This is a genomic window from Roseomonas nitratireducens, from assembly GCF_017813355.1.
GTDB lineage: Bacteria > Pseudomonadota > Alphaproteobacteria > Acetobacterales > Acetobacteraceae > Neoroseomonas > Neoroseomonas nitratireducens.
In genome coordinates this window covers 1-41,115 of sequence record NZ_JAGIYZ010000031.1, presented here as the reverse complement: position 1 = coordinate 41,115, position 41,115 = coordinate 1, and the positions used below count along the sequence as shown (strand labels likewise).

Annotated in this window: 57 protein-coding genes; 34 read left to right on the top strand and 23 right to left on the bottom strand. The window is 71.5% G+C overall.

The window, feature by feature from the left end; all coding sequences use genetic code 11:
• From J5Y09_RS21940 to rplQ, 28 genes are all read left to right on the top strand, one after another.
• Positions 1-427 (top strand): EF-Tu C-terminal domain-related protein (locus J5Y09_RS21940; protein ID WP_342451528.1); only part of this gene is annotated, 427 nt, incomplete at its 5' end.
• Between the two features lie 24 nt (positions 428-451).
• Positions 452-760: a 30S ribosomal protein S10 gene (gene rpsJ / locus J5Y09_RS21935; protein WP_137127378.1), complete on the top strand. Its 309-nt coding sequence runs from the start codon at positions 452-454 to the stop codon at positions 758-760.
• 10 nt (positions 761-770) lie between these two features.
• Positions 771-1,457 (top strand): 50S ribosomal protein L3, encoded by a 687-nt coding sequence (gene rplC, locus J5Y09_RS21930; RefSeq protein ID WP_209353996.1) that lies wholly within the window; start codon positions 771-773, stop codon positions 1,455-1,457.
• Positions 1,458-1,468: 11 nt separating this feature from the next.
• Positions 1,469-2,089 (top strand): 50S ribosomal protein L4, encoded by a 621-nt coding sequence (rplD, locus tag J5Y09_RS21925; protein WP_209353995.1) that lies wholly within the window; start codon positions 1,469-1,471, stop codon positions 2,087-2,089.
• A 29-nt stretch (positions 2,090-2,118) separates the two neighbouring features.
• On the top strand, positions 2,119-2,415 hold the full coding sequence (locus J5Y09_RS21920; RefSeq protein ID WP_432761246.1) for a 50S ribosomal protein L23: 297 nt from the start codon (positions 2,119-2,121) through the stop codon (positions 2,413-2,415).
• A 3-nt stretch (positions 2,416-2,418) separates the two neighbouring features.
• A complete protein-coding gene (gene rplB / locus J5Y09_RS21915) occupies positions 2,419-3,255 on the top strand; it encodes a 50S ribosomal protein L2 (RefSeq protein ID WP_209353993.1) in 837 nt (278 codons plus the stop codon).
• 5 nt (positions 3,256-3,260) lie between these two features.
• On the top strand, positions 3,261-3,539 hold the full coding sequence (gene rpsS, locus J5Y09_RS21910) for a 30S ribosomal protein S19 (RefSeq protein WP_198375857.1): 279 nt from the start codon (positions 3,261-3,263) through the stop codon (positions 3,537-3,539).
• A gap of 4 nt (positions 3,540-3,543) precedes the next feature.
• A complete protein-coding gene (rplV, locus tag J5Y09_RS21905) occupies positions 3,544-3,948 on the top strand; it encodes a 50S ribosomal protein L22 (RefSeq protein WP_209353992.1) in 405 nt (134 codons plus the stop codon).
• Position 3,949: 1 nt separating this feature from the next.
• Entirely contained in the window at positions 3,950-4,627 is a 678-nt protein-coding gene (gene rpsC / locus J5Y09_RS21900; RefSeq protein ID WP_209353991.1) for a 30S ribosomal protein S3, read from the top strand.
• A gap of 12 nt (positions 4,628-4,639) precedes the next feature.
• Positions 4,640-5,059, top strand: a complete 420-nt coding sequence (gene rplP, locus J5Y09_RS21895) for a 50S ribosomal protein L16 (protein WP_209353990.1) — start codon at positions 4,640-4,642, stop codon at positions 5,057-5,059.
• Position 5,060: 1 nt separating this feature from the next.
• The gene (gene rpmC / locus J5Y09_RS21890) at positions 5,061-5,279 is read left to right on the top strand and encodes a 50S ribosomal protein L29 (protein WP_209353989.1); all 219 of its coding nucleotides are present in this window, start codon (positions 5,061-5,063) and stop codon (positions 5,277-5,279) included.
• 16 nt (positions 5,280-5,295) lie between these two features.
• On the top strand, positions 5,296-5,574 hold the full coding sequence (gene rpsQ, locus J5Y09_RS21885; RefSeq protein ID WP_209353988.1) for a 30S ribosomal protein S17: 279 nt from the start codon (positions 5,296-5,298) through the stop codon (positions 5,572-5,574).
• 3 nt (positions 5,575-5,577) lie between these two features.
• Positions 5,578-5,946, top strand: a complete 369-nt coding sequence (gene rplN, locus J5Y09_RS21880) for a 50S ribosomal protein L14 (protein ID WP_198375863.1) — start codon at positions 5,578-5,580, stop codon at positions 5,944-5,946.
• A 4-nt stretch (positions 5,947-5,950) separates the two neighbouring features.
• The gene (rplX, locus tag J5Y09_RS21875) at positions 5,951-6,271 is read left to right on the top strand and encodes a 50S ribosomal protein L24 (RefSeq protein ID WP_209353987.1); all 321 of its coding nucleotides are present in this window, start codon (positions 5,951-5,953) and stop codon (positions 6,269-6,271) included.
• Positions 6,268-6,828: a 50S ribosomal protein L5 gene (gene rplE / locus J5Y09_RS21870; protein ID WP_209353986.1), complete on the top strand. Its 561-nt coding sequence runs from the start codon at positions 6,268-6,270 to the stop codon at positions 6,826-6,828. The genes rplX and rplE overlap by 4 nt, the downstream gene beginning before the upstream one ends.
• 53 nt (positions 6,829-6,881) lie before the next feature.
• Entirely contained in the window at positions 6,882-7,187 is a 306-nt protein-coding gene (gene rpsN / locus J5Y09_RS21865; protein WP_198375866.1) for a 30S ribosomal protein S14, read from the top strand.
• Between the two features lie 13 nt (positions 7,188-7,200).
• On the top strand, positions 7,201-7,599 hold the full coding sequence (rpsH, locus tag J5Y09_RS21860; RefSeq protein ID WP_209353985.1) for a 30S ribosomal protein S8: 399 nt from the start codon (positions 7,201-7,203) through the stop codon (positions 7,597-7,599).
• A 14-nt stretch (positions 7,600-7,613) separates the two neighbouring features.
• Positions 7,614-8,147: a 50S ribosomal protein L6 gene (gene rplF, locus J5Y09_RS21855; protein ID WP_209353984.1), complete on the top strand. Its 534-nt coding sequence runs from the start codon at positions 7,614-7,616 to the stop codon at positions 8,145-8,147.
• Complete coding sequence (rplR, locus tag J5Y09_RS21850) at positions 8,147-8,509, top strand: 50S ribosomal protein L18 (protein WP_209353983.1); 363 nt, start codon at positions 8,147-8,149, stop codon at positions 8,507-8,509. Before rplF ends, rplR begins: the two co-directional genes overlap by 1 nt.
• A gap of 13 nt (positions 8,510-8,522) precedes the next feature.
• Complete coding sequence (gene rpsE / locus J5Y09_RS21845; RefSeq protein ID WP_209353982.1) at positions 8,523-9,155, top strand: 30S ribosomal protein S5; 633 nt, start codon at positions 8,523-8,525, stop codon at positions 9,153-9,155.
• Positions 9,148-9,336: a 50S ribosomal protein L30 gene (rpmD, locus tag J5Y09_RS21840; RefSeq protein ID WP_209353981.1), complete on the top strand. Its 189-nt coding sequence runs from the start codon at positions 9,148-9,150 to the stop codon at positions 9,334-9,336. The genes rpsE and rpmD overlap by 8 nt, the downstream gene beginning before the upstream one ends.
• Before the next feature lie 4 nt (positions 9,337-9,340).
• Positions 9,341-9,829: a 50S ribosomal protein L15 gene (gene rplO / locus J5Y09_RS21835; RefSeq protein WP_209353980.1), complete on the top strand. Its 489-nt coding sequence runs from the start codon at positions 9,341-9,343 to the stop codon at positions 9,827-9,829.
• A 97-nt stretch (positions 9,830-9,926) separates the two neighbouring features.
• Positions 9,927-11,285: a preprotein translocase subunit SecY gene (gene secY, locus J5Y09_RS21830; RefSeq protein ID WP_209353979.1), complete on the top strand. Its 1,359-nt coding sequence runs from the start codon at positions 9,927-9,929 to the stop codon at positions 11,283-11,285.
• A 19-nt stretch (positions 11,286-11,304) separates the two neighbouring features.
• Entirely contained in the window at positions 11,305-11,958 is a 654-nt protein-coding gene (locus J5Y09_RS21825; protein WP_209353978.1) for an adenylate kinase, read from the top strand.
• Between the two features lie 148 nt (positions 11,959-12,106).
• The gene (rpsM, locus tag J5Y09_RS21820) at positions 12,107-12,484 is read left to right on the top strand and encodes a 30S ribosomal protein S13 (protein WP_198375875.1); all 378 of its coding nucleotides are present in this window, start codon (positions 12,107-12,109) and stop codon (positions 12,482-12,484) included.
• 1 nt (position 12,485) lies between these two features.
• Positions 12,486-12,893: a 30S ribosomal protein S11 gene (gene rpsK, locus J5Y09_RS21815; RefSeq protein ID WP_209353977.1), complete on the top strand. Its 408-nt coding sequence runs from the start codon at positions 12,486-12,488 to the stop codon at positions 12,891-12,893.
• A 46-nt stretch (positions 12,894-12,939) separates the two neighbouring features.
• Positions 12,940-13,956, top strand: coding sequence for a DNA-directed RNA polymerase subunit alpha (locus J5Y09_RS21810; protein WP_209353997.1), 1,017 nt, complete (start codon positions 12,940-12,942; stop codon positions 13,954-13,956).
• A gap of 24 nt (positions 13,957-13,980) precedes the next feature.
• Entirely contained in the window at positions 13,981-14,406 is a 426-nt protein-coding gene (gene rplQ, locus J5Y09_RS21805) for a 50S ribosomal protein L17 (RefSeq protein WP_209353976.1), read from the top strand.
• 72 nt (positions 14,407-14,478) lie between these two features.
• Here rplQ and J5Y09_RS21800 read toward each other — a convergent pair whose 3' ends face one another.
• The 4 genes from J5Y09_RS21800 to J5Y09_RS21785 form a co-directional block, all read right to left on the bottom strand.
• On the bottom strand, positions 14,479-15,732 hold the full coding sequence (locus J5Y09_RS21800) for a sensor domain-containing phosphodiesterase (RefSeq protein WP_209353975.1): 1,254 nt from the start codon (positions 15,730-15,732) through the stop codon (positions 14,479-14,481).
• Positions 15,733-15,792: 60 nt separating this feature from the next.
• Entirely contained in the window at positions 15,793-16,194 is a 402-nt protein-coding gene (locus J5Y09_RS21795) for an Ivy family c-type lysozyme inhibitor (RefSeq protein ID WP_209353974.1), read from the bottom strand.
• 98 nt (positions 16,195-16,292) lie between these two features.
• Entirely contained in the window at positions 16,293-16,913 is a 621-nt protein-coding gene (locus J5Y09_RS21790) for a hypothetical protein (protein ID WP_209353973.1), read from the bottom strand.
• Entirely contained in the window at positions 16,913-17,878 is a 966-nt protein-coding gene (locus J5Y09_RS21785; protein WP_209353972.1) for a Bug family tripartite tricarboxylate transporter substrate binding protein, read from the bottom strand. The genes J5Y09_RS21790 and J5Y09_RS21785 overlap by 1 nt, the downstream gene beginning before the upstream one ends.
• Positions 17,879-18,077: 199 nt before the next feature.
• Between J5Y09_RS21785 and J5Y09_RS21780 the strand changes: the two genes are divergently transcribed.
• Entirely contained in the window at positions 18,078-19,064 is a 987-nt protein-coding gene (locus tag J5Y09_RS21780; protein WP_209353971.1) for a cyclase family protein, read from the top strand.
• Here J5Y09_RS21780 and J5Y09_RS21775 read toward each other — a convergent pair.
• The 16 genes from J5Y09_RS21775 to J5Y09_RS21700 all read right to left on the bottom strand — a co-directional run bounded on the left by J5Y09_RS21775 (position 19,057) and on the right by J5Y09_RS21700 (position 33,742).
• Positions 19,057-19,800: a sulfite exporter TauE/SafE family protein gene (locus J5Y09_RS21775; protein ID WP_209353970.1), complete on the bottom strand. Its 744-nt coding sequence runs from the start codon at positions 19,798-19,800 to the stop codon at positions 19,057-19,059. The two genes, J5Y09_RS21780 and J5Y09_RS21775, sit on opposite strands and share 8 nt — an antisense overlap.
• Positions 19,749-21,158 (bottom strand): hypothetical protein, encoded by a 1,410-nt coding sequence (locus J5Y09_RS21770; RefSeq protein WP_209353969.1) that lies wholly within the window; start codon positions 21,156-21,158, stop codon positions 19,749-19,751. The genes J5Y09_RS21775 and J5Y09_RS21770 overlap by 52 nt, the downstream gene beginning before the upstream one ends.
• A 70-nt stretch (positions 21,159-21,228) precedes the next feature.
• Entirely contained in the window at positions 21,229-22,530 is a 1,302-nt protein-coding gene (locus J5Y09_RS21765) for a hypothetical protein (protein WP_209353968.1), read from the bottom strand.
• Positions 22,531-22,672: 142 nt separating this feature from the next.
• The gene (locus J5Y09_RS21760; protein ID WP_209353967.1) at positions 22,673-23,041 is read right to left on the bottom strand and encodes a VOC family protein; all 369 of its coding nucleotides are present in this window, start codon (positions 23,039-23,041) and stop codon (positions 22,673-22,675) included.
• The gene (locus J5Y09_RS21755; RefSeq protein ID WP_209353966.1) at positions 23,038-23,490 is read right to left on the bottom strand and encodes a molybdenum cofactor biosynthesis protein MoaE; all 453 of its coding nucleotides are present in this window, start codon (positions 23,488-23,490) and stop codon (positions 23,038-23,040) included. The genes J5Y09_RS21760 and J5Y09_RS21755 overlap by 4 nt, the downstream gene beginning before the upstream one ends.
• Before the next feature lies 1 nt (position 23,491).
• Positions 23,492-23,743, bottom strand: a complete 252-nt coding sequence (gene moaD, locus J5Y09_RS21750; RefSeq protein ID WP_209353965.1) for a molybdopterin converting factor subunit 1 — start codon at positions 23,741-23,743, stop codon at positions 23,492-23,494.
• 8 nt (positions 23,744-23,751) lie between these two features.
• Positions 23,752-24,378 carry a hypothetical protein gene (locus J5Y09_RS21745; protein ID WP_209353964.1) on the bottom strand — a complete coding sequence of 209 codons (627 nt, stop codon included), beginning with the start codon at positions 24,376-24,378 and terminating at the stop codon, positions 23,752-23,754.
• A gap of 53 nt (positions 24,379-24,431) precedes the next feature.
• The gene (gene pgsA, locus J5Y09_RS21740; protein ID WP_209353963.1) at positions 24,432-25,058 is read right to left on the bottom strand and encodes a CDP-diacylglycerol--glycerol-3-phosphate 3-phosphatidyltransferase; all 627 of its coding nucleotides are present in this window, start codon (positions 25,056-25,058) and stop codon (positions 24,432-24,434) included.
• 13 nt (positions 25,059-25,071) lie between these two features.
• Positions 25,072-26,967: an excinuclease ABC subunit UvrC gene (uvrC, locus tag J5Y09_RS21735; protein ID WP_209353962.1), complete on the bottom strand. Its 1,896-nt coding sequence runs from the start codon at positions 26,965-26,967 to the stop codon at positions 25,072-25,074.
• A 295-nt stretch (positions 26,968-27,262) separates the two neighbouring features.
• Positions 27,263-27,655, bottom strand: a complete 393-nt coding sequence (locus J5Y09_RS21730; RefSeq protein WP_245217321.1) for a dihydroneopterin aldolase — start codon at positions 27,653-27,655, stop codon at positions 27,263-27,265.
• Positions 27,652-28,431, bottom strand: coding sequence for an SDR family oxidoreductase (locus tag J5Y09_RS21725; RefSeq protein WP_209353960.1), 780 nt, complete (start codon positions 28,429-28,431; stop codon positions 27,652-27,654). Before J5Y09_RS21725 ends, J5Y09_RS21730 begins: the two co-directional genes overlap by 4 nt.
• A gap of 386 nt (positions 28,432-28,817) precedes the next feature.
• Complete coding sequence (locus tag J5Y09_RS21720; RefSeq protein WP_209353959.1) at positions 28,818-30,428, bottom strand: AMP-binding protein; 1,611 nt, start codon at positions 30,426-30,428, stop codon at positions 28,818-28,820.
• A gap of 5 nt (positions 30,429-30,433) precedes the next feature.
• Positions 30,434-30,781 (bottom strand): DUF6285 domain-containing protein, encoded by a 348-nt coding sequence (locus J5Y09_RS21715; RefSeq protein WP_209353958.1) that lies wholly within the window; start codon positions 30,779-30,781, stop codon positions 30,434-30,436.
• On the bottom strand, positions 30,771-31,757 hold the full coding sequence (locus J5Y09_RS21710) for a phosphotransferase family protein (RefSeq protein WP_209353957.1): 987 nt from the start codon (positions 31,755-31,757) through the stop codon (positions 30,771-30,773). The genes J5Y09_RS21715 and J5Y09_RS21710 overlap by 11 nt, the downstream gene beginning before the upstream one ends.
• Positions 31,750-32,961: an acyl-CoA dehydrogenase family protein gene (locus tag J5Y09_RS21705; protein ID WP_209353956.1), complete on the bottom strand. Its 1,212-nt coding sequence runs from the start codon at positions 32,959-32,961 to the stop codon at positions 31,750-31,752. The genes J5Y09_RS21710 and J5Y09_RS21705 overlap by 8 nt, the downstream gene beginning before the upstream one ends.
• A 13-nt stretch (positions 32,962-32,974) precedes the next feature.
• Positions 32,975-33,742, bottom strand: coding sequence for an SDR family NAD(P)-dependent oxidoreductase (locus J5Y09_RS21700; protein WP_209353955.1), 768 nt, complete (start codon positions 33,740-33,742; stop codon positions 32,975-32,977).
• A gap of 86 nt (positions 33,743-33,828) precedes the next feature.
• Between J5Y09_RS21700 and J5Y09_RS21695 the strand changes: the two genes are divergently transcribed.
• The 4 genes from J5Y09_RS21695 to J5Y09_RS21680 all read left to right on the top strand — a co-directional run bounded on the left by J5Y09_RS21695 (position 33,829) and on the right by J5Y09_RS21680 (position 37,332).
• Positions 33,829-34,578: an SDR family NAD(P)-dependent oxidoreductase gene (locus J5Y09_RS21695; RefSeq protein ID WP_209353954.1), complete on the top strand. Its 750-nt coding sequence runs from the start codon at positions 33,829-33,831 to the stop codon at positions 34,576-34,578.
• Positions 34,579-34,657: 79 nt separating this feature from the next.
• Entirely contained in the window at positions 34,658-34,987 is a 330-nt protein-coding gene (locus tag J5Y09_RS21690) for a c-type cytochrome (protein ID WP_209353953.1), read from the top strand.
• Positions 34,988-35,055: 68 nt separating this feature from the next.
• On the top strand, positions 35,056-36,123 hold the full coding sequence (locus tag J5Y09_RS21685) for an NAD(P)-dependent oxidoreductase (RefSeq protein WP_209353952.1): 1,068 nt from the start codon (positions 35,056-35,058) through the stop codon (positions 36,121-36,123).
• 48 nt (positions 36,124-36,171) lie between these two features.
• On the top strand, positions 36,172-37,332 hold the full coding sequence (locus tag J5Y09_RS21680) for an MFS transporter (protein ID WP_209353951.1): 1,161 nt from the start codon (positions 36,172-36,174) through the stop codon (positions 37,330-37,332).
• A gap of 3 nt (positions 37,333-37,335) precedes the next feature.
• Here the strand turns inward: J5Y09_RS21680 and J5Y09_RS21675 are convergent, their stop codons facing one another.
• From J5Y09_RS21675 to J5Y09_RS21665, 3 genes are read right to left on the bottom strand one after another with little or no spacing between them, the layout of a single operon-like run.
• Positions 37,336-37,992 (bottom strand): M35 family metallo-endopeptidase, encoded by a 657-nt coding sequence (locus tag J5Y09_RS21675; protein WP_209353950.1) that lies wholly within the window; start codon positions 37,990-37,992, stop codon positions 37,336-37,338.
• 44 nt (positions 37,993-38,036) lie between these two features.
• On the bottom strand, positions 38,037-38,756 hold the full coding sequence (locus J5Y09_RS21670) for a Crp/Fnr family transcriptional regulator (protein WP_209353949.1): 720 nt from the start codon (positions 38,754-38,756) through the stop codon (positions 38,037-38,039).
• Positions 38,753-40,474 carry a tetratricopeptide repeat-containing protein gene (locus tag J5Y09_RS21665; RefSeq protein WP_209353948.1) on the bottom strand — a complete coding sequence of 574 codons (1,722 nt, stop codon included), beginning with the start codon at positions 40,472-40,474 and terminating at the stop codon, positions 38,753-38,755. The genes J5Y09_RS21670 and J5Y09_RS21665 overlap by 4 nt, the downstream gene beginning before the upstream one ends.
• 138 nt (positions 40,475-40,612) lie before the next feature.
• On the opposite strand from J5Y09_RS21665, the gene J5Y09_RS21660 reads away from it, so the two are divergent.
• Positions 40,613-41,115: toll/interleukin-1 receptor domain-containing protein (locus tag J5Y09_RS21660; RefSeq protein ID WP_209353947.1), on the top strand; the 503-nt coding region annotated here is incomplete at its 3' end.

The following is a 41,115-nucleotide window of genomic DNA, read 5'->3' as shown; positions in this document are numbered from 1 at the left end:
GACGACGGTCACCGGCGTCGAGATGTTCCGCAAGCTGCTGGACCAGGGCCAGGCGGGCGACAACATCGGCGCGCTGCTGCGCGGCACGAAGCGCGAGGACGTGGAGCGCGGTCAGGTGCTTGCGGCGCCCGGCTCGATCACGCCGCACACGAAGTTCAAGGCCGAGGCGTACGTGCTGACGAAGGAGGAAGGCGGCCGCCACACGCCGTTCTTCACGAACTATCGTCCGCAGTTCTACTTCCGCACGACGGACGTGACGGGCGTCGTCTCCCTGCCGGAAGGCGTGGAGATGGTGATGCCGGGCGACAACGTGTCGATGGACGTGGAGCTGATCGCGCCGATCGCGATGGACGAAGGGCTGCGCTTCGCGATCCGCGAAGGCGGCCGCACCGTCGGCGCCGGCGTCGTCGCGAAGATCACGGCGTAACGGCAGGAACGCGGGTCCCAGACCATGGACAACCAGAACATCCGCATCCGCCTCAAGGCGTTCGATCACCGCGTGCTGGACGGCAGCACGCGGGAGATCGTGAACACCGCGAAGCGGACCGGCGCGCGCGTGCGGGGACCCATTCCCCTGCCGACGCATATCGAGCGGTTCACGGTGAACCGCTCGCCCCACGTGGACAAGAAGTCGCGCGAGCAGTTCGAGATCCGGACTCATCGTCGTCTTCTCGACATCGTCGACCCCACCCCGCAGACCGTGGACGCGCTGATGAAGCTCGACCTGGCCGCAGGCGTGGACGTCGAGATCAAGATCTGAGGGCGAAGCCATGGCCGCGAAGACGGGTCGCACGGGCCTGATCGCGAAGAAGCTGGGCATGTCCCGGCTGTTCAACGAGGACGGCTCGACCGTTCCCGTGACGCTGCTGCACGTGGACAATGTCCGCGTCGTGGCGAAGCGCACGGCTGACAAGGATGGCTACGAGGCGATCCAGCTCGGCATCGGCAGCGCGAAGCCCAAGAACGTCAGCAAGGCGAACAAGGGTCACTTCGCGAAGGCCGGCGTCGAGGCGCCGATGAAGGTGGTCGAGTTCCGCGTCGGCTCCGACGCGACGCTCGACACCGGGGCGAAGCTGTCCTCCGCGCATTTCGTGAAGGGCCAGAAGGTCGACGTCACGGGCGTGACGGTCGGCAAGGGCTTCGCGGGTGCGATGAAGCGCTGGAACTTCTCGGGTCTCGAGGCGTCGCACGGCGTGTCGATCAGCCACCGTTCGCACGGGTCCACCGGCAACCGCCAGGATCCGGGCAAGACCTTCAAGAACAAGAAGATGGCCGGCCATCTCGGTGTCGAGCGCGTGACCACCCAGAACCTGGAAGTGGCCGGCGTCGATGCGGAGAAGGGCCTGCTGCTGATCAAGGGCGCCGTCCCGGGTTCCAAGGGCGGGTATGTGCTGGTGCGCGACGCGGTGAAGCGCGCGCGCCATGCCGACGCGCCCTTCCCGGCGGCCGTGGCCTGAGGATCCGGACGATGCAGGTCAACGTCATCACCCTCGACAACGCCCCGGCGGGCGAGATCGAACTGCCCGCCGAGGTGTTCGGCGCCGCGCCGCGCGCCGACATCATGGCGCGCGTCGTGCACTGGCAGCTGGCCAAGCGCCGCGCCGGGACGCACAAGGCGAAGGGCATGGGCGAGGTCTCCGGGACCACGAAGAAGCCCTATCGCCAGAAGGGCACCGGCAATGCGCGCCAGGGCTCGCTGCGCGCCCCGCAGTACCGCAAGGGCGGCGTGGTGCATGGCCCGGTCGTGCGCGACCATGGCTACAGCCTGAACAAGAAGGTCCGTCGCCTCGGGCTGATCTCGGCGCTGTCGATGAAGGCCGCCGCGGGCAAGCTCGTCGTGATCGACACGGCGAACCTGCCGGCCGACGCCAAGACTGGCCAGATCGCGGCGAAGCTCAAGGCCCTGGGCTGGAAGAGCGCGCTGGTGGTGGACGCCGCGGCGGACGAGAACTTCGCCCGCGTCGTGCGCAACCTGCCGAAGGTGCAGGTGCTGCCGACCATCGGCGCCAACGTGTACGACATCCTGAACCACGACGTGCTCGCGGTGACGCGCGCCGGCGTGGAGGCGCTGAAGGAGCGGCTGGCATGAGCGACGCGCCCAAGCCGAAGCGTCCCGTGATCGGGCGGGAGCGGATGTACCAGACCATCCTCTCCCCGCTGGTCACCGAGAAGGCGACGCTGAACACCGAGCGCGGCCAGGTCACCTTCAAGGTGGCCCCGGACGCGACGAAGCCGCAGATCAAGGCGGCGGTCGAAGGGCTGTTCGGCGTGAAGGTGCTTGCCGTGAACACCATCGTGGTGAAGGGCAAGTCGAGGCAGTTCCGCGGCCGTCCGGGCCAGCGGTCCGACTGGAAGAAGGCGATGGTGCGCCTGGCCGAGGGCCAGAGCATCGACCTCACGACGGGGCTCGCGTAAGCCATGGCGTTGAAGAACTTCAACCCGGTCACCCCCTCCCTCCGCGGGACGATCCTCATCGATCGGTCCGAGCTGTGGAAGGGCGCGCCGGTCAAGGGCCTGACCGAAGGCAAGCATTCCTCGGGCGGGCGCAACAACCACGGCCGCATCACCGTCCGCTTCCGTGGCGGCGGACACAAGCGCGCCTACCGCATCGTGGACTTCAAGCGCCGCGCCAAGTTCGGCATGCCGGGCGTGGTGGAGCGGCTGGAGTACGACCCCAACCGCACCGCCTTCATCGCGCTGGTGAAGTACCAGGATGCGGAACTCGCCTACATCATCGCGCCGCAGCGCCTGAAGGTGGGCGACACGGTGATCGCGGGCGAGAAGGTCGACGTGAAGCCGGGCAACGCCATGCCGATGGCGGCGATCCCGGTCGGCACGATCATCCACAACATCGAGCTGAAGCCCGGTGCCGGCGGCAAGCTGGCGCGTTCGGCGGGCACCTTCGCGCAGCTGGTCGGCAAGGACGGCGGCTACGCGCAGGTGAAGCTGATGTCGGGCGAACTGCGGCTGATCCGGTCGGAGTGCATGGCGTCGATCGGCGCCGTGTCCAACCCGGACAACAGCAACCAGCAGCTCGGCAAGGCGGGCCGCAACCGCTGGCTCGGCCGCAAGCCGCACAACCGCGGCGTGACCATGAACCCGATCGACCACCCGCATGGTGGCGGCGAAGGCCGCACCTCGGGCGGCCGTCATCCGGTCACGCCCTGGGGCAAGCCGACCAAGGGTGCCAAGACCCGCAACAACAAGCGGACCGACGGGCTTATCGTCCGGCGCCGCAATGTGACGAAGGGCTGACGCATATGGCGCGCAGCGTCTGGAAGGGGCCGTTCGTCGACGGCTACCTGCTGAACAAGGCGGAGGCCGCGCGGGCCTCGACGCGCAACGAGATCATCAAGATCTGGTCGCGTCGCAGCACGATCCTGCCGCAGTTCGTCGGCCTGACCTTCGGCGTCTACAACGGCAAGAAGTTCCTGCCGGTGCAGGTGACGGAGAACATGGTGGGCCACAAGTTCGGCGAGTTCTCGCCGACGCGCACCTTCACCGGCCACGCGGCCGACAAGAAGGCGAAGCGGGGCTGATCCGATGAGCAAGCCGAAGCATCCCCGCGGTATCGCGGACACGGAAGCGCAGGCGGTGACGTGGAACATCCGCGTCTCCCCCCGCAAGCTGAACCTGGTTGCCGCGATGATCCGCGGCAAGAAGGCGCAGGACGCGGTCGCGCAGCTGACCTTCAGCAAGCGCCGCATCGCGGGCACCGTGAAGAAGACGCTCGAGAGCGCGATCGCGAACGCCGAGAACAACCACAGTCTCGATGTCGACCGCCTGGTCGTCTCCAAGGCCGAGGTCGGGCGCGCGCAGGTGATGAAGCGCTTCCACGCGCGTGGCCGCGGCCGCGCCTCCCGCATCGAGAAGTGGTTCAGCCACCTCAAGATCGTGGTGGCCGAGCAGACGGTGCAGGCGCCGGCGGCAGAGCAGGAGGCCGCGTAATATGGGCCAGAAAGTCAATCCGATCGGGCTCCGGCTCGGCATCAACCGCACCTGGGACAGCCGCTGGTTCGCGAGCGCGGACTACGCCAAGCTGCTGCACGAGGACTTCAAGCTGCGCGAGACGCTGCGCGAGCGCCTGAAGGGCGCGGGCGTGTCCCGCGTGGTGATCGAGCGTCCGGCCAAGAAGCCCCGCGTGACGATCCACGCCGCCCGCCCGGGCGTCGTGATCGGCAAGAAGGGCGCGGACATCGAGGTGCTGCGCAAGGACCTCATGAAGATGGCCGGCGCGGAAGTGGCGCTGAACATCGTCGAGATCCGCAAGCCCGAGATCGACGCGACGCTGGTGGCCGAGAACATCGCCCAGCAGCTGGAGCGCCGCGTGGCCTTCCGCCGCGCGATGAAGCGCGCCGTCCAATCCGCCATGCGCCTGGGCGCCGGCGGCATCCGCATCAACTGCTCCGGCCGTCTTGGCGGGGCCGAAATCGCGCGCATGGAGTGGTATCGCGAGGGCCGCGTGCCCCTGCATACGCTTCGCGCCGATATCGACTTCGGCACGGCGACCGCGAAGACCACCTATGGCACCTGCGGTGTGAAGGTGTGGATCTTCAAGGGCGAGATCATGGGGCACGATCCGATGGCGCAGGACAAGCGCGCCGCGGAACAGGCGCCCCAGCGCTGAAGGTGAAGGACCATGCTGCAGCCTAAGCGCACCAAGTTCCGCAAGGCCCACAAGGGCCGCATCCACGGCGTCGCCAAGGGAGGGTTCACGCTCTCCTTCGGCGGCTTCGGCCTGAAGGCGCTCGAGCCCGAGCGGGTGACCGCGCGGCAGATCGAGGCGGCCCGCCGCGCGATCACGCGCGCCATGAAGCGCCAGGGCCGCGTGTGGATCCGCATCTTCCCGGATGTGCCGGTTTCGACGAAGCCGGCGGAAGTCCGCATGGGGTCCGGCAAGGGCGCGCCCGAATACTGGGTGTGCCGCGTGAAGCCGGGCCGGATCATGTTCGAGATCGACGGCGTCCCTGCCGAGACGGCGCGTGAAGCGCTCGGCCTCGGCGCGGCGAAGCTGCCGATCAAGACCAAGTTCGTCACCCGCCTGGGTGCGGAGGCCTGACATGGCTGCGACCAAGATCGGCGACATCCGCACCAAGTCGGCGGACGAGCTCAACGGCATGCTGCTCGACCTGCGCAAGGAGCAGTTCAACCTGCGTTTCCAGCGCGCGACCGGCCAGCTTGAGGCGCTGTCGCGCATCAAGCAGGTCCGGCGCGACATCGCGCGGGTGAAGACAATCATCGGGGAGCGGGCGCGCGCAGCCGCCGGCTCCCAGGCCTGAGAGGAGACCGACGGCGATGCCGAAGCGCGTCCTCACCGGGCGGGTCGTCAGCGACAAGACGGACAAGACCATCACGGTCCTGGTCGAACGTCGCGTGATGCATCCGCTCTACAAGAAGTTCATCCGGCGCTCGAAGAAGTATGCCGCGCATGACGACGCCAACCTGTGCAAGGAAGGCGACGTGGTGCAGATCGAGGAATGCCGGCCGATCAGCAAGACGAAGTCCTGGGTGGTGATCGAGCGCAACGGCGCCGCGGTCGACCGTCCGGCCTTCATCGGCGCTGCGGAGGCCTGATCCATGATCCAGGTCGAGAGCAACCTCGAAGTCGCGGACAATTCCGGCGCGCGGCGCGTCCAGTGCATCAAGGTGCTGGGCGGGTCCAAGCGGAAGACCGCGGGCGTGGGCGACGTGATCGTCGTCTCCGTCAAGGAAGCGATTCCGCGCGGCAAGGTGAAGAAGGGGACGGTGGAGCGCGCGGTGATCGTGCGCACCGCCTACCCGGTGCGCCGTGCCGACGGTACGGTGATCCGCTTCGACCGCAACGCGGCCGTACTGATCAACAAGCAGAACGAGCCGATCGGCACGCGCATCTTCGGACCCGTGGTGCGTGAGCTGCGGGCGAAGAAGTTCATGAAGATCATCTCGCTGGCGCCGGAGGTGCTGTAAGGCCATGGCCGCCAAGATCAGGAAGGGCGACCGCGTCCAGGTCCTCACGGGCAAGGACAAGGGCCGCCAGGGCGAAGTGATCCGTGTGAACCCGACCGAGGGCCGCGCCCTCGTGCAGGGGATCAACATGGTGAAGCGGCATGAGAAGCCGCAGGGCATGGGCCGCCCCGGCGGCATCAACGAGAAGGAGGCCGCGATCCACCTCTCGAACCTGGCCCTGCTCGACCCGAAGTCTGGCAAGCCGACCCGCGTCGGCTTCAAGACTCTCGAGGACGGCAAGAAGGTCCGGGTGGCGAAGGCCTCCGGCGAGGTGCTCGACGCATGAGCGAAGCGATGGAGAAGCCGCGCCTGCGGCAGCACTACGACGAGGTCGTGCGCAAGCGCCTCGTCGAGGAATTCGGGTACAAGAACCCGATGGAAGTGCCGAAGCTCGAGAAGATCGTGATCAACATGGGCGTCGGCGAAGCCGCCGGCGACCAGAAGAAGCTCGACGCCGCGGTGGCCGAGCTGACGTTGATCGCGGGCCAGAAGCCGGTGAAGACCAAGGCGAAGAAGGCGATCGCGGGCTTCAAGATCCGCGAGGGCCAGGCGATCGGCACGAAGGTGACGCTGCGCCAGGCGCGGATGTACGAGTTCCTCGACCGGCTCGTCACCATCGCGCTGCCGCGCGTGCGCGACTTCCGCGGCCTGCCCGGAAGCAAGGGCTTCGACGGTCGGGGGAATTTCTCCCTCGGCCTGAAGGAGCAGATCGTGTTCCCCGAGATCAACTACGACAAGGTGGACGCGATCCGCGGCATGGACATCGTCTTCGTCACGACGGCGAAGACGGACAAGGAAGCGAAAGCCTTGCTCAAGGCGTTCGAGCTTCCCTTCCAGAACTGATTTTTGGAAAACCGCCGGGCGACGCCCGGCAGGTTCCGGAGGACCTAGACGGTATGGCCAAGACCTCGTCTGTGATGAAGAACAAGCACCGCGAGAGGCTCTCGAAGCTTCACGCGTCGAAGCGCGCCGCCCTGAAGGCCGTGGTCATGGACCGCGAGCTGCCGGTGGAGGATCGCTTCGAGGCGACGCTCAAGCTCGCGCAGTTGCCGCGCAACGGCGCGGCGAACCGCGTCCGCCTGCGCTGCGAAGTGACGGGCCGCCCACGCGGGAACTATCGCAAGTTCAAGCTTTGCCGGAACCAGCTGCGCGAACTGGCCTCGAAGGGCCAGATCCCCGGCGTGGTCAAGGCGAGCTGGTAAGGAAGGACCGGCCATGTCCATGTCCGATCCGCTGGGTGACATGCTCACCCGCATCCGCAACGCGCAGGCCTCCCGGCAGACGCGCTGCAAGGCCCCTGCCTCGAAGCTGCGTGAGAACGTGCTCGAGGTGCTGAAGCGCGAGGGCTACATCCGCGCGTGGCGCACCGAGGAGGTGCGTCCCGGCGTGCGGATGATCGACATCGAGCTGAAGTATTCGGAAGGCGAGCCCGCCATCAAGGAGATCACCCGCGTCTCCAAGCCCGGCCGGCGCGTCTATTCGAAGATCGCCGAGCTGCCGCGGTTCTACAACGGACTCGGCACCTCCATCCTCTCCACGCCGCGCGGCGTGATGAGCGAGAACGAGGCCCGCGCCGCCAATGTCGGCGGCGAAGTCCTCTGCCGCGTGTTCTGACGGGGGTCTGAAACATGTCTCGCGTTGGGAAGTATCCTGTGCCGGTGCCGTCGGGCGTGACGCTCGCGCTCGCCGGCCGCACGCTGACCGCCAAGGGCAAGCTCGGTGAGCTGAAGCTCGACCTGACGGATGACGTCGATGTCGAGATCCGCGCCAACGAGGTCGCCGTCTCTCCCCGCCGCACGGACCGCCGCGCGCGGACCATGTGGGGGACGACGCGCAGCCTGATCAACTCGATGGTGACGGGCGTCTCCGCCGGCTTCACGAAGTCGATGGAGATCAACGGCACCGGCTACCGCGCCGCGGTGCAGGGCTCCGAGCTGGTGCTCAACCTCGGCTACAGCCACGAGATCCGCTACGCGATCCCGAAGGGGATCAAGATCACCTGCGAGAAGCCGACCGCCATCAAGGTGGAAGGCTCGGACAAGCGCCAGGTTGGTCAGGTGGCGGCCGAGATCCGGGCGTACCGCGGCCCCGAGCCCTACAAGGGCAAGGGCGTGAAGTACGAGAACGAGCAGATCCTCCGGAAGGAGGGTAAGAAGAAGTAATGGCCAGCAAGCTCGACCTCGAGGCGCGGCGCCGCCGCCGTCTCCGCTTCCAGCTCAAGCAGAAGTCCGGCGGGCGCGTGCGCCTCTCGGTCTTCCGCTCGGGCAAGCACATCTACGCGCAGGTGATCGACGACAAGGCCGGCCGCACCGTGGCCGCCGCCTCGTCGCTCGAGAAGACGATGCGCGAGAGCCTGAAGACCGGCGCCGACAAGGACGCGGCGACGGCCGTCGGCAAGCTGGTGGCCGAACGTGCGATCGCGGCGGGGGTGACGGAAGTCGTCTTCGACCGTGGTCCCTATCTCTACCATGGGCGCGTCAAGGCGCTCGCGGACGGCGCCCGCGAGGGCGGGCTGTCGTTCTGAGGGGCTGACACAGATGGCATATGCACCGAGGTCCGGCGGCGAAGGTGGCGGCGAGGGCGGCCGCGAGCGCCGTGGCCGTCGTCGCGACGGCGGCGGGGACAACCGCCAGGAGCGGCAGGATGGCGACGAGCTGAAGGACAAGCTCGTCACGATCAACCGCGTCGCCAAGGTGGTGAAGGGCGGCCGGCGCTTCTCCTTCGCGGCCCTGGTGGTCGTGGGTGACGAGAAGGGCCGCGTCGGCTGGGGCGCGGGCAAGGCGCGCGAGGTGCCGGAGGCGATCCGCAAGGCGACGGAGCGTGCGAAGCGCACGATGATCCGCGTGCCGATGCGCGAGGGCCGGACGCTGCACCACGACGTGATCGGCGAGTTCGGCGCCGGGCGCGTGCTGCTGCGCGCGGCGCCCGCGGGCACCGGCATCATCGCCGGCGGTCCGATGCGCGCGGTGTTCGAGACGCTCGGCATGGGCGACGTCGTCGCCAAGTGCATGGGCAGCGCGAACCCGCACAACATGGTGAAGGCCACCTTCGCGGCACTGACGAAGTGCACGAGCCCGCGCGCGGTCGCTTCGCGCCGCGGCAAGAAGGTCGCCGACATCCTCGGCCAGAAGAAGGACGCCGGCGAGGCGACGGAGGCCGCGAATGCCTGATCCGAAGAAGACCGTGAAGGTGACCCAGACCGGGTCGCCGATCGGCCGCAAGCCGGGGCAAAAGGAGACGCTGATCGGGCTCGGCCTGAACAAGCTCCATCGGTCCCGCGAACTCGAGGATACGCCCGCCGTGCGCGGGATGATCCGCAAGGTCGCGCACCTGGTGCGCGTCGAGGATTGATCCGATGAAGCTCAACGAGATCCGCGACAACGACGGCGCGCGGCCGAAGTTCAAGCGCATCGGCCGCGGCATCGGCTCCGGCAAGGGCAAGACCGGCGGTCGCGGCGTGAAGGGCCAGAAGGCGCGCACCGGCGTGTCGCTGAACGGCTTCGAAGGCGGCCAGCTGCCGATCTACCGGCGCCTGCCCAAGCGCGGCTTCGTCAACCCCTTCCGGGTGCAGTACGCCGTGCTGAACCTCGGCGCGCTCGACGCGGCGATCGAGGCCGGCCGCCTGCCGGCTGGCCAGCCGCTCGACGAGGCGGCGCTGAAGGCCGCCGGCGTGGTGCGTTCCTCGGCGAAGTTCGCCGGCGTGCGGCTGCTGGCCAAGGGCGAGATCAAGCGCCCGGTGTCCATCAGCGTCTCCGGTGCCTCCGCGGCCGCCATCGCGGCGATCGAGGCCGCCGGCGGCAGCGTGACGGTCACCGCGCCCGCCGCGGAAGCGGCGTCCGAGTAGCCCTTGCCCGGACCGGGCCGCGTGGCTAGGTCAGGGGCGGGACTTCGCTGCGGCGCGCGGGGGAACCTGTGCGCCGCAGTGTCTTAGGAGGGATGGCATGGCGTCGGCGGCCGAACAGGCGATGGCGAGCCTCAATTTCGGGGTGCTCGCCAAGGCGACGGAACTCAAGAAGCGCATCTGGTTCACGCTGGGCGCACTGATCGTCTATCGTCTCGGCACCTATATTCCCGTCCCCGGCGTCGACGCCGCGGTGATGGGGGAGATCCTCGCCCAGCATGGCGGCGGGATCCTCGGCATGTTCGACATGTTCTCGGGCGGCGCGCTCGGGCGCATGACCGTCTTCGCCCTGAACATCATGCCCTACATCAGCGCGAGCATCATCGTGCAGCTGATGACGGCGGCGATCCCGGCCTGGGAAACGCTGAAGAAGGAAGGCGAGGCGGGGCGGAAGAAGCTCAACCAGTACACCCGCTACCTGACGGTGGTGATTGCCATCGTCCAGGCCTGGGGCATCGCGATCGGGCTTGAGGGCATGCGCGGGCAGTTCGGCGCCGCGGTCTACGATCCGGGCTGGTTCTTCCGCATCTCCTGCGTCGTCACGCTGGTCGGCGGGACGATGTTCCTGATGTGGCTGGGCGAGCAGATCACCGCGCGCGGCGTGGGCAACGGCATCAGCCTGATCATCTTCGCGGGGATCGTGGCGAACCTCCCCTCGGCGCTGATCAGCACGCTGGAACTCGGCCGTACGGGCGCGCTCTCGACCTTCTTCATCATCTTCTTTCTGGCCGCGGCGCTCGGCATCATCTTCATGGTGGTGTTCGTCGAGCGCGCCCAGCGCCGCATCCCGGTGCAGTATCCCAAGCGCCAGGTCGGCAACCGCATGTTCAGCGGGGAAGCGACGCACCTGCCGCTGAAGCTGAACACGGCCGGCGTGATCCCGCCGATCTTCGCCTCCTCCCTGCTGCTGCTGCCGGCGACGGTGGCGGGCTTCTCGACCGACCCGACCCAGGAAGGTTGGCTGCAGAGCATCAGCGCGATGCTGGCGCATGGCCGCCCGCTGTACATGGCGATGTACCTGGCGCTGATCCTGTTCTTCGCCTTCTTCTACACCGCCGTCGTCTTCAACCCGGTCGAGACCGCGGACAACCTGAAGAAGTACGGCGGCTTCGTGCCGGGCATCCGGCCGGGGCAGAACACGGCGGAATACCTCGACCGCGTGCTGACGCGACTGACCGCGGTCGGCGCCATCTACCTGTGCATCGTCTGCATCATCCCCGAGATCCTGATCAGCAACTACGGCGTGCCCTTCTACTTCGGCGGCACATCGCTCCTGATCATCGTCTCGGTCACCATGGACACGGTGGCGCAGGTGCAATCGCATCTCTTCGCCCACCAGTACGAAGGCCTGATCAAGAAGGCGCGACTCGGCGGGCGCGGCATGCCCAGGCCGCGCTGACCAAGGGGGAAACGAAGGGATGAACCTGATCCTGTTGGGCCCCCCTGGGGCCGGCAAGGGAACGCAGGCCAAGCGGCTCGAGGAGCAGCACGGCATCGCGCAGATCTCGACCGGCGACATGCTGCGGGCCGAGGTGAAGTCGGGCAGCGAGATCGGCCTCAAGGCGAAGGCGATCATGGAGCGTGGCGCGCTGGTGCCGGACGAGGTCATCACCGCGATGCTCGCCGCCCGCGTCTCCCGCCCCGACTGCGCCAAGGGCTTCATCCTGGACGGCTTCCCCCGCACCGCCCCGCAGGCCGAGGCGCTGGACCGGATGCTGACCGACAAGGGCCTGCGGCTGGACCACGTGATCGAGCTGAAGGTGGACGACGCCGTGCTTGTCGAGCGCATCGCCGGCCGCTTCACCTGCGCGAATTGCGGCACGGGCTACCACGACAGCTTCAAGCGCCCGGCCAAGGACGGCGTGTGCGACAGCTGCGGGGGCACCGAGTTCACCCGGCGCGCCGACGACAAGGCGGAGACGGTGGCGGCCAGGCTGGAGGCCTATCACCGCCAGACGGCGCCGCTGCTGCCCTACTACGCGGCGCAGGGGAAGCTCAGCGCCGTGGATGGCATGGCATCGATGGACGAGGTGGGTCGCCAGATCGGCGCCATCCTGTCCGGGAAGGCTTGACGGGAAAGGCGACCGGGGCTAGATCGCCCGCTCCCGCGGGCGGGGGTATCTCCGGCCGCCATTCATCGTTGCACGACTGTTTCACTGCGCCGGAGGGGTCGTACCCCGGACGGCGGTTTTCGGGGCTTGAGGCCCCAGGAGAGGCACTGTGGCGCGCATTGCCGGCGTGAACATCCCGACGAACAAGCGGGTGCTCATTTCGCTTCGCTATATCTTCGGCATCGGGCCGAACAACGCGAAGGACATCTGCGAAAAGCTCGGCATCCCGCAGGAACGCCGGGTGAACCAGCTGACCGACGACGAGGTCCTGCGGATCCGCGAGCTGATCGACCGCGAGTACCGCGTCGAGGGCGACCTGCGGCGCGAGCAGGCGATGAACATCAAGCGGCTGATGGACCTCGGCTGCTACCGCGGCCTGCGTCACCGCAAGGGCCTGCCGGTCCGCGGCCAGCGCACGCACACGAACGCCCGCACCCGCAAGGGCAAGGCCGTGCCGATCGCCGGCAAGAAGAAGGTGACGAAGTAAGATGGCCCGCGAACCCCGCGCCGGCGCCGCCCGCGGCCCCGTCAAGCGCAAGGAACGGAAGAACATCACCTCGGGCGTTGCCCATGTGCTGGCTTCCTTCAACAACACGATCGTGACGATCACGGATGCCCAGGGCAACGCGATCGCCTGGTCGTCCTCCGGCTCCCAGGGCTTCAAGGGCAGCCGCAAGTCCACCCCCTACGCGGCGCAGGTCGCGGCCGAGGATGCCGGCCGCAAGGCGCGCGAGCACGGGATGGAGACGCTCGAGATCATGGTGAGCGGCCCCGGGTCGGGCCGTGAATCGGCGCTGCGCGCCCTTCAGGCGGTCGGCTTCTACGTCACTGCCATCAAGGACGTGACGCCCATCCCGCACAACGGCTGCCGGCCGCGGAAGCGTCGTCGCGTCTGATCGCGACTCGACGCCTGCCCGCCTGAACAGCCGAAAGGAGAGAGTGATCGTGCTCGAAAGGAACTGGCGTTCGCTGATCGAGACGCAGAAGTCCGTCGAGATGGGGGCGGACCCGCTGCGCACGGCGACCGTGGTGCTGGAGCCGCTGGAGCGCGGGTTCGGCATGACGCTCGGCAACGCGCTGCGTCGCGTGCTGCTCTCGTCTCTGCAGGGCGCTTCCGTCACCGCCATCCGCATCGACGGCGTGCTGCATGAATTCAGCAGCATCCAGGGCGTGCGCGAGGACGTGACGGACATCGTCCTGAACGTGAAGCAGCTCGCCATCCGCATGATGGGCGACGGGCCGAAGCGCCTGCAGCTCACGGCGACGGGCCCTGGCGAGGTGACGGCCGGCCAGATCCAGACGACCGGCGACATGGAGATCACGAACCCCGAGCTCGTGCTCTGCACGCTCGACGACGGCGCCAAGCTGTCGATGGAGCTCACGGTCGACATCGGCAAGGGCTACGTGCCCGCGGCCGAGAACCGGCCCGAGGACGCGCCGATCGGCCTGATCCCCGTGGACGCGATCTATTCCCCGGTGCGCCGCGTGGCCTACCGCGTGGAGCCGACCCGCGTCGGGCAGAAGACCGATTACGACAAGCTGATCCTGACGGTCGAGACGGACGGCACGCTGGCACCGGAGGATGCGGTCGGCGTGGCCGCGCGCATCCTGCAGGAGCAGCTGCAGATCCTGATCAACTTCGACGAGCCGCGCGCGCGGGTCGAGGAGGAGATCCGCGACGATCTCCCCTTCAACCGCAACCTGCTGCGCAAGGTCGACGAGCTGGAACTGTCGGTCCGCAGCGCGAACTGCCTGAAGAACGACAACATCGTCTACATCGGCGACCTCGTTCAGAAGACCGAGCAGGAAATGCTCCGCACCCCGAATTTCGGGCGCAAGTCGCTGAACGAGATCAAGGAAGTCCTCGCCTCGATGGGCCTCGGCCTCGGCATGACCGTCACCGGCTGGCCGCCCGAGAACATCGAGGAACTCGCGAAGAAGGTCGAGGAGCCCTTCTGAGGGCTCTGAACAGGGAATACCACCATGCGTCACGGAATGGCCGGGCGTAAGCTCAGCGTTACCTCCTCCCACCGCGTCGCCATGTTCCGCAACATGGCCACGTCGCTGCTGAAGCACGAGCAGATCACGACCACGTTGCCCAAGGCGAAGGAGCTGCGCCCGTATGTCGAGCGCATCATCAGCCTCGGCAAGCGCGGCGGGCTGCATGCGCGCCGCCAGGCGCTCGCGCAGATCCGCGACGAGAAGGTGGTGGCGAAGCTCTTCACCGAGATCGCCGACCGCTACAAGACGCGCCAGGGCGGCTATTGCCGCGTGCTGCGCGCCGGCGTGCGCTACGGCGACGCCGCGACCATGGCGGTGATCGAGCTGGTGGACCGCAACCCGGCGGCCAAGGGCCTGGACAGCGGCCCGAAGCCCGAGGCGGCTGACGCCGAGGCCTCGGCCGAGTAAATCCCGCGCCCCGTGCGCGGAGAATGAGGGGAAGGCGGCAGCGCCTTCCCCTTTTTCGTGCGCGGGGCCGGTTCACGCCGCGCTGGCGCGGCCCTCCCGGCCCAGCAGGTCGAGCGCCGCGGCCACCGGCATGGGGCGGCCGAGCAGGTAGCCCTGCGCCCGCTCAACCCCGAGCGCCTGGAGCGCGGCCAGCTCGGCCTCGGTCTCCACGCCCTCGGCCACGATGCTGCTGCCGGTGTCGCGGGCGAAGGCGACGAGCGCGGCCGCCAGCGCCTGGCGCGCCGGGTCGGAATCGACGTCCCGCGTCAGCGACATGTCGAGCTTGATGAGGTCCGGCCGCAGCTGGAGGATGTGATGCAGCCCGGCATAGCCGGCGCCCGCATCGTCGACCGCGATGCGCAGCCCCGCCGCGCGCATCTGCTCCAGCCGGGCGGTCAGCCCGTCATAGCAGGCGATCGCGGCGTGCTCGGTGACCTCGAGCATGATCCGCGACAGCGAATGCCCCTCGAACACCGCGCCGAATTCCGGCGCCAGCACCGTCTCGGGCGATGCATTCACCGCGAGGTAGATGTCCTCGGGCAGCCGCGGCAAGGCCTCCAGCGCGAGCCGGATGGCCGCCATCTCCAGCGCTGCGCCGCGGCCGATCTCGGCGGCCTCGGCGAACCAGACATTGGGCGGGCGCGCCGGGGTGGTGGCGAAGCGCGCGAGGCATTCGAAGCCGACCGGCCGGCGCGGGGACAGCCCCCAGATCGGCTGGTAGGCGATGGTGAGAAGCCCCTGCTCGATCGCGGCGAGGATGCGCTGCTCGCGTTCCCGCGCGCGCCGTTCCTCCTGCACCGCCTCCTCGATCTCATGCGCCGCGAGGTCGGCGAAGGCCTTCACCATCTGCAGGTCGCGCTGGTTGAGCGTGGGGTTCGCCGCGAAGCCCAGGCAGCAGAACATGCCGTAGACCGACCCGTCCTGCAGGCGGATGGGCACGCTGACATGCGTGCCGATCGGCAGCGCCGCGGTGATCGGCAGGCTCATCGCCAGCGGTTCGGCCGCGGTGTCGGGGATCAGTTCCGGCAGCCTGCCGGCCAGGATGTGCCGGCAATAGACGTCGTCGAGGGAAAAGGACGCGCCCGGATGGGCCATCTGCTCGAGCCCCGGCGCGTCCACGTCCCGCAGCACCATCCGGTCGCCCTCGAAGCGCGAGGCGTAGGCGACCTCGAGGCCGAGATGCGTCCGGATCGCCTGCAGCGCGCGCTTCAGCGTGCTGCCCGCCGCGCCTGTCCGGCGCGTGCCGTGGCGGATGATCTCGACGAGTTCACGTGGCTCAACGGACATGCCGGTCTCCTTCGAGGCTCGAAGGAAGCACGGCAGTTGCGACCAATGAATGAACGAGCCCTATCGCGGGCCCATCGCGTCCGCGAGCGTGGGGATGAAGTCCCGCAGGCCCGGGCGCAGCGCCTCGGGCCAGGCGCGCGGGTCCGGCGGCACGGACAGCCGCACCCCGCCATGCTCCGTCAGCAGCAGGAACATGCGGTCGTCATGCGTGTCGAAGGCCAGGAACGCGCCGCCTTCGCGGCAGCCTTCGGCGCGACACCCCCAGCCGAACAGGTAGCGATCCGCCGCCAGGGCCACGGGCGGCCCCGGATCCCGCAGCCGGGCGGCGAGCGAGGCGCGGTGCCCGCCGCTGTTGAAACGCAGCCCCGTGGTGAGTTCCGCCCGCTGCGCGAGCACCAGCACCGGTTGCCCGATGGTCGTCCGGATATCCTCCTGCGCCGCCGCGCCACCCGCGACGAGCATCGCCGCCAGCGCGCCGAGCCAGCGGCGAGGCGCCCGGGAGAAGAAGGGAGGGGGCGCGGGGGAGGTTCTCCTCCCCCGGACTGCTTTGCTGCGTGCGATCACAGCCGGAGCATGTGCCCGATCCCTGCCGCCGCCGCCAGCGTGGCGAGCACGCGCCCCGGCGCCGCGACCCGCGCGGGGATCCGCGCCAGCACGAAGACCCCCCAGCCCGCGACGAGCAGCACGAGCACGCCCGCCGCGTATCCCGCGAGGATGTTCAGCGCGACCGGCAGCGCCTCCCCCAGCGTCGGCTCGAAGAACGCCGGCACCAGCGCCTGCCCGTAGCCCCCGATGCGCGTCGTGGCGACGCAGGCGGCGATCAGCGGCCCCATCCGGTTCGCCGCCATGCCGCGCCAGGCGAGCAGGGCGACGACGAAGCACCAGGCCGCTTCCAGCGCGCGGTCAGGCCGCGGCGTCTCCTCGCCCGGGATCCAGCCGCTGTCGCCCAGCAGCCCGAAGGCGGCACGCAGCGCGACGGCGCCAGCCGCGCCCGCGAGTGTCCAGCCAGCGGCCGCCGCCAGCCCGCGCTGCCCGTCCCGCAGCAGCAGCAGCGCGACCAGGCCGAGCACGGCCGGCGCGCGCCCCACCTCCTGCGCCGCGAGCAGCGCGCCGAACAGGCCGCCCTGCACGCCCGCGGCAAGGAGCCCGGCCAGCGCCAGGGCCGCGGCGGCCGCGCGCATCACTCGATCCGGATATTCGCCTCGCGCACCAGGGTCGTCATCGCCGCGCGCCCTTCCGTGACGAAGCGGCCGAAGCCGGCGGGGTCGCTGCCGACCGGCACGGCGCCCAGCCGGTCGAGCCGCGCGCGCACCTCCTCCTCCGCCAGCGCGGCCGCCAGGGCCTCGTGCAGCCGTGCGGCGATCTCCGCCGGCGTGCCGGCGGGGGCGAAAAGGCCGACCCATTCGCTGACGTCGAAGCCGGGCAGGCCCGATTCCGCGAGCGTCGGCACGTCAGGCAGGTTCGCGATGCGCCGCGCGGTCGCGACGGCAAGGAAGCGCGCCCGCCCGCTGTCCACCACGGGGCGGGCGGAGAGCGCGGTGATGAAGACCCCGTCCAGGTTGCCCGCCGCGAGGTCCCGCGCCGCGTCGGCGCCGCCGCGATAGGGGATGTGCTGCACCTCGATCCCCGCCTCCCGCGCGAAGCGCGCGAGGCCAAGATGCCCGGCCGTCGCGTTGCCCTGGGTGCCCATGTTGATCGTGTTCGGGCGCGCCTTGGCCGCGGCGATGAAGGCGCCGATGTCGCGCGCGGCGAAGTCCGCCTTCACCGCGACCACCTGCGGGAAGGTGCAGACTTGGCTGACCGGCAGGAAGGCCGTCGTGTAGTCGAAGGTCAGGCCGCGCAGCAGGGCGTGGTTGACGATGTGGGAGGACGCGTCCCACAGCAGCGTGTATCCGTCCGCCGCGCTGCGCGCGACCTCGGCGCCGCCGATCGACCCGCCGGCGCCTGTGCGGTTCTCGACCACGAAGGTGGCCGACAGGCGCTCGCCCATGCGCGGCAGGATGGTGCGCGCGGCGGAATCCGCAGCGCCGCCGGCGGCGAAGGGCACCAGCACGCGGATCGGCCGGGCGGGCCAGGCCTGGGCGAGGGCGGGGCGGGCCAGCGGCAGGGCGGCGGCGGCGAGCAGCGAACGGCGGGCGAGGTTCATGTCGGCGTCTCCCGGAAGCGCGCTTCGTGTGGTGGCGCGCCGCGCGCGCGTCAAGCCGCATGGCGTGGCCCCGAAGGGCGGGGCAGGATGGGCGCGTGACGCTCGAACCCCTGATCGGCGCGCTGCCGATCGCCGGCGGCTTCACGCCGATGCCCGGGCGCATCATGCACCGTGTCGTCCTCGGAGGCTGAGTCACCGCATGCCAACCCTGCCCCGCTACGACGACCTGCCCCGCCCCGCCGACGACCCGACCGGCCTGCCGCTCGCCTGGGGCGTCTGGGGACCGGCGGACGAGGTCGGCACGCTCAACCGCATCACCGACGCGACGGTCGCCGCAGCGCGGGAGGAGATCCGCGACGGGCGCCGCTTCAACCTGAACCTGCCGCTGGACGAACCCTTCGGCGCCGCGCTGGACGGCGCCCATCGCCGCCGTGCCGCGCCCACGCCCGTGATGGTGGCCGAGGAACATCCTGGCCGCGTGACGCGCGACGACCGGCTGGACGGGTTCTGGCTCCAGGCCAGCACGCAATGGGACGGGCTGAGCCACTTCGCCGACCCGACGCACGGCTTCTACAACCACGCGCCGCTCGCCTCGATCATGCACGGGGCGGCCAGCCGCAACGGCATCGACAAGGCGCTGGCGCATGGCATGGCGGGGCGCTGCGTGCTGGCGGACCTGCCCCGGCACTTCGCCCGCACGGGGCGGGACTGGGGCCCGATGGGCGGGCGGCGCGCGACGGCCGAGGACCTCGTCGCCTGCCTCGCCGCGCAGGGCGTGGCGCTGCGGCCGGGCGACATCCTGCTGGTGCGGACGGGCTGGCTCGCGGCCTTCCGCGCCGCGCCCGGCGCGGCCGCGCGGCACCTGCTGATCCAGGGGGAGGCGGGCGCGCGGGACTATTCAGGGCTCGACGGGCAGGAACCGATGTGGCGCTTCCTCTGGGATGCCGGCATCGCGGCGGTCGCGGCCGACAACCCGACGGTCGAGGCCTGGCCGATCTTCCCCTGGAAGCCGGCGCTGCACCTGGCGATCGCGCGGCTCGGCCTCTGCCTCGGCGAGTTCTTCGACCTGGAGGCGCTCGCCGCGGACAGCGCCGCGACCGGCCGCTTCACCGCCTTCTTCACCGCCGCGCCGCTCCACCTGCGCGGGGGCATCGGCAGCCCCGGCAACGCGCTGGCGATCAGGTAGCCCCGAAGCCGCGCAGCGCGAGCCAGAGCCCGAGCAGCCCGAGCGCCACCTGGACGGTGCGGCGGAAGGCGGCCTCGTCCAGCCGCAGCCGTACCCGCCGCCCCAGCGCCATGCCCGCGAAGGCGGGCGCGAGGCCGGCGAGGGAGGCGAGGCCGAGCCCGGCCGGCAGCATCCCCCCGCCAGCGAGCCCCGCCGCCAGCGCGCCGTTCACCAGCACGACGCCGAGGCCGAAGCCCTGCACGAACTGTTCGCGCGGCAGGCGGATCGCCTGCAGCCAGGGGGCGGCGGGCACCAGGAAGCTGCCCGTCAGCCCCGCGATCGCGCCCGAGACCGCGCCCATCGGCGGCCCGAGCCAGCGTTCGGCGCGCGGCGCGGGGGCGGGGAGAGACGGCGCGGCCAGCGCGAAGGCGGCCGAGGCGACGAGCGTGATGCCGAGCAGGCCCGACAGCAGCGCGACATCCGCGCGCGCGAGCAGCCCCGCGGCGAGGAAGCAGGCGGCCGCCGCGCAGGCGAGGAAAGGCCCGATGCGCGGCGCGACCTGCCGCAGCGTGCCGCCGGCGAAGGCCTGCCAGAGATTGGTCGCGAGCGACGGCACCAGCATCAGCGCCATCGCCTCCGGCAGCGGGCGCATCAGCGCGAGCAGCGCGATGGAGACGGTCGGCAGGCCGAAGCCCGCCACGCCCTTCACGAGGCCGGCAAGGAAGAAGACCGGGAGGATGAGGAGGAGGTCCGCCATGCGCTCATCCTCGCGCGGATCCGCGCATCGTCGATAAGGCCCGCGCCGAAGCGCGGCACGAGGCCGAGCAGCGCCGCGAGCGGCAGCAGCCACACGATGCGCGCCTGGTAGCGGTCGACGGGCGCGGAGAGCGCGCCGGTCGCGACCGCGTTGGCGGCGACCGCCACCAGCACGCCGCCGATGAGCCCGGCGCGCACCCAGTCCCGCCGCCAGACCGACAGGGCGAGGGCGAACAGGGCGAGCGGCAGCGCGGCGAGCACCAGCATCCGGTGCGGCTGGAGGAAGGGCGCCGCGGCCTCCCGCAGTTCCCCGCGCATCTGCATGCCCGCATCGAAGGTGGCGCGCTCCCCGGCCGGCAGCCGGTCGATCGCCCGCCGCGCGGAGGCGGCGAGATGCGTGTTGTCGAGCGTGTCGCCCACCTCGAACAGCAGCGCCTGGCGCAGGGCGTTGCGCGCCATCGCGTCGGCGACCTCCGCCGGGCGTTCGGACAAGGTGCGCGCGACGATCTCCGCGGCCTCGCCCGACCGGCGCATCCCGCCCATCGCCAGCGGCCGCCCGTCCGTCGTGCGGTTCAGCGGCGAGCGCGGATCCCAGAGGAAGGCGTCGCTGTCCATCGGCAGGTTCCGCGCGAAGGCGCAGAGTTCCCAGCCGGCGCGCGGGCAATGGGCGCGCAGCGTCGCCGCCGCCGGCCCGTCCGCCTGCAGCCGCGCGAGCAGGAACACCGCGCCATGCGGCGACAGCGCCGGCCGGCCGGTGGCCCAGGAATTCGCCACGAGCAGGCCGAACACCGCGAGCCCCACGGGCAGGGCCGCCCGCGCGATCGGCAGGAGGCGGCGCGTCGCCAGCGCCACGAAGACGACCAGCGCGAGCGCCGTCGGCAGGTGCGACAGGTGCGAGGCGATCGCGACGGCGCCGAGCAGCGTCAGCCACACCACCTCCGCGAGGGAGAACCTGTCCCGCGCGAAGGCCAGCAGCAGCAGGCAGAGCGGCGCGACCCCGGCCATGACGTCGGGCATCAGCGTCGAGGCGAACCAGGGCGCCGCCGTGCCGGCCGCGAGCACGGCGCAGACCAGCAGGTGCATCCCCGGCGTCGCGTCGCCGCGCGCGCCGCGCTGCGCCATCCACAGCAGGTGGGAGACCATCAGCGCCTGCGCGCCGAGCGCCGGCCACAGCGACACGCCCCAATGGAACAGGTGCAGCACGGCGCCATAGGCCGGCGTCTTGTCCCAGGGCCATTCGGGAAACAGCGTCTGGCCGAGGTAGGAGACGCTGTCGATGAAGACCAGCGGATAGCCGTTCAGCACCGCCGGCCAGGCGAGCATCGCGGCGCCGAGCATCACGACGAGGAAGGTGCTCATGCGCCGCGCGCCCGGGTCTCGCCGGGTCGCTCCCTGGGTGGTCGGCTCGCGGCCTGGATGGTCCCGGCGGTCATGCAGCGCGTCTCCGCGGCAGGAGGAGGAGAAGCGCGCCGACCGGCAGCAGCCAGGCGATCCGCGCCTGGTAGCGCGGGAAGACGCCCGAGAGCCCGCCGGTGGCGGCCGCGTTGGCCAGCAGGCCGATCGCGATCACGGCGGCGAAGGCGATCGCGCGCCGGCTGCCCGACCGGGCGGCGCCGAACAGCAAAAGCGGCAGGCCGACGACCAGCAGCGCCGCGTGCAGCGTCCCCAGCGGCGGCAGGGCCGCGCGCAGCGCGTCCCGCGGCTGCAGCGCGGCGTCGTAGGCGGCGAGCTCCCGCGCGGGGAAGCCCTCGGCGATGCGCGGCCGCAGCGCGGCGGCCAGGTGATCGGCGCCGAGCGTGTCGCCGATGCCCGCCGTGACCGATTGCCGCAGCGTGTTGCGCAGGATCGCCTCGGCCACCGCGAGCGGATGGGCGCGCAGCGTCTCGGCCACGATCGCGCCGGCCTCGGCCGAGAGCAGCGCGCCGCCGAGGAAGCGCGCGCGGCCTTCGGCATCGCGGTTCACGGGGCTGTCCGCCGCCCAGAGGAAGTCGTTGGCGTCCATCGGCAGCCGGTCGGCGAAGGCGCAGAGATACCAGCCGGAAGCGGGGCAGCGCGCGCGGATCACCGCCGTCGCCGGCCCATCCGCCTGCAGCCGCGCCAGCATGAAGGTCGCGCCGTGCGGGGACAGCGCGGCGCGGCCATGCCCGACCCAGTTCGTGCCGAGCAGCAGCAGCACGGCGCCCGCCAGCGGCAGCGCCACGCGCAGCGCGCCGCGCAGGCCGCCGAAGACCAGCGCGGGCAGCAGCAGCGCGAGCGCGATCGGCAGGTGGGCGAGATGCGCGGCGATGGCGAGCGCCGACAGCACGGCGAGATAGGCTGCCTCGGCCCGCGACAGCGCATCCCGCGCGCAGCCGAGCAGCGCGAGCGCGATCACCAGCGCCGGCGCGAAGGCATCGGGCATCAGCAGCGCGACGGTGAAGGGCGCGGTCGTCAGCGCCGCGAGCGCGCAGACCAGCAGATGCGCGCCCGGCGTCGCGCCGTCGCGCAGCGCGCGCTGCGCCAGCCACAGCAGGTGGCTGAGCATCAGCGCCTGCGCGGCCATCGGCAGCCACAGGGAGACCCGCCAGTGGAAGGCGTGCAGCAGCGGCCCATAGACCCAGGGCTTGTCCCACAGCATCAGCGGGCCGAGCGTCTGGTGCAGGAAGCCGCCGGTGTCGCTGAACACCAGCGGATAGCCGTTGAGCAGGGCGGGCCAGGCGAGCAGCGCGGCGCCGAGGAGGATGCTCAGCATGGCAGCGCGGGGGAGGGTGAATCTCCCCCGGCCCCCCTCCCTTTCCCGTCCTTTGGGAACTGACTTCCAAGGTCAGTCCCCGACCGACAAAGAAGGTTGAGGGGGGGGCCGGGGGGGAGAAGTTCCCTTCTCCCCCCCATCCTCACCCCGCCATCAGGCACAGCACGTTCCCCTCCGGATCCGCGGCATGCAGCGCCGCGCCGCCGCCATCCTGCGCCGTCGGCGGTTCCAGCACCGCGACCTGCGCCATCAGCAGCCGCCGGTGCCAGCGTTCCAGCTCGTCCTGCGATTCCAGCCGGAAGCCGAGCATCACGCCCGGGTCGCCCTCACGCGGGAACAGCGCGTCGCCGCGCGCGCGCAGCACCAGGCTCAGATGCCCGAGCTCGAAGCGCACGAGACCGGCCCGCGCTTCCGTGGGCTGGCGCTGCAGGATGCGTTCGTAGAAGCCGCGCTGGCGGACCAGGTCGCGGCAGGGAATGACGATCGAGACCAGGTGCGGCGCAGGTGTCACGCGCCGGCCCAGCGCGCGGCCGCCGCCTCGTCCTCGGCCCGCGCTTCCACCCAGCGATGCGCGCCGCCGGAGAATTCCTCGCGCTTCCAGAAGGGCGCCTTGGTCTTGAGCCAGTCGATCAGGAAGGCGCAGGATTCCAGGGCGGCGGCGCGGTGGGCGGAGGCGGTCAGCACGAGCACGATCGGCTCACCCGGCAGGATGCGCCCGACGCGGTGGATCACGGTGCAGCCGGTCAGCGGCCAGCGTGCTTCCGCTTCCGCGGCGATGCGCGCGATCGCGCGCTCCGTCATGCCGGGATAATGCTCGAGCACCATCGCCGCGAGGCCGTCATCGCCGCGGCAGACGCCGAGGAAGGTCGCGACGCCGCCGACATCGGTGCGCCCCGCGGTCAGCGCCGCGGTCTCGGCGCCCGTGTCGAAGGCCGCGTCCTGCACCAGCACGCGCGCCATCTCATCCCCCCGTGACGGGCGGGAAGAAGGCCACCTCGTCATTCGCCGCGACGGGGTGGTCCGGGGTCGCGAAATCCTGGTTCACCGCGGCGCGCACCTGGCGCGGGTCGGCGAAGGCGGCGGCATGGGCGGGGGAGCGCGCAGCGAGCCAGCGGATCAGGCCGCCGACGTCGCGCACATCCTCGGGCGGCGCCACCTCCTCCTCGGCGGTGCCGACCTTCTGGCGCAGCCAGGCGAAATAGAGGACGCGCATGGCTTGCCTCAGCGCGGCGTCGGGATGGTCGTCACGCGACCGCCCGGCTGGATGACGGTGGTGGTGCCGCCATCCTGGACGGCGACGCCCCCGGCCGGGTTGCCCGGCTGGGTGAAGGTGGACACGCGCCCGGTGCTGTTGGTGACGACGCCGGAAGGCTGGCCGGGGATGGTCACGACGGTGCCGTCCCGCAGCGGCGCGTCGCGGTCCCGCGGCACGGCGGTGGTGGCGGGCGGACGCGGCGCGGGGGCGGGCGGGGGCGGGGAGATGACCGGCGGCGGGGTGGAACTGCCCACCCGCGGCGCCGGCGCCTGGGAGGCGGGGCGCGGCGGGGCGGTCTGGCGCTCGATGTCGGGGCGCGGCACCGGGCGGTAGTCGGGGGCGCCGGTCATGGCGGCCTCGGGCCCGGTGGGGATGGAGGAGCGCAGTTCCCCCGCCGACAGGCGGAGATCCTGCACCGACTCGCTCCGCAGCGGGGAGAATTCAGCCTCCTGCCCCGTCACGCGCCGGATGGTGAGGCTGTCGCCGGGCACCGGCGGCTGGCTGCTCATGTTCCATGAGGGCTGCCAGTCCGGCCCGCAGCCGGCCAGCAGCGTGGTGGCGAGCAGCAGGCCGGCCGCCGTTCCGCTACGCATGGGGTGTCGCTCCGCGCTCATGGTTGTGAAGATGCGCCCGCGGCCGCGTCGTCTCAAGGCCGCGCCGTGGTCTCGCCGGCGGGCCGCTCGGCGACCGCGGGCCGGGCATCCTGTTCGCCCGCGTGACGCAGGCCCGCCTGGATGTAGTCCCAGCCGGTCGCGAGGGTGAGCGCGGCGGCCGCCCAGAGCCCGGCCTCCCCGATCATCGAGACGGGCAGGAAACCGAGGCCGATCACGCCCGCGCCGGTATCGCCGGCGAGCAGCGTGCCGAGCGCGCCCATCTGAACCCCGGTCTTCCACTTGGCGAGCGGCGTGACGGGCAGCCCGACGCGCAGCTCGGCCAGGTATTCGCGCAGGCCGGAGACCATGATCTCCCGCAGCATGATCACGATGGCGGGATACAGCGCGGCATGGGACAGCCGGTCGAGCCCGACCAGCAGCATCAGCGCGGCGCCGACCAGCAGCTTGTCCGCGATCGGGTCCAGCATCCGCCCGAAGGAGGAGGTGACGCCGCGGTCGCGCGCGATCTTGCCGTCGAAATAGTCGGTGATGGCCGCGACCGAGAAGACCACGCAGGCCGCCATGTCCGCCCAGGGCGCCCCGACCGCCGCGAAGGCGACGAGCACCGGGATCGCGGCGATCCGGGACAGCGTCAGCAGGTTGGGCAGGTCGGTGGGCATGTCAGCCCGTTCCTTAGCCGGTCCCGCCGCGCGGGGCCACCGCGGCGCCGGGGTGGAAATGCTCATGGATGCGACGCGCGACGGCCGGGCCGATGCCCGGGCAGGCCTCGAGGTCGGCGAGCCCGGCCTGCCGCACCCCGCGCGCCGAGCCGAAATGGTTGAGCAGCTTGCGCTTCAGCGCCGTGCCGATGCCGGGGATCTCGTCCAGCTCGGACTTCGTCAGCGCCTTCGATCGCCCGGCGCGGTGGGCGGAGATGGCGAAGCGGTGCGCTTCGTCCCGCAGGCGCTGCAGGTAGTACAGGACCGGGTCGCGCGGGGGCAGCTGCACCGGCTCCCGCCCGGCCATGTGGAACCATTCGCGCCCCGCGTCGCGGTCCGGGCCCTTGGCGACGGCGACGAGCGGGACGTCCTCCACGCCCAGTTCCGCCATTACCGACTGCGCGGCGGAGAGCTGGCCGGCGCCGCCGTCGATCAGCACCAGATCGGGCCAGGCGTCGCTCTCCCGCCCCGGATCCTCGCGCAGCGCGCGGCCGAAGCGGCGTTCGAACACTTCCCGCATCATGGCGAAGTCGTCATTGCCCTGCGCCGACTTGATCGAGAATTTCCGGTAGGCCTGCTTCGTGAAGCCGCCGGGACCGGCGACGATCATCACGCCATAGGGGTTCGTGCCCTGGATGTGGCTGTTGTCGTAGACCTCGATGCGCTCGGGCGGGGCGGGCAGGCCGAACATGGCCGCGACGCCGTCGAGCAGCTGCGCCTGCGCCGTGCCCTCGGCGAGCCGGCGTTCCAGCGCTTCGCGCGCGTTGGTCGCGGCGTGCTCGACCGCTTCGCGCTTTTCCCCGCGCTGCGGGCGATGCAGTTCCACCTTGCGATGGGCCTTGAGCGAGAGCGCCTCGGCGATCAGCCCGGCTTCGGGCGGTTCGTGGGAGAGCAGGACGAGCGGCGGCGGCGGCAGGTCGTCGTACAACTGGGCGAGGAAGGTGCCCATCACCTCCTCCGCCGTCTGGTCCTGCTTCGCGTGGCTGAGGAAGTAGGGGCGGTTGCCGTTGTTGCGGCCGCCGCGGAAGAAGAAGACCTGCACGCAGGACTGCCCGGCCGCCTGGTGCAGCGCGACGACATCGGCATCGCCCACGCCTTCGAGGTTCACGCGGTCCTTGCCCTGCACATGCGTCAGGCCGCGGATGCGGTCGCGCAGCGCGGCGGCGCGCTCGAATTCCAGCTGCTCGGCTGCCTGCTCCATCTCGGCCGCCAGGCGCTTCTGGATGGACGGCGTGCCGCCGGAGAGGAATTCCTTCGCCTCCCGCACCAGCGCGGCGTAGTCGTCAAGGGAGACGCGCTCGACGCAGGGTGCGGAGCAGCGCTTGATCTGGAACAGCAGGCAGGGCCGCGTGCGGCTGTCGAAGACGGTGTCGCGGCAGGATCGCAGCAGGAAGACGCGCTGCAGCGCCGTGATGGTCTGGTTCACCGCCCAGGCCGAGGCGAAGGGGCCGTAGTAGGACGCGCCCTTGCGCCGTTCGCCGCGATGCTTGGCGATCTGCGGATAGGGATGGTCGTCGGTGATGACGAGCCACGGATAGGATTTGTCGTCGCGCAGGACGATGTTGAAGCGCGGGCGCAGGCGCTTGATGAAGTTCGCCTCGAGCAGCAGCGCCTCGGCCTCGCTGCCCGTGGTCACGATCTCGAGGCTGCGCGTCTCGAACACCATGCGGCGCAGCCGTTCCGACAGGCGCGCGACCTGCGTGTAGGAAGTGACGCGCTTCCGCAGCGAGCGCGCCTTGCCCACGTACAAGGCATCGCCCTTCGCATCGAGCATGCGATAGACGCCCGGGGCGAGCGGCAGGTTGGGCAGCGCGGCCTCGATCACGGCGAGGCCATCGGTGATCTGCGGCGGTTCGGGCGCGTCCGGCATGGGCTGCGTCATCCCGTGGCGCTGTTCATGGCAGCGCGGCGATTGTCCACCAAAGCTGTGGACAAGTCTGTGGGCGTATTCGCGGGGAGGGGGCTGTGTGCGGCATTGCACTTAGGTTTCCGGGTGGTGCCGCGAATTTGAGCGCCAAAGCCGGAATCACTTATCCCATTGAATTTAAAGCATAATTTTATTACGCGCTGATGAACGCGGGCGTCAAGTGGGAAGCGCCGAGGCCCTGCAGCGTCGCGCCTGCGGGTCGAAACCGACAGTGGACAAAATGCGGGTATCGCCCGTCTCAATTGCGTGACCGCTCGACCGCGACACCCACGCTCGCGACGTCAGGAAGCACGTCGGGCTTTTCCACCTGGACGCGAACGCGCGCAACCCTGTCATCGTCCAGGAGCGCCACGGCGATACGTTCGGCGAGGGTTTCGGCCAGCCTGACATGGCCCGCGCAGGCGATCCTCCGCGCGGTCGCGGCCACCGCGCCATAGTCGACGACGCGTGCAAGTTCATCGGCGCCTTCGCCCGTGGGCGCGGATTCGTCTCGAACGGCGAGATCAATGCCAATCACCACACGCTGCGCGCGCGCTTCCTCATGCGCGTGCACGCCGAGCCGCGCCTGCACGGTCAGGCCGCGCACGAAGACATGGCGCAGGCCGCGCGCCGCATCGGGGGCGAAATTCATTCCTCGGGCTCCGTGCCCGTCGCGGGCGACCATTGCATGTGCTGCCCGCCATCGAGCGCGATCATCTGCCCCGTCATCGACGGCAGGGCGAGGATCGCGAGCAGGGCGCGGGCGACTTCCTCAGGCGATGTGCCGCGGCGCAGCGGCACCGAGGCGCATTGCCGCGCGAACTGCTCCGCGGTCTGGCGCGGGCTCGGCAGGGCCGGTCCCGGCCCGATCGCGTTGACGCGGATGCGCGGCGCGAGTGCCAGCGCGAGCGACTGCGTCATCGCCCAGAGCCCGGCCTTGGAGACGGTGTAGGAGACGAAATGCGGCGTCAGCGACCAGACGCGCTGGTCGAGCATGTTCACCACCACGCCTTCCCGCCCCTTCGGCAGCGCGCGGGCAAAGGCCTGCGCCAGCACGAAGGGCGCGCGGAGGTTGGGCTCGATGTGGCGATCCCAGCTCTCGCGCGTCGCGTCGTCCCACTCGTCGCGTTCGAAGGTGGAGGCGTTGTTCACGAGCACGCCGATCGGCCCGAGCGCCGCCGCGGCTTCGGGGACCAGGCGCGCGACCTCCGCCTCGTTGCCGAGTTCGGCGCGCAGCGTGACGGCGCGGCGGCCGAGGGCGCGGACCGCGTCCGCCGTCGCCTCCGCTTCCGCGGCGCTGGCGGCGTAGTGGATCGCGACGTCGAAGCCGGCTTCGGCAAGCGTGAGCGCCATGGCGCGACCGAGGCGCTTCGCGCCGCCGGTGACGAGGGCGGCGCGAGGGATGGTGTCGGGGACGGGTCCTGTCATGCGCGGGCGATGTAGCGCGTCCCGCCCGAAGCGTCAGGGGGGCGCGATCGGTGCTTGCGTTGTCATGGCGCGCGGCGTTACGGTCCGGCCATGGACGCGACGCGCATCCCGACCGTTCGATTTTGGTACCGCTGGTATCCACCAGCGGCCTGAGGGACGTCTCGCGACCATTTCCCCGAAAGCCGCCAAGCCCTGGCGGCTTTCGCGTTTCGGGGGACCTCCCCGCTTCCGACAGGACCGAACAGGGTAGAGCGGCAGGACCAGACAGAGGCCTGCCATGAAGCGCACCGAATATGATTTCGACGTGATCTCCGGCCCGTCCACGCCGCCGCGGCCGCCTGCGCCCAAGCCGCAGCCGGCGCCGCAGCCGCAGGGGAAGTAGCGCGCTACCCTTCGCGCAGCGCGCGCCGCAGCTCGAACTTCTGGATCTTGCCCGTCGCCGTCTTCGGCAGCGGGCCGAAGGTCACGTGCCGCGGCGCCTTGAAATGCGCCAGATGCGCGCGGCAATGCGCGACGATCTCGGCCACGCTCGTCGTCGCGCCGGGCTTGAGCGTGACGAAGGCGTGCGGCACCTCGCCCCATTTTTCGTCGGGGTGGGCGACGACGGCGGCTTCCATCACGTCGGGGTGGCGGTACAGCGCTTCCTCGACCTCGAGGCTGCTGATGTTCTCGCCGCCGGAGATGACGATGTCCTTCGCGCGGTCCTTCACCTCGATGTAGCCGTCGGGGTGCAGCACGCCGAGGTCGCCGGTGCGGAACCAGCCGTCGACGAAGGCCGCCGCATTGGCCTTCGGGTTGCGGAGATAGCCCTTCATCACCGTGTTGCCGCGCAGCGCGATCTCCCCGAGCGTGGCGCCATCGGCGGGCACGCGCGCGCCGGTCTCAGCGTCCAGCACCGTCGCGTCTTCCAGCGTCGGCAGGGGCACGCCCTGGCGGGCCATGAAGGCGGCCTTGTCGGGAAGAGCCAGGTTGGCGAGTTCCGGTTGCCAGGCGCACAGCAGCGACGGCCCGTAGCACTCCGTCAGGCCATACAGGTGCGTCACGTCGAAGCCCATTCCCTCCATCGCCGCGATCACGGGGGATGGCGGCGCGGCGCCGCCGGTGGCGATGCCGACGCGGTGCGGGAAGGCGCGGCGCTGGCCCTCCGGCGCGTGGATCAGCATGGTCAGCACCACGGGCGCGGCACACAGGTGGGTCACGCCGTGTTCGGCGATCAGCGCGAAGATGCGCGCGGGATCGACGCGGCGCAGGCAGACATGGGTGCCGCCCTGCAAGGTGACGGCCCAGGTGTAGGTCCAGCCATTGCAGTGGAACATCGGCAGCGTCCAGAGATAGACGCTGCGCGGCGACAGCCCGAAGGCGAGCGCGTTGCCGCAGGCGTTCAGATAGGCGCCGCGGTGATGCACCACGACGCCCTTGGGGTCGCCCGTGGTGCCGGAGGTGTAGGAGAGCGAGATCGCCGCCCATTCGTCGCCCGGCGGTTCCACGGGAAACATCGGGTCGCCGCCGGCGATGAAGTCCTCGTAGGGCGTCGCGTCGATCTCGGCGCCGCCGGGGCCTTCGGGGTCGTCCACGAGGACGACCAGCGGCCGCGCAGCCGCGCCTTCGAGCGCCGCGGCGGCCAGCGCGGCGAATTCCCGGTCCAGCAGCAGCACCTTCGCGCCCGCATGGCCGAGGATGAAGCGCACCGTCGGCGCGTCGAGCCGCGTGTTGATCGGGCACAGCACGGCATGCGCCATCGGCACTGCCATGTGCGCGTCGAGCATCTCCGGGATGTTCGGCAGCAGCGCCGCCACGACGTCGCCCGGTGCGACGCCGGCGCGGCGCAGCGCGGAGGCGAGGCGCCGGCTGCGCTCGAAATGCGCCGCGTAGGTGATGCGCCGCGCGCCGTGGATGATCGCGCTGCGCCCCGGCCAGATCCGCGCGGCGCGCGCGAGGAAGGAGACGGGCGAGAGCGGGACGTGGTTGGCGGCGGATTTCGGCAGGTCGTCGTCCATCGGCCTCATCCCTTGCCGAGCGCGCGGGGCGCGCTGACCGCGCAGCGCGCGCGCGTCATGTCGTCGAGCAGCGCGGCGGCCTGCGCATGGCCGGGCGTGCCGGGGTCGAAGCCGCCGGCGCGGATGGCGGCGGCGAAGGCGCGCTGGTCGCCCGCCAGCGCCGCCACGCGCGCCGTGGCATCGGACAGCCAGCCGCCATCCTGCGCGGCTTCGCGCCCGGCGATCGCCATGGCGTTGGCGATCATGCGCGCGGCGAAGGCCCTGTCGGCCGGCAGGGCGGGCAGGATGTCGTTCAGCAGCACCTCGCGCGCGGTGGCGAGCAGGTTCGGGCCCTCGGGCGGTTCACGCAGCATCGCGGGCCTCCACCATGCGCAGGATCTCCCATTCCAGCCCGGGGACCATGTGGCCGGTCAGCGCGAGTTCGAGGCTGCGCTCGACGCCGGAGATGTGGCGTTCCGCCTGGTCGACCGCGATCGAGGCCCAGCGGATATGCGCGGCGAGTTCCCACCACCGTACGCGGGCATCGTCCACCTGGCCGTAGCCTTCGTACAGCGCCGCGCGCGGGCCGATGCCGCCGGCTTCGTGGGCGTCGTTGCCGAAGCGCCAGCACTTCGCGCAGAGCCAGCCGAGATCGGCATGCGGGTCCGACCACAGGGAGAATTCCCAGTCGAGCACCGCGGTCACGCCGCCCTCGTCCAGCATGATGTTGCCGGTGCGGAAGTCGTTGTGGACCAGCACGGGGGCGACGGGCGGCGGCGCGGTGCGCTCCAGGTGGCGCAGCCCCCATTCCAGCACCGGGCGCGGATGGCGCTGCCGGTCGAGTGCGGCGCGCTGGTCGGCGACGAAGGCGCGGCACGGGTCGGACGGCGCCTCGCCGAGGAAGGCGAGGTCCGCGCGCGGCGGGCGGATGGTGTGGATGCGCGCGAGTTCGCGCCCGAGCGCGCGCGCGCAGGGTTCGCGCCCGCCGCCCAGCGTCTCGCTTTTCACCACGCGATGCGCCGCCGCGGTGCCCGCGACGCGCCGCATGACGAAGAAGGGCGCGCCCGTCACCGCCGCGTCCTCGCACAGGAACAGCGGTTCCGGCACCGTCACGCCGGCGCCGTGCGCGGCGCGCAACAGCCGGAATTCCTGGGCGCGGCCGTGGCTGACGGCGAGCGTGGCCGCATTGTCCGTGCGCAGCACCCAGGCCCGCCCGCCGGAGGCATCGAGCGCCCAGTTCTGCTGGATGGCGCCGCCCGAGAGCAGCGCCATGCCCTCGATGGCGAGCGTCGTGTCGCCCGCGGCGGCGCGCAGCCAGTCGGTCAGGCGGGCGCGGCGCGCCTCATCCATGCCCGGCCTGGCCCCAGCGGAAGAAGCCGTCGCCCTCGGCGCGCAGCAGGTTCGCGAGCACCATGCGATGCACCTCCGACGCGCCGTCCACCAGCCGCGCCTGGCGGGCGTAGCGGTAGATCCACTCGATCACCGTGTCCTTGGAATAGCCGCGCGCGCCGAGCAGCTGCAGCGCCGTGTCGACCGATTTCTGCAGCGCGTCGGCGACCACGATCTTGGCCATGGACACCTCCTTCCGCGCGAAGGACCCCTGGTCGAGCGCCCAGGCGGCGCGCATGGTCAGCAGGCGGCCGATCTCGATCTCCATCGCCGCCTGGCCGACCAGGCCCTGGACGCTTTCGCGGTCGATCAGCTTCTGGCCGAAGGAATCGCGCTGCTTGATCCGTTCCATCGCGATCTCGAGCGAGCGGCGCGCGAGGCCCGTCCAGCGCATGCAATGCGTCAGCCGCGCGACGCCGAGGCGCATCTGCGTCAGCTTCAGCCCGTCGCCGACATTCATCAGCAGCTGGGAGTCCGGCACTTCCAGCCCGTCGAATTCCAGCTCGCAATGCCCGCCATGTTCCTCCGGCCCCATGATCGGGATGCGGCGGACGATGCGCCAGCCGGGCGTGTCGGACTTGAACAGGAAGGCGGACAGCCCCTTGCGCTCGTCGTCGGAGGTGCGGGCGATGATGATGAAGATCTTCGCGTTGCCCGCCCCGGTGATGAACCATTTGCGCCCGGTGATGCGCCAGCGGTCGTTGCCCACGCGCTCGGCCCGCGTGTAGGTCAGGCCGGGGTCGGAACCGCAGCCATCCGGTTCGGTCATGGCGAAGGCGGATTGGACCTCCCCGCGCACGATCGGCATCAGCCATTCTGCCTTCATCGCCTCCGGCAGCACGCGGTCGAGGATCATCATGTTGCCGTCGTCGGGCGCGGCGGAATTGAACACCACGGGGCCGAAGATGGAGCGGTTCATCTCCTCATAGCAGGCGGCCATGCCGATGCGCGGGAGCCCCTGGCCGCCCACGGATTTCGGCATCTGCAGCGCCCACAGCCCCTCGGCCTTCGCGGCGGCACGCAAGCGCGCGAGCACATCCGTCGCGATGTTCTCATGCTCGTCGTAATTCGCCCGGTCCGCTTCCAGCGGGATCAGCCGTTCGTCCACGAAGCGGCGGATGCGGAGGCGGAAATCCTCGATCTCCGGCGGCAGCACGAAATCCATGGCGTGACGTTCCCTAGAGCGGATTGACCGAATGCCCGCCATCGACCGTGACCGTGGCACCCGTCATGTGCGCGCCGGCGGCGGAGGCGAGAAGCAGCAGCGGGCCCGTCAGTTCCTCGGGCGTGCCGAGACGCCGCTGCGGGATGCGCTTGATCATCGCCTGGCCTGGCTCGGAGGCGAAGAAGTCGCGGTTGATGTCGGTCGCGACATAGCCGGGCGCGATCGCGTTCACGCGGATGCCGTAGCGGGCAAGCTCGACCGCCATCTGCCGCGTCAGATGCAGCAGCCCGGCCTTGGCCGCGGTGTAGCCGGCAACGCCGGGAATGATCCGTTCGCCCAGCACCGAGGCGATGTTGACGATCGACCCCGGCTGCTTCGCCGCGGCCAGCCGCCGGGCCGCTTCCTGGCCGACGAGGAAGCAGCCGCGCAGGTTCACCTCCAGCACCGAATCCCAATCCTCGATCCCCTGCTGGAGGAAAGGCTTGGTGACCGCGATGCCGGCATTGTTGACGAGGATGTCGCAGGGCCCGCCCAGCGCCGCTTCGGCGGCGTCGAAGCAGGGCGCGATGGTCTCCGGCCGCGTCACGTCGAGCGGCACGGCGACCACGCGTGGCCCGAGTTCGGCCGCCAGCCCCGCCGTCGCTTCCATCCGGCGCGCCGCGAGCGCGACCGAGGCGCCCGCCGCGTGCAGCACGCGCGCGAAATGCGCCCCCAGCACGCCCGAGGCGCCCGTCACCAGCGCGCGGCGGCCTTCCAGCGAGAACAGCCCGGCGATGTCCATGCGTCCCTACTCCCTCGCGCGGTGGGTGCCACCCGTTGCGCCGGCAGGCAAGCCCCGCGAGGATGGCCCGGAAGCAGGAGGGTGCGATGGCCGATACCGCAAGGGCCGTGTTCGTCACGGGCGCGCAGCAGGGCATCGGCGCCGCCGCCGCCCGCGCCTTCGCCGCCGCCGGCTGCGACGTGGCGGTGAACTGGCTGGACGACGAGGCGGCGGCCGAGGCCGTGGCCGCCGACATCCGCGCCGCCGGCCGCCGCGCCGTGCTGGTGCGCGGCGATGTCGGCACCGCCGCCTCCTGCGCCGCGCTGGTCGATGCGGCGGTCGCCGGCCTCGGCCGCATCGACGTGCTGGTCAACAATGCCGGCATCTTCCCGCGCGTCGATTTCCTCACGATGACGGAAGCCGAGTGGGACCGCGTCCTCGACGTCAACCTCAAGGGCAGCGCGTTCTGCGCCCAGGCGGCGGCGCGGCACATGGTGGCGGCGGGGACGAAGGGGGTGATCCTGAACCTCTCCTCCTCCTCCGTCCGCGGCGCGGTGCTCGGCGTGCACTATTCGGCGACGAAGACCGGCGTCATCGGCATCACGCGCTCCATGGCGCTGGCACTCGCGCCGCACGGCATCCGGGTGAACGCGATCGCGCCCGGCCTGACCGACACGGCGCAGCCGCGCTACGGCAACAGCGATGCGGAACTGGCGGAGATGGCGAAGGCCCTGCCGCTCGGCCGCATGGGGCGGCCTGAGGAGATCGCGGGGCTGATGGTCTACCTCGCCTCCCCGGGGGCGGAATGGATCACGGGGCAGGTCTACCACATCAATGGCGGCGTCTATCTGGCCTGATCGGGCCGCCTGGCCGCGGAATCTTGCGCCACGTCATGGCGGCGGGGGTGCCGTGCCGCCACAAGCAGGGAAACCAGCGATGGAGACCCGGATGCGCGGCGCGGTGGCCCTGATGCTTCTCCTCGGCGCCGCGGCGCCGGCCCTGGCCCAGGCGGAGGCCGGCGATGCGCGTGCCGGGCAGCGTCTGGCCGCCACCTGGTGCGCGAACTGCCACCAGGTCGCGCCCGGCGGCCCCGGCCCGGTCAGCGACACCGCGCCGCAATTCCAGGCCATCGCGCGCATGCCGTCGACCACCTCGATGTCGCTGCGCGTCTTCCTGCAATCGCCGCACGCGAACATGCCGGACTACCGGCTGACGCGGGACCAGATGGACGACCTCGTCGCCTACATGCTGACGCTGCGGCGCTGACCCCCCCGTCTGGCGCCCTTGCCCGTCCCGCGCTACCCAGGACGAAAGACCGCAGGGGAAACGCCAGAGTGTCCGCATCGCCCGCCCGCTTCCGCATCGGCTACCTCGTGAAGGTGCCGCACCAGTCCTTCCTCGACACCGCGGCCAAGGACCCGGCGCTGGAGGTGGTGCGCCTGACGCTGGACGATGGGGAGGAAGCGGCGCTCAAGGTGCTCGAGACCTGCCAGGGCTACTATGTCCGCGCTTCCCGCGACGAGCTGCCCAAGCCCTTCCACGTCAACGACACGCTGCTCGCGCGGCTGCCCAACCTGCTGATGGCGGCGTCCCAGGGCGCGGGCTACGACACGATCGAGCCCGGCGCCTGCACCCGCGCCGGCGTGCTGCTGGTCAACCAGGCCGGCGGCAACGCGGAAGCGGTGGCGGAACACGCGGTCGGCATGATGCTCGCGCTGCTGAAGCGCTTCCCCGAATGCCACGCGGCGATGCGCGAGGGCCGGGCGCAGCGCCGCGAGGAATTCATGGGCCGCAACCTCTACGGCAAGACGGTGGGCCTGGTCGGCATCGGCAATGTCGGTACGCGCACGGCGGCCATCCTGAATGCCGCCTTCCATTGCCGCGTGCTGGCCTACGACCCCTATGTGGATGCCGCGACCGTCGCCGACCGCGGGGCGGAGAAGATGGACGACCTCCGCGCCATGCTGGCCGAATGCGACATCGTCTCGCTGCACTGCCCGCTGACGCCGGAAAGCCGCGCGATGATGGCCGCCGATTCCTTCGCCGCCATGAAGCCGGGCGCGGTGCTGGTGACGACCGCGCGCGGGTCCATCCATGACGAGGGCGCGCTGCTCGCGGCACTCCAGAAGGGCCACATCGCGGCCGCCGGCCTCGATGTGTGGGAACAGGAGCCGCCGCCGAAGGACCACCCGCTGCTCTCCCACCCCGCCGTGATCTGCACCCAGCACACGGCGGGCGTGACGCATGAAAGCCGGGCGATGATCACGCGCATCGCGGCGGAAGCCTTCTTGGCCTTCGCCGCCGGCCGCTTCCCCCCGCGCATCATCAACCCGGAGGTCAAGGCACGCGTGGCGGACCGCTACCGCGCCGCGCTCGGGCGCGACCTGACGGATCACGCCTGACCTGATCCACCCTTGGCGGCGGCGGGCGCCGGGCCGAGGATGGGCCCGATGACCGCCGCCCCCAGCCGCGCCGTGACCGTCGCCGTCCTCGGCACGACGCAGACCCTCTCCTGGGCTTCCTCCTACTACATCCCGGCCATTCTCGCCGCGCCGATCGCGACGGAATTCGGCGTCTCCCGCGCCACCATCTTCGGCGTCTTCTCGGCCGCGCTGCTGCTGACCGCCTTCCTCGGCCCCGCGGCGGGGCGGGCGATCGACCAGCGTGGCGGGCGGGACGTGCTCGCGGTCTCGAACCTCGTCTTCGCGGCGGGACTCGCGCTGATGGGGGTCTCGCCCGGCCTGCCTGTCTTCTGCCTCGCCTGGGCGATCATGGGCGTGGCGATGGCGATGGGCCTCTACGACGCCGCCTTCGCCACCCTTGCCGGGCTGTATGGCAAGGAGGCGCGGAACAGCATCACCGGCATCACGCTGATCGCCGGCTTCGCCAGCACGGTGGGCTGGCCGGCCTCGGCGCTGATGGAGGCGGAATGGGGCTGGCGCGGCGCCTGCCTCGGCTGGGCCGCGCTGCATGTCGTGCTCGGCCTGCCGCTGAACCGCCTGCTGATCCCGCGCGCCCCGCCGCCCGCCAAGGCCGGCGCCGGCGCGGCGGGCGGGGCGGATGCGGCCCCGCGCGTGCTGGACATGGCGCTGCTCGCCTTCGTGCTGGCGACGGCGGGGTTCTCGGCCGCCGCGCTGGGCGCGCATCTGCCGGGCGTGCTGCAGGCGGCGGGGGCGACGGCGGCGGCGGCGGTGGCGGCGGGCGCGCTGCTCGGCCCGGCGCAGGTCGGCGCGCGCATCCTGGAATTCGGCTTCCTGCGCAAGGTCAGCCCACTCGTCTCAGCGCGCATCGCCGCGGCGGCGCATCCTGTCGCGGTCGTCGTGCTGCTGGCCGGCGGGGCGCCGATGGCGGCGATCTTCGTGCTGATCCACGGCGCGGGGAACGGGATGCTGACCATCACGCGGGGGACGCTGCCGCTCGCGCTGTTCGGCCCCGCGGGCTACGGGCACCGGCAGGGCGTCGTCACCGCGCCGGCGCGGGCGGCGCAGGCGCTCGCCCCCTTCGGCTTCGGGCTGCTGGTCGACGCCTATGGCGCGCAGGCGCTGTGGCTCACCTTCGCGCTCGGGCTCGCGGCGCTGGGCGCGCTGTTCGTGCTGCGCGCGCGGGCCTGAGGCTCAGCGCGGCAGCGTCTCGACGAAATATTCGTAGTTGTCGGCGTTCTCGGCGGCGCGCGCGGCATTCTCCTTGGCCAGCGCCAGCGCGCCGTTCGGGCGGTAGGCATGGTCGCGCGTATTGGCCGCCAGGTGCGACGCCTCGTGGATCAGGATGCCCCAGCGCGAATCCGTCCCGTCCATCCGCGCGCGGAAGAAGGGCGCGCACAGCCCGAGCACCATGTCGCGTTCGCGCGCATAGGCGAAGCGCCCGCCCGGGCAGCCCGGCGGGTCGTTGCAGCGCAGGTCGACGCCGCTCATGTCCTCGAGCCGCGCGAGCGTCAGTTCCAGCGTGATGCGGATGGTCTTGCGCGGCGCGTCGCCGAACCAGCGGCGGATATGCGGATGGTCGGGCTCGTCGCGCACCAGCCGGATCGCCTCGGGCAGGCGACGGCGCGCCTCGGCCATCGCGTCGTCGATCAGCGCGCGATGCGCCTCGACGCAGGCCGGGCCGGGAATGTCCGCGGCGGTGCGTTCCAGCGGCGGCGGCTTGGACGTCGGCGCCTCGACCGTCAGCACCTGCCCAGGGGGGGCCAGCGCCGGGGGCTTCTCGGTCGGCAGGTCGGCAAGCGCCGGCGCGGCCAGGAGCAGCGCGGCAAGGACCGTCGGGCGGCGAAACATGCGCCGCTTCGAGCATGCTTCGCCCGACCACGCCATGAAGCGCTTCATCCCCCGTCGCGCGGCCCTGCCGCGACGGATTGCAGCCCCGCCTCGTCCAGCACGAACAGATACGCCTTCTCCGTGTCGTAGGAGACGAGGTTGGCGCTCCGCCACGCGTTCAGGATCGAGATGATGCTGCGCGTCGTCGCCCCCAGCAGGTCCGCGAGGTCCCCCTGCCGGAAGCGCGCGGCGAGCCGTACGCCGCGTTCCGTCTTCACCGAGTCGGTCTTGAGCAGGTAGAGCACCTGGCGGGCGAGGCGCACTTCCAGCGGCGCGAAGGTCGCGTCCTGCAGCAGGCCGAAGGTGCGCCGCAGGCGTGCCGAGAGCACGCGCGCCAGCGCCAGGCCGAGCGCCGGCTCCGCCTCCGCGGTCTCGAGGAAGGCCTGCGCGGAGATGCGCACGAGCCGGACCTCCCCCATCACCAGCGCGTCCGCGCTGCGCGGCGCGCCGTCCAGCACGCCGATCTCGCCGAACACGTCGCCGGTGCGGAAGACCTCGACCATCAGGCGCTTGGCGGCGGAATCCGGGGCGCCGACGCGTACGCGGCCCTTGCCCTCCAGCACCGCGAAGACCGCGTCCGGCGGGTCGCCCTGGGCAAAGAGCGGCGCGCCGTCGGCGGGCGCGATGCGCCGCGCGCCGTCCGCGAGGCGCGCGAGCGCGGCCGCCGGCAGGTCGCGGAACAGGTTGATCCTGGCGAGGTCCTCGACCAGGCGCGTATCGCTCATGCCCATCCCTCCTCTGCGCTGGCGCGCCTGACCGCATAGAGCGGCAGTGACCCGAACCCTTTGGCCGTCGGGATGCGGCCGGCATAGTCGCAGGCGAGGACGCTGCCGCGCGGCAGCAGGGCGACCTCGCAGGCGAAGGCTTCCGTCGCGAATATGCGCCCGGGCGGCGTGACGGGCTCGATCCGCGCGGCGCGCGTCATGGCGCGGCCGGAATACTTGCCCACCCCTTGCACCGCGTCGTGCACCGGCAGCAGCGGGCCGAAATCGATCGCGAAGCGCGGATGGATCGGCGGGTCCTGGCCTTCCAGCGCGGCGCGCATGTCGAAGGCGCAGGCGGCGGCCTCGCGCGCATCGGCGAAGGCGATCTGCACCGCGTCGCCCCAGGCGTTGCGGTACAGCGCGGGATGCCGGTCCAGCGCCGCGCCCATTGCCGCGAGCGGACCTTCGTAGAAATCGGCCAGCCCCGCATCGTCCAGCGCGCTGAAGCGCGGCAGGTCGCCGAACAGCACCGCCATCGGGCGCCGGCGGGGTTCCGGCGGCGCCTCGGCCGCCATGTCGCGCGGCCAGGGCCAGCCGATGAAGACGGACCGCGCGCCGGCCCCGGTCCAGGCCGCGACATCGGCGGCGGTGCCGGCGGCGCCGCGCTGCGGGCCGCGGTCCCAGGCGGCGACCTGGACCGCCTCGGCGTCGCGGTGGCGGGCATGGAGCCGGGCGAGGCCCATCGCCCGCCGCGCCGCCATGGCAAGGTGCAGGTCGTCGCCCGCGAAGGGGCGTTCATCCAGCTGGATCAGCCGCACGCGCGGCAGCAGCGCGCGGAAGCGCGGCACCCAGCGTTCCCCCGCGGGCGCGACGGACGCGGTCTCGTAGGTCTCGGCGTCGCAGGGCAGCACGACGCGCGGCACGATCCCCGCGCGCAGCAGCGCCTCGGCGGCCAGTATGTCGAGCCCGGCGGCCAGCCCGCCGAAGGCCATGCCGATGTTCTCGGTGGCGATGACGGCGTCCAGCGCGGCGCCGAGCAGCGCCTCGATCGCCGGGTCGTCCTGGCCCGGGCGCGGCATGTGGCCCGTGTAGTGGAGCACGCGCGGGATGCGCAGCGCATCGACGAAGCCGGGCGGCAGGCCCAGGAAGGCCGCTTCGCGCCGCATCTGCCGCCGCGTCGTCGCGCGCGCGGACAGGTCGGAACCGGCACGCGCCTCGGCCCGTTCCAGCGCGCGCCAGGCCTCGGTGTTGCGGCCGGCGATCAGCAGCGCCTCGGCCTCGGTCGCCGCGGACCAGTAGTCGCCGCTGTCGCGCTGCGTGCGGAGCACCTCCGTGGCGATCGCGGCCGCTTCCTCCCGCGCGCCGGCGAGCATGCGCAGCGCCGCGGCGTTCACGCCGTGCCAGCCTTCCCCCCATTTGCGCCACAGCGCCTGGTAGCGGCGCGCCGCCTCGGCCAGCAGCGGCCCGCGCGCGGCGGCCGGAGTCTCGAAGGCGCGGTCCTTGATCAGCCGCGCGCCGAGCGCGGCGATCTCCGGATCCGTCTCGGCGTCCAGCCGCAACTCGTGGAACAGGTCGAGCGCGCGGCCGGTCGCCCCCGCGCGCGCGATCGTCAGCGCGGCGCGGTAGCGCAGCGCCGGGTCGCCCGGCCGCTCGGTGAGCGCGGCCATGGCCCGGTCGTGGGCGGAAAGCAGGAGGCCCTCGGCCTCCAGCGCCAGGACCTCCGCGAGCGGATCGGACATCGATGGGTTCTGCCGCGCGGATCGGGATGATCCTAGAAGCCGTTGCCCCGCCGCGTCCATGCGGCCCGGCGCGCCGCGTCCGCGCGATGGCGCGCGCGCGCCGGTTGTGCCAGAACGGCGGCGTTCCGGACGCCGCCCATGCCGCATGACGTGTTCCTGAGCTACGCCTCCGCCGACCGCGCCGCGGCCGATGCGGTTTGCGTCGCGCTCGAAGCCCGCGGCATCCCCTGCTGGATGGCGCCGCGCGACGTCCGCGCGGGGGAGGATTGGGGCGAGGCGATCCTCACCGCGATCGGCCGGGCCCATGCCATGGTGCTGGTCCTGTCCCGCCACACCGCCGCGTCCGTCCATGTCCGCAACGAGGTCGTCACGGCGGTCTCGCAGGGCCTCGCGCTGGTGCCGGTGCGGGTCGAGGATTGCCAGCCGGGCGGCGCGCTGCGCCTGCACCTGGCAGGTTCCCACTGGCTGAACGCCTTCCCCCCGCCGATCGAGCAGCACGCGGACGCGCTGGCGGCGGGCGTGCGGCTCGCCCTCGCGGCCGATGCGACGATCGAACTGCCGCGCGCCCAGGCGGCGGCGCTGGTGGCCGCGGCGCGCGCGGCGTCCCAGGGCAGCGGTCCCGCGCCGGCCACGGCGGGGCC

Coding starts and splice junctions, on each gene's coding strand:
- rpsJ (WP_137127378.1), top strand. CDS start 452: ATGGACAACCAGAACATCCGCATCCGCCTCAAGGCGTTCGATCACCGC.
- rplC (WP_209353996.1), top strand. CDS start 771: ATGGCCGCGAAGACGGGTCGCACGGGCCTGATCGCGAAGAAGCTGGGC.
- rplD (WP_209353995.1), top strand. CDS start 1,469: ATGCAGGTCAACGTCATCACCCTCGACAACGCCCCGGCGGGCGAGATC.
- rplB (WP_209353993.1), top strand. CDS start 2,419: ATGGCGTTGAAGAACTTCAACCCGGTCACCCCCTCCCTCCGCGGGACG.
- rpsS (WP_198375857.1), top strand. CDS start 3,261: ATGGCGCGCAGCGTCTGGAAGGGGCCGTTCGTCGACGGCTACCTGCTG.
- rplV (WP_209353992.1), top strand. CDS start 3,544: ATGAGCAAGCCGAAGCATCCCCGCGGTATCGCGGACACGGAAGCGCAG.
- rpsC (WP_209353991.1), top strand. CDS start 3,950: ATGGGCCAGAAAGTCAATCCGATCGGGCTCCGGCTCGGCATCAACCGC.
- rplP (WP_209353990.1), top strand. CDS start 4,640: ATGCTGCAGCCTAAGCGCACCAAGTTCCGCAAGGCCCACAAGGGCCGC.
- rpmC (WP_209353989.1), top strand. CDS start 5,061: ATGGCTGCGACCAAGATCGGCGACATCCGCACCAAGTCGGCGGACGAG.
- rpsQ (WP_209353988.1), top strand. CDS start 5,296: ATGCCGAAGCGCGTCCTCACCGGGCGGGTCGTCAGCGACAAGACGGAC.
- rplN (WP_198375863.1), top strand. CDS start 5,578: ATGATCCAGGTCGAGAGCAACCTCGAAGTCGCGGACAATTCCGGCGCG.
- rplX (WP_209353987.1), top strand. CDS start 5,951: ATGGCCGCCAAGATCAGGAAGGGCGACCGCGTCCAGGTCCTCACGGGC.
- rplE (WP_209353986.1), top strand. CDS start 6,268: ATGAGCGAAGCGATGGAGAAGCCGCGCCTGCGGCAGCACTACGACGAG.
- rpsN (WP_198375866.1), top strand. CDS start 6,882: ATGGCCAAGACCTCGTCTGTGATGAAGAACAAGCACCGCGAGAGGCTC.
- rpsH (WP_209353985.1), top strand. CDS start 7,201: ATGTCCATGTCCGATCCGCTGGGTGACATGCTCACCCGCATCCGCAAC.
- rplF (WP_209353984.1), top strand. CDS start 7,614: ATGTCTCGCGTTGGGAAGTATCCTGTGCCGGTGCCGTCGGGCGTGACG.
- rplR (WP_209353983.1), top strand. CDS start 8,147: ATGGCCAGCAAGCTCGACCTCGAGGCGCGGCGCCGCCGCCGTCTCCGC.
- rpsE (WP_209353982.1), top strand. CDS start 8,523: ATGGCATATGCACCGAGGTCCGGCGGCGAAGGTGGCGGCGAGGGCGGC.
- rpmD (WP_209353981.1), top strand. CDS start 9,148: ATGCCTGATCCGAAGAAGACCGTGAAGGTGACCCAGACCGGGTCGCCG.
- rplO (WP_209353980.1), top strand. CDS start 9,341: ATGAAGCTCAACGAGATCCGCGACAACGACGGCGCGCGGCCGAAGTTC.
- secY (WP_209353979.1), top strand. CDS start 9,927: ATGGCGTCGGCGGCCGAACAGGCGATGGCGAGCCTCAATTTCGGGGTG.
- J5Y09_RS21825 (WP_209353978.1), top strand. CDS start 11,305: ATGAACCTGATCCTGTTGGGCCCCCCTGGGGCCGGCAAGGGAACGCAG.
- rpsK (WP_209353977.1), top strand. CDS start 12,486: ATGGCCCGCGAACCCCGCGCCGGCGCCGCCCGCGGCCCCGTCAAGCGC.
- rplQ (WP_209353976.1), top strand. CDS start 13,981: ATGCGTCACGGAATGGCCGGGCGTAAGCTCAGCGTTACCTCCTCCCAC.
- J5Y09_RS21800 (WP_209353975.1), bottom strand. CDS start 15,732: ATGTCCGTTGAGCCACGTGAACTCGTCGAGATCATCCGCCACGGCACG.
- J5Y09_RS21795 (WP_209353974.1), bottom strand. CDS start 16,194: ATGCTCGTCGCGGGTGGCGCGGCGGCGCAGGAGGATATCCGGACGACC.
- J5Y09_RS21790 (WP_209353973.1), bottom strand. CDS start 16,913: ATGCGCGCGGCCGCCGCGGCCCTGGCGCTGGCCGGGCTCCTTGCCGCG.
- J5Y09_RS21785 (WP_209353972.1), bottom strand. CDS start 17,878: ATGAACCTCGCCCGCCGTTCGCTGCTCGCCGCCGCCGCCCTGCCGCTG.
- J5Y09_RS21780 (WP_209353971.1), top strand. CDS start 18,078: ATGCCAACCCTGCCCCGCTACGACGACCTGCCCCGCCCCGCCGACGAC.
- J5Y09_RS21775 (WP_209353970.1), bottom strand. CDS start 19,800: ATGGCGGACCTCCTCCTCATCCTCCCGGTCTTCTTCCTTGCCGGCCTC.
- J5Y09_RS21770 (WP_209353969.1), bottom strand. CDS start 21,158: ATGAGCACCTTCCTCGTCGTGATGCTCGGCGCCGCGATGCTCGCCTGG.
- J5Y09_RS21765 (WP_209353968.1), bottom strand. CDS start 22,530: ATGCTGAGCATCCTCCTCGGCGCCGCGCTGCTCGCCTGGCCCGCCCTG.
- J5Y09_RS21755 (WP_209353966.1), bottom strand. CDS start 23,490: ATGGCGCGCGTGCTGGTGCAGGACGCGGCCTTCGACACGGGCGCCGAG.
- moaD (WP_209353965.1), bottom strand. CDS start 23,743: ATGCGCGTCCTCTATTTCGCCTGGCTGCGCCAGAAGGTCGGCACCGCC.
- J5Y09_RS21745 (WP_209353964.1), bottom strand. CDS start 24,378: ATGCGTAGCGGAACGGCGGCCGGCCTGCTGCTCGCCACCACGCTGCTG.
- pgsA (WP_209353963.1), bottom strand. CDS start 25,058: ATGCCCACCGACCTGCCCAACCTGCTGACGCTGTCCCGGATCGCCGCG.
- uvrC (WP_209353962.1), bottom strand. CDS start 26,967: ATGCCGGACGCGCCCGAACCGCCGCAGATCACCGATGGCCTCGCCGTG.
- J5Y09_RS21730 (WP_245217321.1), bottom strand. CDS start 27,655: ATGAATTTCGCCCCCGATGCGGCGCGCGGCCTGCGCCATGTCTTCGTG.
- J5Y09_RS21725 (WP_209353960.1), bottom strand. CDS start 28,431: ATGACAGGACCCGTCCCCGACACCATCCCTCGCGCCGCCCTCGTCACC.
- J5Y09_RS21720 (WP_209353959.1), bottom strand. CDS start 30,428: ATGGACGACGACCTGCCGAAATCCGCCGCCAACCACGTCCCGCTCTCG.
- J5Y09_RS21715 (WP_209353958.1), bottom strand. CDS start 30,781: ATGCTGCGTGAACCGCCCGAGGGCCCGAACCTGCTCGCCACCGCGCGC.
- J5Y09_RS21710 (WP_209353957.1), bottom strand. CDS start 31,757: ATGGATGAGGCGCGCCGCGCCCGCCTGACCGACTGGCTGCGCGCCGCC.
- J5Y09_RS21705 (WP_209353956.1), bottom strand. CDS start 32,961: ATGGATTTCGTGCTGCCGCCGGAGATCGAGGATTTCCGCCTCCGCATC.
- J5Y09_RS21700 (WP_209353955.1), bottom strand. CDS start 33,742: ATGGACATCGCCGGGCTGTTCTCGCTGGAAGGCCGCCGCGCGCTGGTG.
- J5Y09_RS21695 (WP_209353954.1), top strand. CDS start 33,829: ATGGCCGATACCGCAAGGGCCGTGTTCGTCACGGGCGCGCAGCAGGGC.
- J5Y09_RS21690 (WP_209353953.1), top strand. CDS start 34,658: ATGGAGACCCGGATGCGCGGCGCGGTGGCCCTGATGCTTCTCCTCGGC.
- J5Y09_RS21680 (WP_209353951.1), top strand. CDS start 36,172: ATGACCGCCGCCCCCAGCCGCGCCGTGACCGTCGCCGTCCTCGGCACG.
- J5Y09_RS21675 (WP_209353950.1), bottom strand. CDS start 37,992: ATGTTTCGCCGCCCGACGGTCCTTGCCGCGCTGCTCCTGGCCGCGCCG.
- J5Y09_RS21670 (WP_209353949.1), bottom strand. CDS start 38,756: ATGAGCGATACGCGCCTGGTCGAGGACCTCGCCAGGATCAACCTGTTC.
- J5Y09_RS21665 (WP_209353948.1), bottom strand. CDS start 40,474: ATGTCCGATCCGCTCGCGGAGGTCCTGGCGCTGGAGGCCGAGGGCCTC.